The organism is Nocardia sp. BMG111209, from assembly GCF_000381925.1.
GTDB lineage: Bacteria > Actinomycetota > Actinomycetes > Mycobacteriales > Mycobacteriaceae > Nocardia.
In genome coordinates this window covers 632,175-689,047 of record NZ_KB907308.1, presented here as the reverse complement: position 1 = coordinate 689,047, position 56,873 = coordinate 632,175, and the positions used below count along the sequence as shown (strand labels likewise).

56 protein-coding genes (1 of these 56 only partly in view) are annotated in these 56,873 nt (G+C 69.8%); 34 read left to right on the top strand and 22 right to left on the bottom strand.

The genetic code is table 11. The features are described 5' to 3' along the window. Window positions 1-346: 346 nt before the first annotated feature. The 13 genes from G361_RS0126745 (at window position 347) to G361_RS0126685 (ending at window position 14,406) form a co-directional block, all read left to right on the top strand. A complete protein-coding gene (locus tag G361_RS0126745; protein ID WP_019930196.1) occupies window positions 347-1,510 on the top strand; it encodes an ABC transporter substrate-binding protein in 1,164 nt (387 codons plus the stop codon). Window positions 1,511-1,592: 82 nt separating this feature from the next. After that, window positions 1,593-2,474, top strand: a complete 882-nt coding sequence (locus G361_RS0126740) for a branched-chain amino acid ABC transporter permease (RefSeq protein ID WP_019930195.1) — start codon at window positions 1,593-1,595, stop codon at window positions 2,472-2,474. 4 nt (window positions 2,475-2,478) lie between these two features. After that, window positions 2,479-3,396, top strand: a complete 918-nt coding sequence (locus tag G361_RS0126735) for a branched-chain amino acid ABC transporter permease (RefSeq protein ID WP_019930194.1) — start codon at window positions 2,479-2,481, stop codon at window positions 3,394-3,396. Further along, window positions 3,393-4,193, top strand: coding sequence for an ABC transporter ATP-binding protein (locus G361_RS0126730; protein ID WP_019930193.1), 801 nt, complete (start codon window positions 3,393-3,395; stop codon window positions 4,191-4,193). Before G361_RS0126735 ends, G361_RS0126730 begins: the two co-directional genes overlap by 4 nt. Window positions 4,194-4,202: 9 nt before the next feature. Then, window positions 4,203-4,970, top strand: coding sequence for an ABC transporter ATP-binding protein (locus tag G361_RS0126725; RefSeq protein WP_019930192.1), 768 nt, complete (start codon window positions 4,203-4,205; stop codon window positions 4,968-4,970). After that, complete coding sequence (locus G361_RS0126720; protein WP_019930191.1) at window positions 4,967-6,697, top strand: alpha/beta fold hydrolase; 1,731 nt, start codon at window positions 4,967-4,969, stop codon at window positions 6,695-6,697. The genes G361_RS0126725 and G361_RS0126720 overlap by 4 nt, the downstream gene beginning before the upstream one ends. A gap of 17 nt (window positions 6,698-6,714) precedes the next feature. Then, a complete protein-coding gene (locus tag G361_RS0126715) occupies window positions 6,715-7,677 on the top strand; it encodes a cyclase family protein (RefSeq protein ID WP_063711907.1) in 963 nt (320 codons plus the stop codon). Window positions 7,678-7,772: 95 nt separating this feature from the next. Further along, complete coding sequence (locus G361_RS0126710; protein WP_019930189.1) at window positions 7,773-9,383, top strand: FAD-dependent oxidoreductase; 1,611 nt, start codon at window positions 7,773-7,775, stop codon at window positions 9,381-9,383. 198 nt (window positions 9,384-9,581) lie between these two features. Continuing rightward, complete coding sequence (locus tag G361_RS0126705; protein ID WP_026343551.1) at window positions 9,582-10,454, top strand: oxaloacetate decarboxylase; 873 nt, start codon at window positions 9,582-9,584, stop codon at window positions 10,452-10,454. A 2-nt stretch (window positions 10,455-10,456) separates the two neighbouring features. Continuing rightward, entirely contained in the window at window positions 10,457-11,722 is a 1,266-nt protein-coding gene (locus tag G361_RS0126700) for an aconitase family protein (RefSeq protein ID WP_019930187.1), read from the top strand. Beyond that, window positions 11,719-12,261, top strand: coding sequence for a hypothetical protein (locus G361_RS0126695; protein ID WP_019930186.1), 543 nt, complete (start codon window positions 11,719-11,721; stop codon window positions 12,259-12,261). Before G361_RS0126700 ends, G361_RS0126695 begins: the two co-directional genes overlap by 4 nt. Before the next feature lie 35 nt (window positions 12,262-12,296). Then, window positions 12,297-12,731: an organic hydroperoxide resistance protein gene (locus tag G361_RS0126690; protein ID WP_019930185.1), complete on the top strand. Its 435-nt coding sequence runs from the start codon at window positions 12,297-12,299 to the stop codon at window positions 12,729-12,731. Window positions 12,732-12,753: 22 nt separating this feature from the next. Continuing rightward, on the top strand, window positions 12,754-14,406 hold the full coding sequence (locus tag G361_RS0126685) for an AMP-binding protein (protein ID WP_026343550.1): 1,653 nt from the start codon (window positions 12,754-12,756) through the stop codon (window positions 14,404-14,406). A 303-nt stretch (window positions 14,407-14,709) separates the two neighbouring features. Here the strand turns inward: G361_RS0126685 and G361_RS47295 are convergent, their stop codons facing one another. After that, complete coding sequence (locus G361_RS47295; RefSeq protein ID WP_019930183.1) at window positions 14,710-15,330, bottom strand: hypothetical protein; 621 nt, start codon at window positions 15,328-15,330, stop codon at window positions 14,710-14,712. 461 nt (window positions 15,331-15,791) lie between these two features. Between G361_RS47295 and G361_RS0126670 the strand changes: the two genes are divergently transcribed. Beyond that, window positions 15,792-16,163, top strand: a complete 372-nt coding sequence (locus tag G361_RS0126670) for a ClpX C4-type zinc finger protein (RefSeq protein WP_019930181.1) — start codon at window positions 15,792-15,794, stop codon at window positions 16,161-16,163. Window positions 16,164-16,390: 227 nt separating this feature from the next. Here G361_RS0126670 and G361_RS0126665 read toward each other — a convergent pair whose 3' ends face one another. Beyond that, complete coding sequence (locus tag G361_RS0126665) at window positions 16,391-16,618, bottom strand: hypothetical protein (protein ID WP_155981791.1); 228 nt, start codon at window positions 16,616-16,618, stop codon at window positions 16,391-16,393. Window positions 16,619-16,823: 205 nt separating this feature from the next. On the opposite strand from G361_RS0126665, the gene G361_RS0126660 reads away from it, so the two are divergent. Continuing rightward, the gene (locus tag G361_RS0126660; protein WP_196814640.1) at window positions 16,824-17,102 is read left to right on the top strand and encodes a hypothetical protein; all 279 of its coding nucleotides are present in this window, start codon (window positions 16,824-16,826) and stop codon (window positions 17,100-17,102) included. Window positions 17,103-17,188: 86 nt separating this feature from the next. Next, entirely contained in the window at window positions 17,189-18,421 is a 1,233-nt protein-coding gene (locus G361_RS0126655; protein ID WP_019930178.1) for an IS256 family transposase, read from the top strand. Window positions 18,422-18,766: 345 nt separating this feature from the next. Here G361_RS0126655 and G361_RS0126650 read toward each other — a convergent pair whose 3' ends face one another. The 4 genes from G361_RS0126650 to G361_RS0126635 all read right to left on the bottom strand — a co-directional run bounded on the left by G361_RS0126650 (window position 18,767) and on the right by G361_RS0126635 (window position 22,863). Continuing rightward, on the bottom strand, window positions 18,767-20,134 hold the full coding sequence (locus G361_RS0126650) for a cytochrome P450 (RefSeq protein WP_019930177.1): 1,368 nt from the start codon (window positions 20,132-20,134) through the stop codon (window positions 18,767-18,769). Window positions 20,135-20,212: 78 nt separating this feature from the next. Next, window positions 20,213-20,407 carry a ferredoxin gene (locus G361_RS0126645; RefSeq protein ID WP_019930176.1) on the bottom strand — a complete coding sequence of 65 codons (195 nt, stop codon included), beginning with the start codon at window positions 20,405-20,407 and terminating at the stop codon, window positions 20,213-20,215. Between the two features lie 43 nt (window positions 20,408-20,450). After that, window positions 20,451-21,593, bottom strand: coding sequence for an amidohydrolase family protein (locus tag G361_RS0126640; protein ID WP_026343548.1), 1,143 nt, complete (start codon window positions 21,591-21,593; stop codon window positions 20,451-20,453). 43 nt (window positions 21,594-21,636) lie between these two features. Then, complete coding sequence (locus G361_RS0126635; protein ID WP_019930174.1) at window positions 21,637-22,863, bottom strand: cytochrome P450; 1,227 nt, start codon at window positions 22,861-22,863, stop codon at window positions 21,637-21,639. A gap of 167 nt (window positions 22,864-23,030) precedes the next feature. On the opposite strand from G361_RS0126635, the gene G361_RS0126630 reads away from it, so the two are divergent. Genes G361_RS0126630 through G361_RS0126615 form a run of 4 tightly spaced genes read left to right on the top strand, consistent with a single transcriptional unit; the run spans window position 23,031 to window position 26,304 of the window. Beyond that, window positions 23,031-23,705, top strand: a complete 675-nt coding sequence (locus tag G361_RS0126630) for a TetR/AcrR family transcriptional regulator (RefSeq protein WP_019930173.1) — start codon at window positions 23,031-23,033, stop codon at window positions 23,703-23,705. 37 nt (window positions 23,706-23,742) lie between these two features. Next, entirely contained in the window at window positions 23,743-24,324 is a 582-nt protein-coding gene (locus G361_RS0126625; RefSeq protein ID WP_019930172.1) for a hypothetical protein, read from the top strand. Between the two features lie 7 nt (window positions 24,325-24,331). Beyond that, entirely contained in the window at window positions 24,332-25,198 is an 867-nt protein-coding gene (locus G361_RS0126620) for an SDR family NAD(P)-dependent oxidoreductase (RefSeq protein ID WP_036495544.1), read from the top strand. Continuing rightward, window positions 25,195-26,304 (top strand): NAD-dependent epimerase/dehydratase family protein, encoded by a 1,110-nt coding sequence (locus G361_RS0126615; protein WP_019930170.1) that lies wholly within the window; start codon window positions 25,195-25,197, stop codon window positions 26,302-26,304. Before G361_RS0126620 ends, G361_RS0126615 begins: the two co-directional genes overlap by 4 nt. Before the next feature lie 63 nt (window positions 26,305-26,367). On the opposite strand, the gene G361_RS0126610 is transcribed toward G361_RS0126615, so the two are convergent. The 6 genes from G361_RS0126610 to G361_RS50520 form a co-directional block, all read right to left on the bottom strand. Beyond that, window positions 26,368-27,579 (bottom strand): CaiB/BaiF CoA-transferase family protein, encoded by a 1,212-nt coding sequence (locus tag G361_RS0126610; RefSeq protein WP_026343546.1) that lies wholly within the window; start codon window positions 27,577-27,579, stop codon window positions 26,368-26,370. Between the two features lie 50 nt (window positions 27,580-27,629). Further along, entirely contained in the window at window positions 27,630-28,439 is an 810-nt protein-coding gene (locus G361_RS0126605) for an SDR family NAD(P)-dependent oxidoreductase (protein WP_019930168.1), read from the bottom strand. A 208-nt stretch (window positions 28,440-28,647) separates the two neighbouring features. Further along, window positions 28,648-29,796: an oxalate decarboxylase family bicupin gene (locus G361_RS0126600; RefSeq protein WP_019930167.1), complete on the bottom strand. Its 1,149-nt coding sequence runs from the start codon at window positions 29,794-29,796 to the stop codon at window positions 28,648-28,650. 202 nt (window positions 29,797-29,998) lie between these two features. Next, window positions 29,999-30,919: a ubiquinol-cytochrome c reductase iron-sulfur subunit gene (locus G361_RS51190; protein ID WP_019930166.1), complete on the bottom strand. Its 921-nt coding sequence runs from the start codon at window positions 30,917-30,919 to the stop codon at window positions 29,999-30,001. A gap of 63 nt (window positions 30,920-30,982) precedes the next feature. Continuing rightward, window positions 30,983-32,038 (bottom strand): alpha/beta hydrolase fold domain-containing protein, encoded by a 1,056-nt coding sequence (locus tag G361_RS45015; protein ID WP_196814639.1) that lies wholly within the window; start codon window positions 32,036-32,038, stop codon window positions 30,983-30,985. Window positions 32,039-32,567: 529 nt separating this feature from the next. After that, window positions 32,568-32,777, bottom strand: coding sequence for a hypothetical protein (locus tag G361_RS50520; protein ID WP_196814638.1), 210 nt, complete (start codon window positions 32,775-32,777; stop codon window positions 32,568-32,570). Window positions 32,778-32,975: 198 nt separating this feature from the next. Between G361_RS50520 and G361_RS0126575 the strand changes: the two genes are divergently transcribed. From G361_RS0126575 to G361_RS0126555, 5 genes are read left to right on the top strand one after another with little or no spacing between them, the layout of a single operon-like run. Next, window positions 32,976-34,259 (top strand): cysteine desulfurase family protein, encoded by a 1,284-nt coding sequence (locus G361_RS0126575; RefSeq protein ID WP_019930163.1) that lies wholly within the window; start codon window positions 32,976-32,978, stop codon window positions 34,257-34,259. After that, window positions 34,256-35,353: a tRNA 2-thiouridine(34) synthase MnmA gene (mnmA, locus tag G361_RS0126570; protein WP_026343545.1), complete on the top strand. Its 1,098-nt coding sequence runs from the start codon at window positions 34,256-34,258 to the stop codon at window positions 35,351-35,353. The genes G361_RS0126575 and mnmA overlap by 4 nt, the downstream gene beginning before the upstream one ends. Beyond that, the gene (locus G361_RS0126565; protein WP_019930161.1) at window positions 35,350-36,003 is read left to right on the top strand and encodes an HAD family hydrolase; all 654 of its coding nucleotides are present in this window, start codon (window positions 35,350-35,352) and stop codon (window positions 36,001-36,003) included. Before mnmA ends, G361_RS0126565 begins: the two co-directional genes overlap by 4 nt. Next, on the top strand, window positions 35,996-37,072 hold the full coding sequence (locus tag G361_RS0126560; protein WP_369797938.1) for a methionine synthase: 1,077 nt from the start codon (window positions 35,996-35,998) through the stop codon (window positions 37,070-37,072). The genes G361_RS0126565 and G361_RS0126560 overlap by 8 nt, the downstream gene beginning before the upstream one ends. 43 nt (window positions 37,073-37,115) lie before the next feature. Beyond that, window positions 37,116-38,063, top strand: coding sequence for an aldo/keto reductase (locus G361_RS0126555; RefSeq protein ID WP_026343544.1), 948 nt, complete (start codon window positions 37,116-37,118; stop codon window positions 38,061-38,063). A gap of 2 nt (window positions 38,064-38,065) precedes the next feature. On the opposite strand, the gene G361_RS0126550 is transcribed toward G361_RS0126555, so the two are convergent. Next, a complete protein-coding gene (locus G361_RS0126550) occupies window positions 38,066-38,425 on the bottom strand; it encodes a hypothetical protein (protein WP_019930158.1) in 360 nt (119 codons plus the stop codon). Window positions 38,426-38,454: 29 nt separating this feature from the next. Then, window positions 38,455-39,687, bottom strand: a complete 1,233-nt coding sequence (locus G361_RS0126545) for an ATP-binding protein (RefSeq protein ID WP_019930157.1) — start codon at window positions 39,685-39,687, stop codon at window positions 38,455-38,457. An 86-nt stretch (window positions 39,688-39,773) separates the two neighbouring features. Between G361_RS0126545 and G361_RS0126540 the strand changes: the two genes are divergently transcribed. Further along, a complete protein-coding gene (locus G361_RS0126540) occupies window positions 39,774-40,586 on the top strand; it encodes a metalloregulator ArsR/SmtB family transcription factor (RefSeq protein ID WP_019930156.1) in 813 nt (270 codons plus the stop codon). A 7-nt stretch (window positions 40,587-40,593) separates the two neighbouring features. Here G361_RS0126540 and G361_RS51900 read toward each other — a convergent pair whose 3' ends face one another. Continuing rightward, on the bottom strand, window positions 40,594-41,361 hold the full coding sequence (locus G361_RS51900) for an NAD(P)-dependent oxidoreductase (protein WP_019930155.1): 768 nt from the start codon (window positions 41,359-41,361) through the stop codon (window positions 40,594-40,596). 59 nt (window positions 41,362-41,420) lie between these two features. Next, window positions 41,421-41,840, bottom strand: coding sequence for a PPOX class F420-dependent oxidoreductase (locus tag G361_RS0126530; RefSeq protein ID WP_019930154.1), 420 nt, complete (start codon window positions 41,838-41,840; stop codon window positions 41,421-41,423). 79 nt (window positions 41,841-41,919) lie between these two features. Between G361_RS0126530 and ligA the strand changes: the two genes are divergently transcribed. After that, window positions 41,920-44,145 carry an NAD-dependent DNA ligase LigA gene (ligA, locus tag G361_RS0126525; protein ID WP_081635671.1) on the top strand — a complete coding sequence of 742 codons (2,226 nt, stop codon included), beginning with the start codon at window positions 41,920-41,922 and terminating at the stop codon, window positions 44,143-44,145. Window positions 44,146-44,340: 195 nt separating this feature from the next. On the opposite strand, the gene G361_RS0126515 is transcribed toward ligA, so the two are convergent. Continuing rightward, on the bottom strand, window positions 44,341-45,168 hold the full coding sequence (locus G361_RS0126515) for an SDR family NAD(P)-dependent oxidoreductase (protein WP_019930151.1): 828 nt from the start codon (window positions 45,166-45,168) through the stop codon (window positions 44,341-44,343). Window positions 45,169-45,273: 105 nt separating this feature from the next. Between G361_RS0126515 and G361_RS0126510 the strand changes: the two genes are divergently transcribed. Further along, a complete protein-coding gene (locus tag G361_RS0126510; RefSeq protein ID WP_063711906.1) occupies window positions 45,274-46,059 on the top strand; it encodes a helix-turn-helix transcriptional regulator in 786 nt (261 codons plus the stop codon). Window positions 46,060-46,066: 7 nt separating this feature from the next. Here G361_RS0126510 and G361_RS0126505 read toward each other — a convergent pair whose 3' ends face one another. Both G361_RS0126505 and G361_RS0126500 read right to left on the bottom strand, forming a co-directional pair. Next, window positions 46,067-46,798, bottom strand: coding sequence for an SGNH/GDSL hydrolase family protein (locus G361_RS0126505; RefSeq protein ID WP_019930149.1), 732 nt, complete (start codon window positions 46,796-46,798; stop codon window positions 46,067-46,069). Continuing rightward, entirely contained in the window at window positions 46,795-48,204 is a 1,410-nt protein-coding gene (locus G361_RS0126500; RefSeq protein ID WP_019930148.1) for an MFS transporter, read from the bottom strand. Before G361_RS0126500 ends, G361_RS0126505 begins: the two co-directional genes overlap by 4 nt. A 113-nt stretch (window positions 48,205-48,317) precedes the next feature. Here G361_RS0126500 and G361_RS0126495 point away from each other — a divergent pair, with 113 nt between their 5' ends. Both G361_RS0126495 and G361_RS0126490 read left to right on the top strand, forming a co-directional pair. Then, entirely contained in the window at window positions 48,318-48,965 is a 648-nt protein-coding gene (locus G361_RS0126495; protein WP_019930147.1) for a TetR/AcrR family transcriptional regulator, read from the top strand. Between the two features lie 65 nt (window positions 48,966-49,030). After that, the gene (locus tag G361_RS0126490; protein ID WP_019930146.1) at window positions 49,031-49,537 is read left to right on the top strand and encodes a GNAT family N-acetyltransferase; all 507 of its coding nucleotides are present in this window, start codon (window positions 49,031-49,033) and stop codon (window positions 49,535-49,537) included. Window positions 49,538-49,586: 49 nt separating this feature from the next. On the opposite strand, the gene G361_RS0126485 is transcribed toward G361_RS0126490, so the two are convergent. Beyond that, complete coding sequence (locus G361_RS0126485; protein ID WP_026343540.1) at window positions 49,587-50,237, bottom strand: amino acid-binding protein; 651 nt, start codon at window positions 50,235-50,237, stop codon at window positions 49,587-49,589. 263 nt (window positions 50,238-50,500) lie between these two features. Between G361_RS0126485 and gatC the strand changes: the two genes are divergently transcribed. Both gatC and gatA read left to right on the top strand, forming a co-directional pair. After that, complete coding sequence (gene gatC / locus G361_RS0126480) at window positions 50,501-50,797, top strand: Asp-tRNA(Asn)/Glu-tRNA(Gln) amidotransferase subunit GatC (RefSeq protein ID WP_019930144.1); 297 nt, start codon at window positions 50,501-50,503, stop codon at window positions 50,795-50,797. Next, a complete protein-coding gene (gene gatA / locus G361_RS0126475) occupies window positions 50,794-52,263 on the top strand; it encodes an Asp-tRNA(Asn)/Glu-tRNA(Gln) amidotransferase subunit GatA (RefSeq protein ID WP_019930143.1) in 1,470 nt (489 codons plus the stop codon). The genes gatC and gatA overlap by 4 nt, the downstream gene beginning before the upstream one ends. Window positions 52,264-52,337: 74 nt before the next feature. Here gatA and G361_RS0126470 read toward each other — a convergent pair whose 3' ends face one another. Both G361_RS0126470 and G361_RS47285 read right to left on the bottom strand, forming a co-directional pair. Continuing rightward, window positions 52,338-53,663, bottom strand: a complete 1,326-nt coding sequence (locus G361_RS0126470; RefSeq protein WP_019930142.1) for an alpha/beta-hydrolase family protein — start codon at window positions 53,661-53,663, stop codon at window positions 52,338-52,340. 64 nt (window positions 53,664-53,727) lie between these two features. Continuing rightward, window positions 53,728-54,750, bottom strand: coding sequence for a hypothetical protein (locus tag G361_RS47285; RefSeq protein ID WP_019930141.1), 1,023 nt, complete (start codon window positions 54,748-54,750; stop codon window positions 53,728-53,730). Between the two features lie 167 nt (window positions 54,751-54,917). On the opposite strand from G361_RS47285, the gene G361_RS0126460 reads away from it, so the two are divergent. After that, window positions 54,918-56,174: a sensor histidine kinase gene (locus G361_RS0126460; RefSeq protein WP_081635590.1), complete on the top strand. Its 1,257-nt coding sequence runs from the start codon at window positions 54,918-54,920 to the stop codon at window positions 56,172-56,174. 96 nt (window positions 56,175-56,270) lie between these two features. Continuing rightward, a protein-coding gene (locus tag G361_RS0126455) for a response regulator transcription factor (protein WP_019930139.1) crosses the window boundary here: on the top strand, window positions 56,271-56,873 show its 5' portion. The gene runs 57 nt beyond the window's last position; only the first 603 of its 660 coding nucleotides appear in the window; the start codon lies at window positions 56,271-56,273; its stop codon lies beyond the right edge, outside the window.

Here is a 56,873-nt window from a genome sequence, read left to right as displayed (position 1 = left end):
GGCTGAAAGCTCCCCGGGCCCGCGCGATCCGCGGCGGGCCCGCGCACGCGCCCCCGCGCTCCGAACAGCGCTGTTCTGCCGACGAACGGAGGTCTCCGTCGATAGGCATTCGCGATTACCGGGCATTTGCCGCGAAACCGTTGACGCACCTCACTCCGCCGGTTTACTGTGACCGTATTCCGAACCACGGTTCGGAATACGGAACAGACCGTATGACGGTCATCACAAGTCTCGACCGAACCGGACGACGTCTGCGGCGCCCGGTCCGGCTCGAGCCGCCCAGCCCAACGGCGAGCTAGGAGACTCCGTGCGCGGAACGACATCCACCATTCGGACAAGGCGAGGCATGCGCAGGGCGTGGTATCTCGCGGTGGCCGTGACAGCGGCCACCGCGCTCACCGCGACCGCCTGCGCGAAGGACGGCGGCGGCACCGGCACCGGCAGCAAGACGATCAGCCTCGGCATGGTCGTGGCCGAGACCGGCCCGATCGCCGGCGCCGGCAAGACCTTCGCGAACGGGGCGCGGATCGCCGCCCAGGAGATCAACGACGGCGACCTGATCGGCGGCGGCACGAAGATCGAACTGGTCGCGAAGGAGGGATCCGAGGATCCGGCGAAATCCGCCGGCGTGGTGTCCCAGCTCGTGGCCGACAAGGACGTGGTCGGCGTCGCCTGCTGCATCCTCAGCACGGTCGCCGGGGCCGCGAAGCCGATCGCCGACAAGCAGAAGGTCCCCCTCGTGCTGTGGGGTGCGACCGATGTGAATCTCGCCGAGCCGCCGTACGTGTTCCGCACGGTGACCATGCCCCAGCCCGCCAACGAGAAGCTCGCGCAGACCGTCGCCGCGCAGAAGAAGCCGGCCACCGTCGCCTACGGCGTGATGACCGACAACTCGGGAATCGTGTCGCAGGCCGAGGCCTTCGAGAAGGGGATGACCGAGGCCGGCGTCCGCAACGTCGGGCAGGTCGACACGCTCTCGACGCAGACCAACTTCACCGGCGCGGCGACCGACCTGATCCAGAAGAACGCGGACGCGATCGTCGTCGTCGGCACCCAGTCCAACGCGGTCGGGCTCATCGCGGCCCTGCACGACAAGGGCTATGCGGGTCAGATCGTCAGCGGCGAGACGATCAGCGGCACCGGCGTGTACAAGTCCCAGCCGGCGGCGCTGGGCAACGTCCCGTTCCCGGTCTACTTCCTCGCGAGCTCGGCCACCGGCGCCGGCAAGACCTTCGCCGCGGATTACAAGGCGAAGTACGGCGACGATCCGGACGACTACGCCGCCCAGGGTTTCACCGCGATCTACACGCTGGCCATGGGCCTGAAGGCGGCCGGCCACGACACCACCCGCGCGGGCCTGGCGAAGGCCCTGGGCCAGATGACCGAACTCGACACGGTCTACGGGAAGGTCACCTTCGACCACGGTCAGCTCAACGCGGCCCCCAGCGTGCAGGCGGTCCACTACACCGCGCCGGACGGCGCCATCGCCCCCTGGACCCCGAGCAACTGACGATCCACCCCGAGCGTCGCGGAACCGCCGCACCGCGCGGTTCCGCGACCGCCGACCGGGCCATATCCCGAGAGGACCTACCGTGCTGTTTCTCGAACAGCTGATCAACGGCATCTGTACCGGGTCGATCTACGCCCTGTTCGCCGTCGGCTTCGGGATCGTCTTCTCGACGATGCAGATCCTGAATCTGGCCCAGGGCGTGTACGCGACCTACGGCGCGATGATCACCTATTTCGCCATCGCCGACGCGGGCCTGCCGTACTGGCTGGCCGTGATCGCCGGCGTGCTCGCGGCCGGACTCGTCGCCGTCTTCGTCGACCAGATCGCGTTCGAGCCGCTGCGCCGCCGGGGCGTGCAACTGCTCGGCGCCGTCATCGCCAGCATCGGCATGTGGATCGCGCTGCGCGAGGTCCTCAGCATCGCCACCCACGCGACCCCGGTCGGCTTCCCGCCCTCGTCGGTCCCGCGCGGGCGGATCGAGATCGGCCCGATCGATATCCTGTCCAGCCAGCTGCTCGCGGTGATCCTGGCCGCGGTGGTGATCGCGGGCGTCTACCACCTGCTGCATCGCACGAATATCGGCGCGGCGATCCGGGCGGTCGGCTACGACAAGCGGTCCGCGCAGATCGCCGGGATCAACCCCCGGACCATGATCATCGGCGCGGCGCTGCTCTCCGGCGCGGTCACCGGGCTGGCCGGGATCCTGCTGGCCGGCGGGCAGAGCTTCAACTTCAATCTGGGCGACGGCCTGCTGCTGCAGGGCTTCGCCGCGGTCGTGATCGGCGGCATGGGCGATGTGCGGGGCAGCGCGCTCGGCGGCCTGCTCATCGGCGTGGTGCAGACGTTGTCGGCGTCGTACATCTCGGCGGGCTACCAGGACGCGATCACCTTCGGTCTCGTGCTCGTCGTCCTGCTCGCCCGTCCCACGGGCCTGCTCGGCACGGCCAACTTCCAAAGGGCGTGATGTCATGAACCCCTCGCTGGTCCTCCTGCAGAGTGCGACCATGTTCGCGATGGCGGGCGCCGTGCTGGCGCTCAGCACCTACGTGACGTTGTGGACGGGACTGCTCAGCTTCGGCACCGTCACCTTCGCCGCGATCGGCGCGTTCGGTTCGGTCTGGCTGATGACCGAGACCGGACTCGGCCTCTGGCCCGCCGTCGTGCTCGGCGCCGCGGCCGCCGGTGCCTTCGGCCTGCTGGTCGGGCGCGTCTTCCTGAAGCTGTCGAGTCACTGGCTGGCCCTGGCCACCGTGGCCCTGGTGTTGATCACCCGGGTATTCGTGGTCAACTTCGGCAGCAGCACCGGTGGTTCGGCCGGCGAGGTCGTGCCCTACACGATGTCGATGCCGCAGATGGCGGCGCTGCTCGTGATCGTCTGTGTGCTGCTGTTCGCGCTGCGGCGCTCGAAGTTCGGCGTCGCGGCCGACGCCACCCGCGAGGATCCCGCCGTGGCCGAGGCGCTCGGCATCCCCGTCGCCCGCGTCAAGATCATCGCGTTCGGGCTCAGCGGCGCGATCGGCGCGGTGGGCGGGGTGATGCAGGCGTCGCAGCTGTCCTATATCGGACCGGACACCTTCTACGTCGACCTGTCGGTCACCGTCATCGCGTGTGTGGTGCTCGGCGGTGCCTACCACTGGGCCGGGTCGGTGCTCGGCGCGGTGGTGTTCACCGGCCTGCCGGTCTACATCAGCCAATACGTCACGGTCGGACAGTCGATCATCAACGGCGTCCTGCTGCTCGCGATCATTCGCTTCCTCCCCGGCGGCCTGGTCGACCCGCTGCGCTGGCGGCGACGGCGGGAGAAGCAGCGGGCCCGATCCCATCCACGCGTCACGTCACGTGACGATGGCCGGGTGGCACTGGAGAATGCGGGAGTGACGGAATGAGCGGCGGTCCGACCATCGAGTCGAAGAGCCGAACCACCACCGGTGTGGCGCTGGGCCTGGACTCGATCTCCAAGAGTTTCGGCGGCCTGCATGTGCTGTCCTCGGTCAGCTTCGACGTCCCCGTCGCCACCATCTTCGGCGTCGCGGGACCGAACGGCGCCGGTAAGACGACGCTGCTCAACCTGCTCACCGGCTTCGGCTCGTTCAGCGGCGGCCGGATGACCATCGGCGGCGTAGACGCGACCGGCCGCGACGCCAGGGCGATCAGCGCCCTCGGGGTCGCCCGCACCTTCCAGAACATCCGGCTGTTCCGCGGGCTGACCGTGCGCGAACAGGTGGAGGCCGGCACCTATCGGCACCGCAAGGCGGCACTGCTGTCGAGCCTGGTCGCCTCGCCCGCCGACCGGCGCGACCGCGCCGAGATCCGGGCCACCGCCGACGAGATGCTGGCCTTCGTCGGGCTGTCCGACAGCGCCGACCGGCTCGCCGAGACGATGTCGTACGGCGATCAGCGCCGCATCGAGATCGCCCGCGCCCTCGCCATGCGGCCCTCGCTGCTGCTCCTGGACGAGCCCACGGCCGGGATGAACGACGCGGACTGGCTGCCGATCGCGAATCTGCTGGATCGGCTCCGATCCGAGGGGATCACCATCGTCGTCGTCGAGCACAACATGCGCCTGCTCGAACGCAGCTGTGACCGGGTCGCGGTCATCGCGGCCGGTGAGGTCATCGCCGAGGACGAACCCGTGACATGTCTGCGCCGCCCCGAGGTCCGGCGCGCCTATTTCGGAAAGTAGGGGTCCCCGATGTCTCCCATCCTGACCGTCGACGACCTCGACGTCCGCTACGGCACGATCCCGGCCCTGTCCGGGCTGTCGCTGGCGGTCGAGCGAGGTTCGCTGACCGCCCTGCTCGGCGCGAACGGCGCCGGCAAGTCCACCACCCTCAACACCGTCGCCGGCCTGCTCGAGCCCACGCGGGGGACGGTGACGTTCGACGGGCAGGACATCACCGGCCGGTCGGCCCATCGGATCACCCGGCGGGGCCTGGTGCTGGTGCCCGAGGGCCGGCTCGTCGTCGCCCCGTTGACGGTGCTCGAGAATCTCCAGCTCAGCTCGTTCGCCCGGGGCCGGAAACGCTCGGCCGCACTCGACGAGGTGTGGGAGCTGTTCCCGCGCCTGGCCGAGCGCAAGTCCCAGACCGCCGGGCTGATGAGCGGCGGTGAGCAGCAGATGCTCGCGATCGCCCGCGCCTGGATGACCGAGCCCACGATGATCCTGCTCGACGAGCCGTCGATGGGTCTGTCGCCAGCTCTGGTGGACATCGTCTTCGAGGCGATCGCGCAGATCCACGCCGCCGGCGCCACGGTGCTGCTGGTCGAGCAGAACGCGGCCAAGGCGCTCCCGATCTGCGATCACGCCTATCTCATCCACCGCGGCGACATCATCGCCTCCGGCACCCCCGCCGAACTCGACGAGAACCCGGACCTGGTGGCCCGCCACCTCGGGCTCGACCCGGAGATCGCGGTGCCCGAACTCGATCGCGCCCTGCACACCGCCGAGGAGCGCGCATGACCGGCCGGCACTACGTCACCACGGGGTACGGGCAGATCCGGCTGCACCTCGGCGGGACCGGCCGCACGCTCGTCGCCCTGGCCGGACCCACCCGGGCCGCCGCCACACTGCTGGACGATCTGCTGGTCACGCTGCCCGGCCGCCGGGTGATCGTCGTCGAGCCACCCGGCGTGGGCGGTTCGGCGCGGGCCGCCACGACCTCCCTCGGCGACTGCGCCGCTGCCGTCGCGGAGAGCCTCGCCTTCCTCGGCGAGGAGTCCGTGGACCTGGTCGCATTCGAACTGTCCGCGGCCCTGGCGCCGGCGGTCGCACACCGGCTGCGGACGGCGGTGACCGTGCTGATCGGCGTCGAATCCGCGCTCGGCTGGCTCGAGCACGGGCTCACCCCGCCGTCGCCGCAGGCCCGCGACGACGGCACGCACCTCAACGCGTTCTGGTCCTTCCTGCGCGACCGCCGGTTGGTGCGCGCCGACGATCCGACCCTGCCGATCGCCGCCGGCCCGCCGCTGCCCGGGGTCGCCGACCTCAGCGCGACCTTCGTCGCGGCCGTCACCGATCCGGCGGCATTCGTCCGGTATTGGCGGCTCGCGGCCGCCGCACTACCCGCCGCATCGGCGTCGCTACCCGAGGCCACCCGGCTCGCCACCCTCGCCGAACTCCCCGCCGTCCTCGCCCCGCCCATTGCGACGACTCCCGCCGATCCCTCGTCGACCGCTCTCGAACCTGTGCCGACCGGTGCCGAGCTCTCGTCGACCGGTGCCGCACCTCCGTCGACCGGTGCCGCACCTCCGTCGACCACTCCCGCACCTCCGTCGACCGGTGCCGTACCCCCGCCGACCGGTGCCGCACCCCTGGTGCCCCCGCCGACCACTCCCGCACCCGGCACGGAGATCTGGCACCAGTACCTCGACACCGCCTACGGCGTCGCCCATCTGCGCCGCGCGGGTTCGACCGGTCGGCCGGTGCTCGTGCTGGCCACCGGCGGCGGTTCCGCCGCGCAATTCGCTCCCGTCCTGCGCGGCCTGGCCGAGACCCGCACCGCGGTCGCGGTCGACTATTTCGGCAACGGCCTGTCGCAGCCCCGCGACCGCGTCCCCGATATCGCCGCACTCGCCCGCGAGGCGTTCGCGGTCGCCGACGCCCTCGGATGGGACACCTTCGACGTCTGGGGTTCCCACACCGGCGCCTGCGTCGCCCTCGAGATGACCGTCACGGAACCCGACCGGATCGGTAAAGGCGTCTACGAGGCGCCGGTCATGGTGACCCCGGAATTCCGGGACGACCTGCTGGCCAACTATTTCCCGGATTTCGCCCCGGACCCGTTCGGCCTGCACCTGCAGCTGATCTGGAACTGGCGCCGGGACATGTTCTCCTACTGGCCCTGGTACCGCGTCGAGCACGCGGCGACGCGCGCGATCGGCATCCCGGCCGCGGCCGAACTCCAGCTCTACGCCGTGGGCATCCTGGAGAGCGGGACGACCTACGACCTCGCCTACCGCGCCGGCTTCGGTTACGACACCCGCTCCCGGCTGCCGCACCTGCGCCGGCCCGCGATCCTCACCGCGGGACCGCACGACATGCTCGCGAACGCGCTGGACGACGCGGCCACCCTGGTACCGGGCGACCTCCTGACGATCGTCCCCACCCCGGCGACGGTCTGGTGGCCGGATCCCGACCCGGCCGCCGCCTCGGCCACCATGCGCATCTACCGCGATTTCCTCGGATGACGACGGAGGTACGGATCATGACCGAATACCGGCAGAAGTCTCCCGACGAGGTGCACGCGCACGCCGTCCACCTCGGCGTCCGGCCGAACTGGGGACGCTGGGGCGCCGACGACGAACGCGGGACCCTCAACCTCGTCACCACCCGGAACGTGCTGCGGGCGACCGCGGCCGTCCGGACCGGGACGGTGGTCTCGCTCGGCCGGCCGCTGGACCCGGCCGATCCGCCCTACTACCCACAGGGCCTGGACCACGCGGTCCGCCACGAGATGGTGACGGCCTGGGGCTCGAACGCCGGCGGCGACGTCCAGGCCGCCAGCGACCAAGTGCACATCCAGTGCCACGGCCTCGACAACACCCACATGGACGCGCTGTGCCACATCGGCTACGGCGGTATCGGCTACAACGGCCGCCCGTTCGCGTCGATGGTCGACATGTCCGGCGCGTCGATCGGCGACATGCTCGCCGGGGGACCGGTCGTCACCCGCGCCGTGCTGGTGGACGTCCCGCGCCTGCGCGGCGTCGACCACCTCGCGGGCGGTGACCCGGTGACCGAGGACGACCTGCGCGCGGCCGCCCCGGACCTGCACCCCGGCGACGCCCTGATCATCCGCACCGGCCGCGCTCGCGCGGTGGCCGGTTCGGCGAGCGCCGCCGCGGCCGAGGGCCGCACGGCCGAGCAGAAATACGGCCCCATCGCCGGCCTGCACCACAGCGCGATGCGCGTCGTCGCCGAACTGGACTGCGGCCTGCTCGGCACCGACGGCTCGGCGGACAACTTCCCGGCCGTCGACGAGCACCGGCTGCCGATCCACGTGCTCGCCCTAGTCCATCTCGGCGTCCACCTGCTGCACAACCTCGCCCTCGAGGAGCTCGCCGACGCCCTGGCCGAGCGCGGCGGCTCGGACTTCCTGATCGTGGCGGCCCCGCTACGACTGCCCGGCGGCACCGGCAGCCCCCTCGCACCGGTCGCCGTGCTCTGACCCGAAGGAGATCACGCCATGAGTTCCGATTCGACGCTCGCCCGTCCGAGTGTAGGAGCGCAGCTCGGCCGCATCGTGAACCCGGCGACGGCCCGATGAGTGCGACCGAATACGACGTCGTCTGCGTCGGCGGCGGTCTCGGCGGTCTCGCCGCGGCGGTGCGCGCGCACGACCTGGGTGCCCGGGTGCTCGTGCTGGAACGCTCCACGATGATCGGCGGTGTAGCCGCCTACAGCGGCGGGTTCTGCTGGGTCGGCGCCAATCATCTCGACGACGGCACCGACACCCTGGCCGCCACCGAGGACTATCTCGACCAGGTCCAGGGCAGCGGCCGCCCGGTCGACCGCGCGGCCCGCCGCGAATACCTCGAGTCCGCGATCGAGGCCACCCGCTGGTTCACCGCGGCGGGCGTGCCGTTCTCGCTGATCCGGGACGCGGCCGACCTGTACGAGCCGTGCGCCGGGTCCACCTCCCAGGGCCGTCTGCTCGAAGTCGCGGTCCCCGGGTCCGACCTCGGCCCGTGGCGCGACCGCCTGCGGCCCAGCGTCTACTACCGCACCGGAGTCACCCGCGACGAGAGCTATCACGTCCTCGCCGGCGACCTGGACGCCCGCCTCGCCCTCGCCGCTGAGCGCGAGCGCGACGACCTGCTGACCCACGGCCTCGGCCTGGCGGCCGGTTTCGCCCGCGAGGCCCTCGTCCGCCGCGGTGTGGAATGCCGCCTCGAACACCGCGTGGTCGCCCTGCGCCACGAGAACGACCGGGTGACCGGGGTGATCGCCGAGGGCCCCGACGGCCCGGTCGAGATCACCGCGACCCGGGGCGTACTGCTCGCCGTCGGCGGCTACGGCAACGCATCCGATGCCGCCGAACTCGAGGACGTCCCCGAACTGATCGAGGCGTCCCCGCCGGTCGTCAGCGGCGACGGGCTCACGCTGGGCCAGAGCGTCGGCGCGACCGTGGTCCGCGGCGCGGATCCGTTCGTGGTACTCGGCGCGCGCTTCGAGGGACGGACCCACCCCGGCAGCGACGAGCCGTTGTTCAGCCAGCTGCTCGAGAATCTCGGCTTCCCGCACTCGATCGTCGTGAACCGCGACGGCCACCGGTTCGGCGACGAGAGCTACTACGGCGCGCTGATCCGCGGCCTGCGCACCTTCGACTCGCGGCACAAGCGGTGGGCGAACTTCCCGTGCTGGCTCGTCTTCGACGAATCGTTCCGCCGCCACTACCCGCTGGGCCCCTATCCGCCGGGCGCCGACTATCCGGCCGACGTCCTCCGATTCGACTCGCTCGCCGACCTCGCGGCCGGAACCGGCATCGACGCGGCGGGCCTGACCGCCACCGTCGCGCGGTTCGACGACTTCGCCGCCGCGGGCGAGGACACCGAATTCGGCCGGGGCTCACTACCTTTCGCCCGCAAGGCGTACGGCGATCCCCGCTACCCGAACCCCAATCTCGGTGCGATCGCCACCGCGCCGTACTACGCGGTACCCCTGCACGTGCTCGGCGTCGGCCTGTGCTCGCTCGGCCTGGCGATCGACCCCTCGGCGCGGGTGCTGCGGCGCGACGGCAGCCCGATCGCCGGGCTGTACGCCACCGGCAACGCCGCGGCCACCCGCGAGCTCAAGGGCTACGTCACCGGCCTGGCGAACGCCCGCAACTACACCTATGCCTACCGGGCGGTGAACGACATGTTCGTCGGCTAGCCACCGCACCGGTCCGCAGCGCGCGGAGGACTGCCCGGTCCCCCTCGGGGGCAGTCCCCCGCGTCGCTGAATGCTGCCCCGACCAGGGCGCGAAGCGCCGGACCCCGGACGGACGGGACATTGACCCGACCACATCCGGGGCCTACCGTAAGTATCGAATAGCGGAAAGCGTTCCGCATTATGAAACAGGTGGTTCGTATGACACACCCCTCCCTGACCGAGCTGATCGCCCGGGACGGCGTCATCCACGCCCCCGGCGTCTGGGACGGTCTCTCGGCCCGCATCGCGGCGCAGGCGGGTTTCACCGCGGTCTGCGCCTCCGGCTTCGCGATCGCCGCGGCGCTGGGCATGCCCGACGCCGAGGTGTTCACGGCGACGGAGGGCATCGACGCCGTCCGCAAGATCCGCGAGGCCTGTGAGCTGCCGATCATCGCCGATATCGACACCGGCTACGGCAACGCGATCAACGCCAATCGCACCGCGGCCGGGATGCGCCGCGCCGGCGTGTCCGCGGTCTTCATGGAGGATCAGGTCTCGCCCAAGCGCTGCCCGATCTGCGTCGGCGACCCCGTCGAGGTGACCCCGCTGGCCGAGGCCACCGGCAAGGTCCGCGCGGCCAAGGACGGTCTGGGCGAGGACGTCCTGCTCATCGCCCGCACGGACGCGGTCGGCGAGGCGGCGCTCGAGCGCGCCCGGGCCTACGTCGACGCCGGCGCCGACCTGATCATGCCGGTCTCCAAGACCTTCCGGACCCTCGCGGAATGGCAGCGGTGTCACGAGCTCACCGGCGTACCCCTGGTCGCCTCGCTGACCGCGTGGACCTGGGTCGAACGCGAATTCACCGACGAGGCGATGACCGCGGCGGGCATCAAGATCGCCCTGGTCGCCACGCACGGCGTCCTCGCGGCGGCGACCGCGATCCGCGATTCGTTCACCCGCCTCGCCGCCGGCGAGCCGCTGCCCGCCGTCTCGGGCCGCTACATGGAACACGAGGATTTCGTGGACCTGATCGGCTTCCCCGAGATGGAGGAACGTCAGCGCACCTACCTACCCGCCGCCGTGGAGGTCTGACCGTGGGATCGACCGTCACCGAGAAGATCCTGGCCCGCGCGGGCGGCCTGGACCGCGTGGTACCCGGGCAGAACGCGCCGTTCCGGCCGGACCACATGATCGCCTACGACTACCCCGGCTACACCGACGTCATGTTCCGCCAGATGAAGGAGGACTTCGGCATCGGGCGGGTCAAGGATCCCGAGCGGTACGTCCTGTTCATCGACCACATGACCACGCGCAACAACGAGCGCGAACTCGAGATGCACAACGTCACCCGCGAGTGGGGCCGGCTCAACGGGGTCGAGGTGCACGAGGGGGTCGGGATCGGCCACCAGGTCGCCGCCGAACTCGGTTATGCCGCCCCCGGCTCGTTCCTGGTCCACTTCGACGGGCACATCAGCGGACTCGGCGCGCTCGGCGCCCTCGGCTGGGGAGTCCGCAAGGATCTGCTCGAGGCCTGGGTGACCGGCGCGGTCTACCTCGACGTACCCGCGAGCACCCGCTTCCACCTGGCGGGCGGCTTCGCGGCGGGCGTCGACAACCGCGACCTCATCCACCACATCATCGCCACCCACGGCGCGGACGCCTGCGCACACCAGGTGATGGAGTACACCGGTCCCGGCGCCGAGTCGATGCCGATCGGCCGCCGCCAAGGCCTGTGCGCGATGGCCATGTTCACCGGCGCCGTCTCGGCGATCTTCAACCCGGACGAACTGTCGCTGGAATATTCGCGGCGGGTGGCCCGCGGCGATTTCGACCCGGTCCGCAGCGATCCCGACGCCGTCTACTCGGCGACCCACCACATCGACCTGGACGCGTTGTCGCCGCAGGTCGTGCTCCCGGGCTCGGCCAAGTCGAGCAACACCCGGCCCGTCGAGGACCTGGCCGGCACCGAACTCCAGCACGCCTACATCGGATCCTGCGCCAGCGGGCGGATCGAGGAGATCCGGGCCGCGGCGGAGATCCTGCGCGGCCGGAAGGTGGCGTCCGGCGTGCAGTTCAACGTCGTCCCCACCTCGAAGCAGATCTACGACCAGGCCCGATCCGAGGGTCTGCTCGACATCCTCACCGCGGCCGGCGCGCGGGTCGCCGAGGCGTCCTGCGATTTCTGCGTCGGATACGCCTCCCCGCTGCAACCCGGCGACAAGTGCATCTCCACCGGAGTCCTCAACATCTCGGGGCGGATGGGCAGCACCGACGCCGAGATCTACATGGGCTCGGCCTACACCGTGGCGGCGTCCGCGCTCGCCGGGAAGATCGTCGACCCCCGGGAGGTGCTGGCATGACCGTCGAGCAGATCTTCGACGGCCGGGTGGCCTGGAAGTTCGGCGACGACTTCGACATCGACCTGGTCATCGGCGTCACGAACATCAAGTACTACGACCCGGACAAGCTCCGCTCGGTGCTGATGCGGGCGTACGACCCGTCGTTCGTCGACGAGGTGCGCCCCGGCGACATCCTGGTCGGCGGCCGCAACTTCGGCTACGGCCACCCGCACTACCCGGCCATGATCGCGATGCGCAACGCCGGCATCGTCGCGGTCGTCGCGGAGTCGTACGCCCCCGGATTCTGGCGCGGCGAGCTCTACCAGGGCATGCCGCTGGTGACCGTCCCCGGAATCGCGGCCGCCGTCCAGCGCTGGGACGACATCGAGGTCGACTGGCGCACCGCCACCGTCCGCATCGCCCGGACCGGTCAGGAACTGGTCGGCACGGCCCCGAGCAAGCACGCGATCGACGTCATCGAGGCCGGCGGCGGACTCAACCTGCTGCGCGCCCAGTACGGCCCGTCCGGCGCGGTCACGGCCCCCGCCGCCGCGCACTGACCACCGCCACCTCGCCACGAAAGGGGTTATCCCACATGACCACCGAGCTCGACCGGATCGCCTACACCGCCCGCGTCACCGCGACGGGCGGCCGCGCCGGCCACGCCCGCAGCGACGACGGCCTCCTCGACGTCGACCTGCGCCCGCCGGTCGCGCTCGGCGGCCCCGGTGGCGCGACGAACCCGGAACAGCTGTTCGCCGCCGGCTACGCCGCCTGCTTCCAGGGCGCCCTGGGCGTGGCCGGCCGCCGCAACAAGATCGACACCGCACAGTCCGTCGTCACCGCCGAGGTCAGCATGGGCCCGGTCGGGGACGCCTTCGGCCTGGCCGTCGTCCTCGACGTCGAGATCCCGGGCGTCGACGAGGCGACCTGCCGGAAACTCGCCGAAGAGGCCCATACGGTGTGCCCGTACTCGAACGCCACGCGCGGCAACATCCCGGTCGAGATCCGCGCCCGCGTTGCGGGATGAGCGGAAGGAACCGGAACATCCGATGAGCGAGTCCCCCCGCTACGCGGACCGCCCCTGGCTGCCGCTGTACCGCGACGGCCAGCCCCACGACATCGAGCCCGAATTCCCCAACCTCCTGGACATGTTCGCCGACGCGGTCCGCCGCGCCCCCCACCAGGACGCGATCCGCTACTTCGACGGCGTGATCAGCGTGGCCGGCCTGGACGCCGCCGCGGACGCCCTGGCCACGGCACTCCAGGACCTCGGCTTCGCCCCCGGCGACCGCCTGGCCCTCTTCGCCCAGAACGACCCGGCGTTCGTGATCGGCATGCTCGCGACCTGGAAGGCGGGCGGCATCGCCGTCTCCGTCAACCCGATGTACAAGGAACGCGAACTGGGTCACCTCCTCCGCGATTCCGGCGCCCGAGCCCTGATCTGCCTGGACGAGGTACACGAGGTAGCGCGAACCGCCCTGACCGAAGCCCCCCAGGTGGACACGGTCATCACCTTCTCGGCCCGAGACTTCCAAACCCGCAACGACGACCGAATCCTGTCCCCTCGCACCCCCACCGACGGCACCCACGACCTGCTGGCACTACTCGAGCAATACACCGCCCGCCACCCGGCCCCCGTCCCACCCGCGCACCCCCACGACCCCGCCTTCCTGGTCTACACCTCCGGCACCACCGGCGACCCGAAGGGCGCCCGCCTCACCCACGCCAACTTCGTCTTCAACGCCCGCAGCTACCGCGAATGGATGCAACTCACCCCCGAAGACGCCATCCTCGCCATCGCCCCCCTGTTCCACATCACCGGCCTGGTGGGCCACGCGATCCTGTCACTACTGATCCCCGCACCCCTGGTACTCGGCCACCGCTTCCACCCCGAGGTCATGGTCGACGCGATCCGCGAACACCGCCCGGTATTCACCGTCGGCGCCATCACCGCCTTCGCCGCGCTGGCCGCGGTACCGACTGTAACCCCGGACGACTTCCGCTCCCTGACGAAGATCTACTCCGGCGGCGCCCCGATAGCCCCGGCCGTCGCCGACAAACTGGAAGTCGTCCTCGGCGGCTACCTCCACAACGCCTACGGCCTGACCGAAACCTCCTCGATCACCCACGTGGTCCCCCCGGACCGCCGCGCCCCGGTCGACCCCGACTCCGGCGCACTGTCGATCGGCGTCCCGATCGCCGCCGTCCACGCCCGAATAGTCGACGAGGAGAACACCGAACTCCCCCCGGGCGAGGTAGGCGAACTCCTGATCACCGGCCCCCAGGTGGCCGCCGGCTACTGGCAGGGCCCGAACACCCCCGCCACCCCCTTCCCGCACGGCGAACTACGCACCGGCGACGTAGGTTTCATGGACCCCGACGGCTGGTTCTACCTCGTGGACCGCAAGAAGGACATGATAATCGCCGCCGGCTACAAGGTATGGCCACGCGAGGTCGAGGACGTCCTCTACACCCACGAGGCAGTCCGCGAGGCCGCCGTCATCGGCGTCCCGGACGAATACCGCGGCGAAACGGTCCACGCCGTCGTCTCCCTGCACCCCGGCGCATCCGCGACCGAACCCGAACTGATCGCCTACTGCAAGGCCCGCATGGCCGCCTACAAATACCCCCGCGCGATCCGCTTCGTCGCCGAACTCCCCAAAACCGCCAGCGGCAAGATCCTCCGCCGCGAACTGCGCTGAGCCTGAGGGGGAACCGGGCGGCCGCAGCTACCCACCGCGGTAGCGGCCCGATCGACCCGAAACGCCGATGACCACGGCACAGCTGCCGACGACGGAAGTGTCCGATTCTGCGGCGCCGGCAAGACCACGCTGTTCGATTCGGTCGAGGGTCGAGCCCATCACCCGATAATTCGCGGCGCGCCGAACCGGCGAGTACGTACATCCCGAATGCCGTACCCGCAATCGGCGAGACAACCGGATGGGTCGCTGAAACCTGGTGCACCCGAACATATTCGCGGGCTGCCGACAAATTCTCGTTGTGATTCAGGGGGTGGGGTCGTGGCAGGCGCAGCCGGGTTCGGGACGCCAGTCGTGTGGCGCCGGTTCCACCGATTGCAGCAGGGTCCAGTCGAAGTCGGCCCAGTAGTAGCGTTCACGTCCGGTCTCGGGATCGACGACCGTGAAGGCGTCGAGGTCCCCGACCGCCCCGAACCCGGTCACGTAGATCAGCGGCCCGAACCGGCCGGCTTCCAGTTCGCCTTGGGTGCAAGACCACGGTGTCAGGTCGGCGAGGGTATTCAGCTGCGGCGCCGACGATCCCGGGCGGCGGACGAACTGCCGGGACACGACCCGCCGGTAATTGCTGGTGAGCTCCGCGAATTCGACCTGAAGATCGGGCCAGAACGACAGGTCCCACCGGGTATACCGCAGCGTGCCGTCCTCGTCCAGCTCGTCGGAAGCCGGCGATCCCCACACCGCTGCGCACTCGTCGACGGTGATGTAGGGCTGCATCGTCCGCCGCCGCTGTTCAGCGGCGACAGTGTCCGACCGGTCGGCGCCCACCGATTCGAGAAGCGCCTGCGCCTGGGCAGGGGCTCGGTCGCACATCGGGGACAGCATGGCAAGTTGGTAGTCGCGCAGCGAGATCACCGGATCGTCGTTCACTCCGGAAGTCTACCGATAACGTGAAAATCGTTGTGCTGCAATAGAAACAGCACGATCGCGAGGATCCGGTGAGCACCGGCGAGATCGTGGCGAGAGAACAGAGCGGAAGACCCGTCGAGGCAGGCGAATACGAGGCGCGCACGCCACACCCGACGCAGGTCAGCCGGGAAACAGGCAACTTGACTCCGCTCCGCGGCATCTGCCAGGATGTCGGCGGCGAGTTCCGCGCCTCCCTCCCTCGGCTGTCCCAGCAGGCCGGTATCCGGAGGTAAAGGGGATCATGTCCTCGGCACTGTTGTCCGTACCCATTCCGAGGGTATCGCTGGGGTGCCGATCGGAGTGCGCGAGACCGGATGACGACGAAGAAGCACCTCAAGCGTCGGGTCAGATCGACTGCTGCTCGGACCGGTGAGCCCTATGCGACCGTCCTGCGGAGAATCCGCCAGCAACAGGAGAATCGCATGCCCCCCACCACCGATATCGCGTCGTGCTCGTTCTGCACCAAGCCCTCCAGCGCGGTGCAGCGCCTGGTCGCCGGCCCCGGCGTCTACATCTGCAACGAGTGCGTGGCCCTGTCCGCGACGATCATCGCCGATGTGAACGCCGGAACCCCAGCGGGAGAGTCGGCGGCCGGCCGATCCCATCGCGACTACCCCGCCGACGAGATCTTGAAGCTATTGCCCGCCGTGGCCGCCAACGCGGCCCGGGTCGAGGCCGATCTCGCCGGCTGGATCAACCGCCTCAGAACCCACGGCGTCGACTGGCCCGTGATCGCCGACACGCTCGGCACGGACATCGCCACCGCCCGTCGCCGCTTCGACAGCGACACGTAAACCGGCACAAGCGAATCGCCGGCCTGCCGGATGTTCGAGCGCCCCGCTCGAACGTCCGCCATCCGGCAGGCGCGAGCATCCGGACAGGCGAGCCGGATTCCGTTGCCGGACAACCGATCATCGGGATTCCGGCGTGTCGGCACTACCGGACCTCCGACGGTGTCGACCGCCTCCGGTAATCCCTGGTGATACTGCCCAGTCGCGTCGTGCCGAGCCCTGCGCACTATTTACCGCACCGGCGTCGATGAGCGATCCGCAGTCGTCCCTACCATGTTCGAGACACTGAACCGATAGGGCGGCACTGCGTCCGGGCCGACATGGCCGAAGGTGGTGATAGATGTGCCGGCCGGTGTGCCCGGGACCTGTGCGTCGGCGTGGGTGGCGAGGAAGACGGCGGCTGCGGTGCCGATGGTCAGGAGTGCGAAGGCGGCGACGATGGTGACGAATGTACGCATGGTTCGGTCTTTCTCGATCGGTTCGACACGGAACCCGAAGCCTCCGAGATGATTCGAAGTGATTCCATCGTCGCCCCGCCGAGGACCGGTCACTACCCACCCCGGGTGGCGGACCTGCCCACCCTGGGATGCCGCGTCGGCACCTGTGGATGACCGGCAAAAGAATCAGGAGGATGAGTTGGGCATTGCGATAAGCGTGCAGAACATGAATCACAACCAGGTGGAGTCGTTCTCCGGCGCGGCCGCCGAAACGCTGTCGGCTATCGTCTTGGATTCACCCACGGGACCGATGATGCGCGGGATTCACAAATACGCCGACACTATGTTCAATTCATACCAGTTGAAATTCTTTCTGGAGGAGCTGGATTCCGCGACTCCACGGAGCGACTCGGAGCGGGAACTGTTCTCCGTCCTGCGGCGAGCATCGGAATCGGCGATGGTTGCGTCCAATAGCGTGGTGTACGGCGGCCTGACTGGTTGCTGAGTCCGTGACAATCCCGGACAGCAAGGTGGTCACCGCGTGATCCTTCAAGAGACCGACCAAAGTCACTGAAGGAAGAAGACCACGCGATGACCTCTGTCCAGCCTATCGACCCGAGCAAGACGCTGTCCGACCAACTCGCCCTCGCGAGCCCCGACCTGCTGCGGAACATGATGTCCACGTTCATCCACGCGCTCATGAACGCCGATGCCGACGCCGCCTGCGGCGCCGGCTACGGCGAACGCAGCGACGAACGGGTCAACCACCGCAACGGCTACCGCCACCGCGACTTCGACACCCGGGTCGGCACCATCGACGTCGCGATCCCGAAACTCCGGTCCGGCAGCTACTTTCCGGACTGGCTGCTCGAGCGTCGCAAACGCGCCGAACGGGCTCTCACCAGCGTGGTCGCGACCTGCTATCTGCTCGGAGTCTCGACGCGTCGAATGGAGAAACTGGTCGAATCCCTCGGCGTCACCGCACTGTCCAAGTCCCAGGTCTCGCTGATGGCCCGCGACCTCGACGCCCAGGTCGAGGCGTTCCGCACCCGGCCTCTGGACCAGGGCCCCTACACGTTCGTCGCCGCCGACGCACTGGTGTTGAAAGTGCGGGAGAACGGGCGCGTGGTCAACGTCCACTGTTTGGTCGCCACCGGCGTCAACGCAGATGGCTATCGCGAAATCCTCGGCCTGCAAGTGACTTCCGGTGAAGACGGTGCCGGCTGGCTGGCGTTCTTCCGCGACCTGGTCGCCCGCGGCCTGAGCGGAGTGCAGCTGGTGACCTCCGACGCCCACGCCGGGCTGGTCGCCGCGATCGGGGCGACGTTGCCCGGAGCGTCGTGGCAGCGTTGCCGCACCCATTACACGGTCAACCTGATGAGTGTCTGCCCGAAGAGCTCGTGGCCTTGGGTCCGCACACTGTTGCATTCGGTGTTCGATCAAGCCGATACCGAATCGGTTGCCGCTCAATATGATCGGATGCTCGACGCGTTGACCGAGAAGCTGCCCCGAGTCGCTGCCCATCTCGACAACGCTCGCGCGGACCTGCTGGCGTTCACCGCGTTTCCCAAGCAGATCTGGCGTCAGATCTGGTCGAACAATCCTCAGGAACGGTTGAACAAGGAGATCCGCCGCCGCACCGACGTGGTCGGGATCTTCCCCGACCGCACCGCGAGCGTCCGCCTGGTCGGTGCTGTCCTGGCCGAGCAACACGACGAATGGATCGAAGGACGCCGCTACCTCGGCCTCGACGTCCTGGCCCGTTCCCGCGGCATCACCGACCCCGACGAACAGGAGGACACCACCACAGCCTTGACCGCCTGACCGGCTACCGGATCAAGCGGTGACCACCACTGCTACACCACACATTTGGACTTGACCTCGGCGATCCGGCAGCAGGGTTACCTGTGGTTCAGCGGTGACTGATGAGCCGATGAGGTGGAAGCACCGTGGCACGCTTCGGCTGTTTCTCTGAAGGTGCCCAGACGGCGAGTTCCCGGTGTCGTGCTCCGGTTTACCAGCCACGTAGTCGGATCGGCCGTCGAGACACTGCCGAATGGCACTCGGCAATGCGAGAGCAACTCGGGTGGCCGGTGCTGCGCCGCTGGGTCCGAAGCGGTCTTCCGCACCCACCGAGCCGACGACCGACAGCCGCGACAGTGCAAGCCCTCACCCCGTGATGCGCGCCGCCTCTTTGTATTCGGTGACCGGTCGCGCGAGACCCTGTTCGTCGCAGACGCGTTGGAGGTTGGTGAGGGTTTCCTCGAGGCCGGGTCCGCGGCGGGCGGCCGGCGTGAAGGTGGCGGGCAGGTGCCGCATGCCCTGGATGACGCCGATGGTGTCGTAGTGCACCGTGCCGGCCGGGTCGCAGTGGTAGTCGGGTAGCCGATCGAGGACGGTGGTGAGCATGGCCTTGAACACGGTGCGCGCCACGTTGGAGCCGATGCAGCGGTGGGTGCCGATGCCGAAACTGAAGTGCCGGTTGCCTTTCCGGTCGAGAACGATCTCGTGAGGATCGCTGAAGACCCGCGGGTCACGATTGGCCATCGCCCAGGACAGCCACACCCGGTCGCCTTCCTCGAAGTCCGTGTCCTGGATGCGGCAGTCCGCGGCGATGGTGCGGCCGTCGCCGGGGGCCGGGGTGTAGTAGCGGAGGAATTCCTCGGTGGCCGGTTCCAGGAGCCAGTCGCGTTCGCGACTCAAATGTGCTCGCTGGTCGGGGTTTTCGCCGAGCCACTTCAGGGAGTGCGCGGTGAGTGCGGTGGTGGTGTCGAAGCCGCCGCCGATGACCAGAGCGACACCGGCCATCACCTCGGCGGCCGGCGCGGGGTCGCCGTCGATGCGAAGTTCGAGCAGGGCGTTCACGATTCCGGGCCGGGGGTTCACCCGGATCTCCTCGACGGCCGCGGCCAGATCCGTCCCCATCTGTTTGTGCAGGGCCGCGACGCGTTCGATGTCGGGGGAGTGTTCGGGGGTGTAGACGGCGGCGTGTGCGGCTTCGCTGTAGAGCTGCCAGTTGGCGAGTGGGATACCGAGCATGGCGAGGGTGAGGACGGCGGGGACGACGTTGGCGAGGTCGTCGACGAAGTCGATGCGGCCGGTTTCGATGTGTTCGTCGAGGGCGGCGCGGGTGATCTCGTCGATGAACGGTGTCCAGCGGGCGACGGCGGCAGGGGAGAGGTAGGGGTTGAACACCGCGCGGTAGCGGCGGTGTTCGGGGTCGTCCATTTCCAGGATGCTGCCGCGCACGCTGCGGGCGCGCTTGGGCAGCGGGATGCCGATGCCCTGGTATCCGCGGCGTTCATTGTGGATGTCGTGGTCGTTGGAGATGTGCGGGGAGCGGGCGAGTTCGAAGACCGCGTCGGCGCCGGCGGCGACCCAGTGCCCGTCGTAGGTGTCGCTCCACGCGATCGGGCACCGCGCGTGCATGGTGCCGGTGATCTCCTCGAACTGTTCCCGGTATTCGGCGGTGTGCCGGTCGAACCGGAAACGGGGACCTTTGCGATCGGGAGCGGCACGGGGATGGTCGGTGGTCACAGGCGGGATCCTTCGATGGCAGGGGAGCGGACGCCGGCGATCGCGCGACATCGCCGAGGTCGGTGACGTTCGCGGGGTTCAGTCGGTGAGACGGAGGGCGCGTTCCGGGCACGAGCGGACCGCTTCGCGCACATCGTCCTGCTGCCCGGGTGCGATATCGTCGGCGGGAACTGTTGCGTGGCCGTCGATTTCGCGGAGTTCGAACACCTCCGGAGCGATCATCGCGCACAGGGTGTGACCCTGACAGCGCTCGGCGTCCATCTCGATCCTCATGTGCGTATATCCCTTCGGTACCTGGGAGATTCCGGCGAGCCGGTCACCAGACCTCGGTCTGCCCATCGACGGCCGGTACGGATTCGGGGAGGTGGTAGACCTCGATCCCGTTGCGGTACATCACCGCTTCGCGAGCGTGCGCGGGCAGGTGTTTGATCAACCAGCGCGGGTCGTCGAAGGTCCAGTGCGGGTAATCCGAGGAGAACATCAGGATCTTCTCGCATTCCATCCATTCCAGGGCCCGGATCAATTCGGTCTTGTCGTCCGGATAGTCCAGCGGCTGGGTGGTGAATTTGATGTGTTCCTTGACGTATTCCGACGGCTTCCGCTTGATGTCCAGCCACGACTTGCGCTTCTCGTAGATGGCGTCCATCCGCCACATCAGCGGCAGGATCCAGGTGAAAGCGTGCTCCACCAGGATGATCCGCAGCTCCGGGAACCGGTCGAACACCCCGTCGAAGATCAGGCTCATCACCTGGTTGTTCGCCAGCAGCGAGTAGCTGACCATGAAATCGTGGTTGTAGGAAGGGATTCCGACCGGCGGCAGGGGCAGGGTCTCGGCGACGCCGCGGGAGACGTGGCAGGCGACGGCCAGATCGTGTTTCACCGCCGCGGCCCACACCGGGTCGTATCGAGGGTCGCCCCAGGCGGGCCGGGGTTCGGCGCGGATGAGGATCTGCGCCATATACGGGTGCCCGGCCCATTTCTCGATCTCGCGCACGGCCCCGTGCGGATCGTCCACGGCGGCGGAGATCGAGCCGCGCCAGCGCTGATGCCAATTGCTGTCGGAGGCAAGCCAATCCGCGGCCAGCCAGCCGTTGTACGCGCCGCACAGGGCTTGGGTCCATTCCGGCAGCCGGGCGCCCTTGAATCCCGGTTCCAGGACCGCGATGTCGGAGCCGGCCTCCAGGATCAGTTGCCGGAAGGCCAGATCGGGGTCGCTGCCGGGGAATCCGCCGTCGTCGGTGAAGGTGTCGGCCCGCATGGCGAAGGCGTGGGCGAAATCCGGTGCGTCGTAGAAGATCGTGGATCCGACCTTGTGGGACTTGATCCTGCTGCGGTACGGCTCTGGAAGGAAATCCAGGATCCGGCCGGGCCGGGGGACCGGGTGCACGTCGGAATCGACCACCCGGATCGGAACCGTGTCGGTGCCCGGCACCCGGGGCCGGGTCACTGCCTGCGTCATCGTTACCTCCCGTGGAGCGAGATCGGTTCGTGCCGTGGGGATTTCAGGGCACGATGGTGGGTAGTGAGGTCCAGCCGCGGACGGTGGAGGTCGACGACATCTGCGCGTTGCCGAGGTCGACATCCCATTCCGGGTACCGGGTGAGGATTTCGTCCAGGGTGACCCGGGCTTCGAGGCGGGCCAGCGCGTTGCCGAGGCAGTAGTGGATGCCGGCGCCGAACGCGATGTGCGGGCGTGCGGCCCGGTGGATGTCGAAAACGTCTCCGTCGGCGGGGAATCGGCGCGAGTCGCGGTTGGCGGCGCCGGTGAGCATCATCATCACCGACCCCTCCGGCACGATCCGGTCGTACAGTTCCACCTCGCGGGTCACATACCGTGCGACATGCGGTGCCGGTGGCTCGAACCGCAGGATCTCCTCCACGGTCTGCGGCAGCAGGCCGCGGTCGGCCACGACCTCACGGCGCTGGTCCGGATGCTCGGCGAGTACCTTGCCGGCCCAGCCCAGGAAGCGGGTGGTGGTATCGCTTCCCGCGGTGGCGATCACGGTCACGTACAGCAGCAACTCCTCGCGGGTGAGCCGCCGGCGGGTGCCGGTCTCGTCCTCGAACTCGGCCTGCATCAGGTCGGTCATGAGGTCGTCGGAGGGATGCTCGGCGCGGTAGTCGATGTAGTCGGCGAAGACCTCCCCGGTGGCCAGTGCGCCATTGGCGTTGTCGGTCATGGGTTTTCCGGGTTCGGTCGCCACCGTGGAGTCGGCGTGCACGACCGCGGCCTGTTCGTCCTCGGGGATGCCGAGCAGCATCCCGATGACCCGCATGGGGATCTGCGCGCCGAGATCGGTGATGAAATCGAAGCGCCCGGTGCCGGCCAGTCCGTCGAGGGTGCGGGCGCAGTAGGCGCGGACCTTCGGTTCCAGTTCCTGGATGCGGCGGGGGGTGAACACCCGCGTCAGCAGGCCACGGTGCAGATCGTGGATCGGCGGATCCTCGAAGGGCAGGATGCCGGAGGGCATCGGCATGTTCGCCTTGATGATCTCGAGGATCGCGCCGCGTCCGGAACTGAAGGTCTCGTGATCGGTGATCCCGCGGTGCACGTCCTGGAACCGGCTGACCGCGTAGAAATCGTGGCGATCGTTGTAGTACAGCGGCGCTTCCGCGCGCAGCCGGGCGAACATCGGGTACGGATCGGCGTTCAGCGCCACATCGTAAGGGTCGTAATAGATGTCGTCGCCGGTGAGTGTGGCGTCGGATCGATCGGTGGGCAGGGTCATATCGGCACACTCCATCCACCGCCGCCGAGTGTCGCTGTCACGGTGGTTACCTCGTCGTCGAGTCGGTGATCACTCGGCCGCCCGGAAACTTCGGCCGAGTGACCACGATCACCCACCATTTAAAACAAACACCTGACTTATATCAAGGGTGCGGCTAGATTGATCGCATGGCCACCAATGCCCGCGCGGTCGGATCGCCCCGCGCCGAGAGCACCCGTCGTGCGCTGCTGTCCGCCGCCGAACGGCTGTTCGCCGAACACGGAATCGCGCCGGTCACCCACCGGCAGATCACCGACACGGCCGGTCAGGGCAACAATGCGGCGGTCGTCTACCACTTCGGCACCAAGGCCGGGCTGGTGGCCGCGATCGAGGAGGACCACGCCGGGGCGATCGAGCAGTTGCGGCAGCGCCGGGTCGAGCAGACCGGTGATTCCGTCGAGCTACGGGACTGGATCACCTGCCTGGTCGCGCCGCTGACCGATCACCTGGCGACATCGGGGACACCGACCTGGTACGCCCGCTTCGCCGCACAATGCGCGACCGAGCCGGCCTATCACCGGATCGTGATCGACAACGCGCTGCGCTCGCCCTCGCTGCGGCACGTGATCGACCGGATCGAGGCGAGCCTGCCGGACCTGCCCCGCGAGGTCCGGGCCGGCCGAAACGTGATGATGCGCGCCGTATTACTGCACACCTGCGCCAATTTCGAGCGCGCCTTCGCCGCGGGCAAGGCACCCGGCCGGGACTGGCCGACGGTCGGGACTGAGCTGATCGACGCGATGGTGGGTCTGTGGCAGGCAACGGCCTCGGCCCGGCCCTACCTCGCGGTGCCGGATCACTGAGGAGTCGAGACATGGGGACACCTGCCGGAGCGGCATCATGACCGGCGCGACGAAGTTGTCGGTGGTGGCGCGCGCCGACGCGAAACCGCAGCGGGCCAAGCTTTCTCGCCGCTCCGCCGCCGCCGGGCGCAGCCCGGCCGGACGCTGCCGCATGCACGTCGTGACCGGCACGGTCGATGCCGCGGTGCGCGAGATCGGCGGCTGGATGGCCGATCTCGCCTTCGCCGGATGGGAGGTCGACGTCTTCGTGCTGGCCGGTGACGACTTCCGGCGGTTGGAAATCCTCGGCGCGCACGGCAACCCACTGCCACCGGGCGCGCTGCCCACCGGACCACAGCAGCGCGCCGATGCGGTGGCCGTCGCCGCCGACGTGTTGCGCGACGACGATCGGATCCGCCGCTGGGTGCTGGACCTCGCCGCCCGCGGACCCGCCGAGGTAGTGGTGTGGGGATCGACCTCACCGTACGACGGCGCCGGACCGGTCGAGCACGTACTGAGTTCGGCCGCACGAGCATTCAAGGCCCACGCGTTGTCGGCGGAGCGGACGGCCCGGCCACCGGTGCCGCCGACGGAAATCCTGTGGCGCGGTACCGCGCACCGTGGCACCTCGGCGAAATGAGAACAGCGTGAAGTCATCCGAGCCGGTGGCGGTCGTCACCGGTGGCGCCAGTGGAATCGGGCGGGCGATCGCGTTGCGGCTGCTGGCCGCGGGCATGCGCGTCGTGGTCGGTGATGTCAACGCCGCCAACGGCGCGCGCCTGCTGTCCGAGGCCGGCGACCCGGGCACCCTGCGGTTCGTCGTCACCGATGTCGCGCAGGAGGCCGATGTCGCGGCCCTGATCGACACGGCCGTCCGCGATTTCGGCGGACTCGACGTGCTGGTCAACAACGCGGGTGTCGGCGGCGCGTTCGGTCCGTTGACCGATATCGATGCCGCCGATTGGGACCGCACCTTCGCGGTGATCGGCCGGGGTGTCTTCCTCGGCACCAAATACGGTGCGCGCGTGATGATCTCCGCGGGCACAGGCGGTTCCATCGTCAACATGTCCTCGGCCGCCGGACTGGTCGGTGGCGCCGGGCCGCTGGCCTATTCGGCCGCCAAGGCCGCGGTGGTGAACTTCACCGCCAACGCCGCGGTGGAACTCGCGCCGCACCGGATCCGCGTCAACGCCGTCTGTCCCGGCCTGATCGACACCCCGATGGTGATGGGACGCAACCGCGCCGCGATCGTCGACGGGCTGCCCGCCGTACAACCGTGGCCAGATCTCGGGACCCCGGAACATATTGCGGGACTTGTGCATTTCCTCGCCGGGCCGGACAGCGAGTTCGTCACCGGCGAGGCGATCCGGGCCGACGGCGGCATGCTCGCCTGGGGCCCGCGCATGGAGTCGGCGCACGACCGGACCGGCGCGACACGGCGTTTCGCCGGATTCGCCGACGGATCCACCGGCCGGCCGACGGTGAAACGCGCACTGGACGGACCTTCGTCGTGACCGGCACCCGCGTACTCGTGATCGGCGGGACCGGCCCCACCGGCCCGCACATCGTCGGCGGCCTGCGCGAACGTGGTCACGAGGTGACCGTGTTCCACCGCGGTGTGCACGAAAGCCCGGAGCTGGCCGGGATCGAGCACATCCACGGCGATCCGCATTTCCGGGAGTCGATCGACGAGGCGCTGGCCGGACGCGATTTCGATCTGGTCCTGGCGATGTACGGGCGCGTCCGGCATCTGGCGCCGGCCCTGGCGGGGCGTTGCGACCGGTTCGTCGCCGTCGGCGGAATTCCGGTGTACGACGGCTACTTTCCGCACGCCGGTGCGGTACTCCCGATTCCGGTCACCGAGGACCACCCGGTGGTGCGCGAGGACGGCGGCGATCCGGCCCGGCGCTTCTCCCGCAAACTCGCCGAGGGGGAGCGAACCGTCTTCGATCACCATCCGGCGGCGACGATCTTGCGGTTCCCGATGATCTACGGCCCGAACAACGCTCGCCCCGCCGAATGGTCGATCGTGCGCCGGGTCCGCGACGGCCGGCGGCGAATGATCCTGCCCGACGGCGGATTCCAGATCCACACCCGCTGCGCCGCGCGCAACGCCGCCGGATTTGTCCTGGCCGCGATCGACCACCCCGACGCCGCCGCCGGGCAGGTCTACAACTGCGGCGACCACACGGCATGGTCGCTGCGCCAGTGGGCCGATGCCGTCCTGGCGTTGCTGGGTGCGGAACTGGAACTGGTCGCGATACCCGGTGACATCGCCGTCGAGGCCGCCACCACCCTGCTGCCGCTGGCGAACACCACCGCGACCCACTGCCTGCTCGACACCGGCAAGGCCCGCCGCGACCTGCACTACCGGCAGGTGGTCGAACCGCTCGCGGCGCTGGCCGAGACGATCGACCGGTATCGGTCGCGCGACCTGGACTCCGCCGAATTCCCCTCGCTCACCGACCGTTTCGACTACGACACCGAGGACGCGGTGATCGACGGCTACCGCCGGGCCGCGAGCGACCTGCGCACCGGGATCGTCCAGCATCCGGCGCCGCCGGTGCACAGCATGCCGCACCCGGTGGCACCCGGCTCGGTCGATCACCGCGGCCGCTGACCGGTCCGGCCCGCGCGGCGGCAGCCTGCGCGGCGGCGCCGAATGCCGCCGCGCAGCACCGGATCACGCGATGGCGCCGGATTCCTTCAACTCGGCGATGCGGTCCCAATCCATGCCGAGCTCCGTCAGCACCAGCTCGGTGTGCTCGGAAGCCAGTGGCGCGCGGGTGGTTTCGAGTGGTTCGTGATTGAACTGCACGGGCCCGCGCACGACCTTGAACGGTGCGCCGTCGGCGGTCTCGACCTCGGCGATCATGTCGTTGGCCAGCGCCTGCTCGTCGCTGCCCAGGTCGATCAGGCTGGCGAACGGGGCCCATTGCCCGCGCATGGTTTTCAGCCGCTTCCGCCAGTAGTCGAAGGATTTCGCGCCGATGGCGGCCCGGATGAGCGCGGCCGCCGCGTCGGCGTTGGCCAGCAGCGGCCGCGGCTCGGCGAAGCGCGGATCGTCGGCGGCCTCGGGCAGGCCCAGATGCTCGAACGCGTCACGGATGTAGCCGGTCGGGCTCACGATGCACAGATTGATCGTGCCGCCGTCGGATGTCGCGTAGTTGCCGACGAACGGATTCACCGACCTGCCGGTGGTATTCGGCATCGGCGACCGCGCGGTGATGCCCGTCTCCAGCGCCTGGGTCATCCCGGCCCCGGCGGCCCACCAGGCGGTGCTGAGCAGCGAGACATCGAGTTCGATCCCCTCGCCGGTCCGTTCGCGATGGAACAATGCCGCCGAGATACCACCCGCGATGTTCATCCCGCCGATCGAATCTCCGAACGCCGGAATGCCCTGGGACAGTGCGCCACCGAGCTCCGCGGGCGTCAATGCATGGCCGACGCCGCTGCGGGTCCAGAAGGCGGTGCCGTCGTAGCCGCCCGAATCGCGTTCGGGTCCTTTGTCGCCGTAGGCGCTGCCGCGGGCGTAGATGATGTCGGGTTTGATCGCGCGGATGTGTTCGAGGTCGAATCTGTTGCGTTGTCGTTGCGCGGGCAGATAATTGGTGAGGAACACATCGGCAGTGGCGACCAGTTCGTGCAGGACCGCCTGCCCCTCGGCCGACGAAAGGTCGATTCCCACACTGCGTTTGCCGCGATTGGGATGCTCGATCAGCGGATGCCGATCCGGATCGAGCTGGATCCCACCCATGTTGACGAACCCACGCTGGGTATCACCACGGACGGGGTGTTCGATCTTGATGACGTCCGCGCCCCAATCGGCGAGGATCGCCCCGGCCGCGGGGACGAAGGTGAACTGGGCCACCTCCACCACCCGCACACCCGCCATGACCTTGGTACTCACTGTGATCACCTCTCGTAGTGCGCGAGTCGCGTTCGTCAGCGCTCGGAACTCAGCAGGTAGCGCTCCTCGCCGGGCACCCGATGCCAGCCCGCGGCCGCCGCGCTGCCACCGTCGACATGAATCGTCTGACCGGTGATGTAGGACGACATCGGCGACGCGAGAAATACAGCGGCACCGGCCATCTCGTCGACATGACCGACCCGCCCCAGCGGTATCGCCGCCCCCGCGCGCTCCTCGAAATCGCCGTCGGCCAGCGCCCGCAGCCCCTCCGTGGAGATCACATCGGGCGCAAGGCCGTTGACCCGGATGTCATAGGGCGCCAACTCCAGGGCCGCGGTCTTGGTCAGGTTGACGACCCCGGCCTTGGCCGCCGCGTACGCGGCATAGCCGGGCGCGGCGCGGGTGCCCTCGATGGTGCTGATATTGACGATGCTGCCCCCGCGGCCCGCCTCGACCATGACCCGCGCCACCCGCTGGGTGCACAACAGGACATGGGTGAGATTGGACCGGATCAGCGTGTCCCACCCCTTCACCGAGGTCTCCAGCAACGAGGACCAGAACACGCCACCGGCATTGTTCACCAGGATCGCCGGCGCCCCGAACCTGGCGACGGTCGCCGCCAGCGCCGCGTCGACCTGCGTCTCGTCGCGCACATCACCGACACAGGCCAGCCCGCCGGCCAGTTCCGCGGTCGCATGCGCGGCCTCGGCGTCCTTCTCCCACACCGCGACTCGCGCGCCGTATTCGGCGAAGGCGAGGGCGATCGCCCGCCCGATTCCCCACCCGCCACCGGTGACCACCGCGGTGAGCCCGTCGAGCGATGCCGTATCGCGGTTCAAGACCATCGTGTCTCCTGCAGTCGGTTGATCCGCCGACCGATGGCACGGGCCACGGTCACGGCGCGGTGATCGTTCCGCCAGTCAAACACCAGCCTTGAACTAAGTCAAACATATGACTTAAATGCTTGCACCGCGCGGGCGGCATCGCAGCCCATCCGCACCCCCTCGACCGGCTATCCGACGCGCGGCGCCGATCGCCGCATCCCGGCGACGGTCACGCGACGACGGGCCGTTTGTCCTTCGGCAGCGCCTCGATCATCGACCGTGGGAGGTTGAGGGTATCGGCACTGACCTGCGCGGGCGTGTTGGCCATCCACTGCGCCGCCGAAACGTCCTGGAACGACGGATCGCGGAACATCTCCAGGAATTTCAGAGTCTCGGTGCTGAGATTCTCGATGTAGTGACCGAAGGCGAACGGCACGTACCCCACATCGCCGGCCCGGAAGTCGAAGGTCCGGTTCAGCCCGGAGCTGGCGAACACACCCATACGGCCGAAACCGCTGATGTAGTACTGCCATTCGTCGTTCGTGGGATGCCAGTGCAGTTCACGGATACCACCGGGCTCGATCTCGACCAGCGCGGCAGAGATGGTGGTGGCCGCGAAGTTGGAGCAATCGGCGATCCGAACCCGGCCCCCGGCAAATTCCATGGGTTTCTGCGTGAGAAGTTTGTGTTTGAACGTACGCGGCACATCGCCGGTAGGACTGAACACCCGGTCCCCGCCGAGCGCACCCGGAACCTGCCCCTGAAAAATGTACTTCTCCCGCTCCGGCAGGTCGTTCAGCTGTTCGGGCCGCCACCCGAAGTTCTTGGCCAGCACATTCTTCGGAGTATGCGCGAAGAAGTCACTGATCATGAATGTGGAGTTCTCGGAGAACTCACCATCGTCGAAGACGAGAAGAAATTCCACCCCCTCGGACAACGCCTGGATATGGTGCGGGATCCCCTTGGGAAAGAACCACAGATCACCCTGCTCCACATCTTCGAGGAAGTTGCGACCCTCGTGATCGACAGCACCGATCCGGCAACTGCCCTCCAGCACATAACCCCACTCGGACTGCTTGTGCCAGTGCATCTCCCGATAGGCACCGGGGTTCAGTTTCATATCCACCCCGGCCAGAGTGGTAGCGATCGGCAACTCCCGCTGCGTGACCTCCCGAGTCCAGCCGCCCTCCTCGATCCGGGTGTGCGCCATCGAGAACGAGAACTTCATATTGGGCAACGTCCCGCGGTCGGTTGCCGGCGGCGCGAGGAGGTCGGGATTCTGCCGGTCGAGCTCGATATTGCGCGGACCGGTATCGATACCACCCTTACCGTCACGTTGAGGCTGCGGAATCCCGTTGTGAACGCGGTCGGTGATCATACGATTTTCAACCCTTCGCCGTCGTGGCCACAGCAATGTGAATGATGAGCACAACGCATGCGGTGAAAACCCGCGGGCGGAAACAGCAAGGTGAGCGCGCCGAGCCTATCGCGGTCCCGGTAGCCGCAGTGCGGCCCCGATCGGATCGTTACCCATTTCCGCGCCTCGGCGACACCCGAGCACGCCCGCCGGAATCAACGGATCAGCAACCGAGAACCCCCGGCGGAAGCGGCAGGATGTCGCACCAGCAGGGCCGCTGGGGTGCGGTCCCACCGGGACCGGAGACGACCCACCCGTTCTCGACGCCGACCGGACGAGAGTCCAGCGGTCGAGTGGCAGGACCGACGGCCACGGTGCCGTCCAGATTGAATTTGCTGCCGTGACAAGGACAGTCGATGCTCCCACCACCCACCGAGTTCACCGCGCAGCCGAGATGCGTACAGGTGGTGGAGAACCCGAGGAAGCTGCCGAAATCCGGCTGCGTCACAACGATATTGCCGAGAATGAGCCCACCACCGACCGGAACATCGGAAGTGCGAGCGAGCGCGTTGTCCGGTGCACCCGGCTCCGGCGCCGGTGCGGCGGCAGGTTGCTCCGTTTCGGCGGGCTGATCGACCGCCACCACAGGCGCGGCCGCCCCGGCGACGATCAGCCCGTCCTGCACACTGATCGGCCGCGCCACCAGGGAACGAGTGGCCGGTCCGGTGGCGACGCTACCGTCCAGATTGAACCGGCTGCCGTGACAGGGACAGTTGATGGTCCCGCCCGCGATCGCACTCACCGCGCAACCCTGATGTGTGCACGTCGCCGAAAAGGCCCGGAAATCCCCGGGATTGGGCTGGGTGATCACCGTATCGCCGGCGATGAGCCCGGCACCCACGGGAATCTCGCCGCTGCGGGCCAGCACAGTCCCGTTCGGTGGCGCCGGCGGTGCCGCCACTTCCGGCACGGTGGTCGGGACCGGCACATCGGTGGTCGGCGTGACCGGCGTGGTGCCGGCCGTGGTGGTCGATGGTGTTGCCGCGACGGTACTTCCGTTGTTTCCGGTTGAGCAGGCAGTGGCCACCGCCACCGCTCCGGCGCCGAGAACGATGGTTCGGCGACTGACGTGTTCGACACTCATGGGCGATCAGATCCTGTCCCAGGCTTCTACTTTCGTAGGTCACGAGACAGCACTCCGCCCGGTTCAGCCGGCGAGCCCGAGCTGACGGTAGATGTCCGGCCGCACGGCGGGACCTTCGGGGAGAACCGGGAGCCCACCCAGGGCCCAGTCGTGGATGAGTCCCTCCCGCAGCACGAAGGTGAACGCGGCCCCCTGATCGCGGGCCTCGTCACGCAGGACGAGGACATCGGGGGACAGCACGTCCAACGACCCGGAGTAGACCGCAGTCGGGGGCAGTCCCGCCAGGGATCCGTACAACGGGCTGACCAGCGGATCGGTGAGGGAAAGCGCACCGGCCCACAGGGTTCCGGATTTGCGCAGCGAGGCGACGCCGAGGATCGGGTCCGCGACGGCGGGAATCGCGGGATTGCTCATCGAGACATCCAGCCACGGCGAGACGAGCACCATATCCGAGGGCTGCGTGGCGTCGCGGCGCCCGAGCTCCTGTGCCGTGGCCAGCGCCAGACCGCCTCCGGCGGAGTCCCCGTACAGACTCACGTTTGCGGCGCCGTACGCGCCGATCTGCGCGGTGACCAGATCCGCCAGCGCGGGAACGACACTCGCGGCGCGGCCCTGCGCGGTGTCGGCCAATGGATAGATCGGGACGACGACGGCCGCACCGGTGTCACGGGCCATGGTCGCGTAGTCCAGCCAGTGCATGACGGTGGGCTGCACAACATATGCGCCGCCGTGCAACGCCACGACAACCTTGCCCGACGGCGCCGCGGCCCGGATCGTGACCACAGGCATCCCCGCGAACTCCGCCCGCTGCACCCGAAGTCCGAGGCCGGTCAGCTCGGGTGGGTCCGTGGTGGTGATCAGCGAGGCAAGTTGGGTGCCCAGGTCGATGCCCAGCAGCTCAGTGGCCGCGCGTACCGAACGCAGCCCCGCGACCACCAACTGCGCGACGAGCGAGGGCTCCCCGGTGAAGACCGATTCGTCGCCCCCGGCAGTGGACTCGGCCGCAGTCGCGCTGGGAGATGACGCCATCGGATCGGCCGCCGCCGTGGCCGACCCCGCGATCACCACGACCGCCAGAGCCACGGCGAGAACCGATCCGGCCGTCCGTCGTGCTGTCATGTTCAGACTCCTTCGTCTCCGCCGAGCAGCACCGGGGTCGAGGCCACCGCCCACCGAATCGAGGTGAGATCCGCACCGCCCCCACCATATCCGGGCCCCAACCCCGCGAGAACGGCATCCTCGACACACCGCTGCCCGGCCACCCCGCCCAGCGATAATTACATACAATATTTTGTATACATCCAAGACCGGGCAGTCGAGGTGTACTCGCAATGCCCCGGCCATGGCGTCGAGCCGCAGACCCGGCATCCGCAACGACCTCTGCCGGAACGCAACCCGGTACTATTTTGCCGGGTTGCCGACCGGCTGGAACAGGAACAGTCACCCCAGCAGATTGCAGAGCGGCTGCAATTCGGGCACGGTCGTCACCGGATCCACCCCGGGTCCGCGGGTGAACCGGCACGCCCGTCGGCGCGAACAATGGTTCCTATGCCGGACCCATCGCGGCTCGTCTCGAGCGGGCACCTCGTGTTCGAGACGAGACGTCCCGAACGCCGGGCCTGGGAGGAATGGCACGACGCCGCTCCCGTCACCATCGGGTCGCGAATTCGCGTTCATCGCGAACCGCACGACCTGAACCGCGGGTGACCGCCTGCACCAGCCGGTGCACCGAGATCGCACCACCGACCGGGTCGACGCCGATCATGCCGTACACGGCGAGCACCCCGATCGCGGCGTTCACCGTCGGCAGATCCGCCAACCCCGCCACCAACGCGGCCGGAACACTGTCGGGGCCCACCGGGCACCCCGGCGTCTCGCCGACGGCCCGGCCGCCGCCGACCACGGCCCCACCCGAACCGCCAGCCCAACCGTCCCGGGAATACCGTCCCGCCCGCAGCCGCTTGCATCTGGTGTCGTCGAATCGTAGACAGGTCGTAGCCAGCAGGGGGATACCCCAGGAACACACAGGTCACCGTGGGATAGGGTTTACAGCGTCATGAAGGCTTTTCCGGGTCCGGTCGGTGCGGCGCCCCAGACGGTCTACCTCGATCACGCGGCCACGACACCGATGTACCCTGCCGCGGTCGAGGCGATGGCGGACGCGCTGCGGGTCGCCGGTAATGCGTCGTCCCTGCACGGATCGGGGCGGACCGCGCGGCGGATGCTGGAGGAGGCGCGCGAGTCGATCGCGGCCGATCTGGGGGCGCGGCCCTCGGAGGTGGTCTTCACCTCCGGTGGCACCGAGAGCGACAATCTCGCCGTCAAGGGCCTCTACTGGGCCCGGCGCGACGCCGATCCCCAGCGCACCCGCATCCTGGTCAGCGGTATCGAACATCACGCCGTGCTGGACGCGGTCGAGTGGCTGGAGCAGCACGAGGGTGCGCGGGTGACGCTGCTCGATGTCGATCGGGACGGGGTGGTGTCGCCGGGTACGTTGCGGGCGGCGCTGGCCGCGCATGCCGGTGAGGTCGCGCTGGTCACCGTCATGTGGGCCAACAACGAGGTCGGCACGATCCAGGCGATCGCCGAATTGGCCGCGGTCGCACAGGAATTCGACGTTCCGATGCACAGCGACGGGGTGCAGGCCGCGGCGCAGCTGCCCATCGACTTCGGTGGCAGCGGGCTGGCGGCGGCGAGTTTCGCCGGGCACAAGGTCGGCGGCCCGCACGGGGTCGGCGTACTGCTGCTGGGCCGGCAGGTGGGCTGTGTGCCGCTGCTGCACGGCGGTGGTCACGAGCGCGATCTGCGGTCCGGCACCTCGGATGTGCCTGCGGCGGTCGGCCTGGCGGCCGCGCTGGGCCGCACCGTCACCGAGATGTCCACGCGCACAATCGAATTGCTGTCGCTGCGGGATGCCCTGATCGACGGGGTGCGGGCCCGGGTGCCCGATGCGGTGCTCAACGGCCCGGCCGGCGTGGGCCGGCTACCGGGTAACGCGCACTTCACTTTTCCCGGTTGCGAGGGTGATTCGCTGCTGATGCTGCTCGATGCCGCCGGGATCGAGTGCTCCACCGGTTCGGCGTGTACCGCGGGCGTCGCCGCCCCCAGTCACGTCCTGCTGGCGATGGGCGTCGATGCCCGGACCGCGCGCGGTTCGCTGCGATTCTCCTTGGGGCACACCTCGACTCGGGCCGATATCGATCGGCTGCTGGAGGTGTTGCCGCCGGTGGTCGAGCGGGCGCGGGCGGCGGGGCTGGCCGGGGCCGGTTCCCGGCACGGCGGGCGGAATCAGGAAGGGCCAGGCGATCGGCACCAGTTGACACAGGAGGGAACCCGGTGAGAGTGCTCGCTGCGATGAGCGGCGGCGTCGATTCCGCCGTCGCGGCCGCACGCGCGGTCGATGCCGGACACGAGGTGGTCGGCGTGCATCTGGCGTTGTCGGCGACGCCGGGCACGCTGCGGACCGGATCGCGCGGCTGCTGTTCCAAGGAGGACGCCGGCGATGCCCGCCGCGCCGCCGATGTGCTCGGAATCCCGTTCTACGTCTGGGATTTCGCGGACCGGTTCAAGGAGGACGTGATCGACGACTTCGTCGCCTCCTACGCCGCCGGCGAGACCCCGAATCCGTGCCTGCGCTGCAACGAGAAGATCAAGTTCTCGGCGCTGGCCGATCGCGCGGTCGCGCTCGGCTTCGACGCCGTCGTCACCGGCCACTACGCGCGCCTGGCCGACGGGGTGCTGCGCCGGGCCGTCGACGGCGACAAGGACCAGTCCTATGTGCTGGCCGTGCTCACCGCCGACCAGCTGACCCGGGCGATGTTCCCGGTCGGCGACACCCCGAAGCCGCGGATCCGCGCCGAGGCCGCCGAACGCGGGCTGGCGGTGGCGAACAAACCGGATTCGCACGACATCTGCTTCATCCCGTCCGGCGACACCCGGGCCTTCCTGGGCGCGCGGATCGGGGTCCGGCCGGGCGCGATCGTCGACTCCGCGGGACAGCGGCTCGGCGAGCACGAGGGCGTGCACGGCTTCACGATCGGCCAGCGCAAGGGCCTGGGCCTGCCCGGCCCGGCCGCCGACGGCCGTCCGCGCTACGTCACCGACATCGATCCGGGCACCGGCACGGTCCGCATCGGCACCGCCGAGGAACTGCGGGTCGCGACGGTGCTCGCGGACCGCGCGATCTGGACCTCCGGCGCCGCGCCACAGGGCCCGATCGAGTGCGTGGCGCAGGTGCGCGCGCACGGCGGCACCGCACCCGCGGTCGCGCAGGCCACCGCCGGCGGCCTGGTGGTGCGGCTGCGCGAGCCGCTGACCGGCGTGGCGCGCGGTCAGGCCGTGGTGCTGTACCGCCCGGATCCGGCCGGCGACGCGGTGATCGGCAGCGGAACCATCAGCGGCACCGAGCGGGCGTTGACGGACAGCTCCCGGTGACGGCCCCCGCGATCGGCTTCGACCTCGATCTGACGCTGGCCGACAGCCGGGCCGGGATCGCCGCCGTCTATCGCCTGCTGTCCGCCGAGACCGGGGTGCCGATCGATACCGACGCGGTGGTGTCGCGGATCGGCCCGCCGCTCGAGGTCGAGATCGGGTACTGGTTCCCGCCGGAGCGGGTCGCCGCGATGGCCGACCGCTACCGCGCGATGTATCGCGACGTGGCGGTCCCGGTGACCACCGCGATGCCCGGGGCGGCGGCCGCGATCGCGGCGGTCCGGGCGGCGGGCGGCCGGGTGATCGTCGTCTCCGGGAAGAACCGGGCCGACACCGAACGGACCGTCCGGTTTCTCGAGTTGCCGGTCGAGGAGGTCGTCGGGGGAGTGTTCGGTGCGGGCAAAGGCGAGGCGCTGCGCCGGTTCGGCGCCGCCGCCTATGTCGGCGACCACACCGGCGACATCGATGCCGCCCGCACCGCCGGCGCGGTCGCGGTGGGCGTGACGACGGGCGCCTTCGACCGCGTGGCACTGAGCGCCTACGGCGCCGACGTGACGCTGCCGGATCTGCTCGCCTTCCCCGACTGGTATACGGAATTCCGCGAGAGTCGCTGTACCGCAGCGATTTCCGGACAGGTGAACGCCGATGAGTAAGGCCCACGACATGACGACGGAATCCGCTGTGCTGCGCGGCGGCATCGCGACCGCGGTCGGCTCCTGGCCCGGCGCCGATGCCCGGGAGGCCGCCGCCACCATCGTGGGCGAACTCGGCGACCTGCCGCACCTGGTCGAATTGCCCGGCCGCGGAACGGGTTCGGATCTGATCGGCCGCGCCTCCGCGCTGCTGGTCGACCTCCGCTTCGACATCTCCACCCGCGGCTACCGGCTGGCCCCGCGCCCCAGCGCCACCTCGCGCCGTGCGCACGATCTGCTCCGCACCGATCTGGATGCCCTCGAAGAGGCCTGGGAGACAGCGGGTCTCATCGGCTCCGGCCGCCCGGTGAAGGTGCAGTCCGCGGGCCCGCTGACCCTCGCCGCCCAGGTCGAACTGGCCAACGGGCACCGCCTGCTCACCGATCCCGGTGCGGTGCGCGACCTCGCGGAATCGCTCGCCGAGGGCCTGGAGCGGCACGCCGCCGAGGTCGCGCGGCGGCTGGGCACCGCCGTCCTGGTCCAGGTGGACGAACCGTCGCTGTCCGCGGTACTCGCCGGATCCCTCACCGGCGCAAGCATTCTGAACACGGTGCGCGCCCTGCCCGAACCCGAGGCGCTGCATCTGCTCGATACCGTCGTGGCCGCGCAGACCCGTCCGGTGCTGGTGCACACCTGCGCCGATCGCCCGGCGCTGGGCTTCCTGCGCGACAGTGCCGCCGCCGCGGTGGGTTTCGACCTCGCCACCGTCGGCACCGGCGATCTGGACGGTATCGGCGAACTGCTCGACAACGGAAAGTTCGTGGCGCTCGGGCTGATTCCCGCCACGGCCCCGGCGCGGCCACCGACCTGGCGGGAGGTGGCCGAACCCGGCGTCCGGCTGATCGACCGGCTCGGCTTCCCGCGCCGCCTGCTCGCCGAGCGTGTGCTGATCACCCCCGCCTGCGGCCTCGCCGGCGCCTCGCTGACCTGGGCCCGCCGCACTCTGGCGCTCGCCGCCGACGTCGCCCGCGCCTACACCGAGGAGGCGGAGTCGCTGACCTTCGACCGACTCGGCCCATCCGGAATGTGATGATGGGACGAATCGTGTTCCGAATTCGGAGGGAGTGAAACCGATGTCGTTGCGCCCGTTGGGAACGTCGTCGCTGCAGGTGTCGCCGATCGTGTTCGGCGGCAACGTGTTCGGCTGGACGGTGGACGAGAGCGCCTCGTTCGCGTTGCTGGACGCGCTCGCCGACGCGGGGATCAACTCCGTGGACTCCGCCGACGTGTATTCGGCCTGGGTGCCGGGCAATTCGGGTGGCGAGTCCGAGGAGATCATCGGCCGCTGGCTGCAGCGCTCCGGTAAGCGCGATTCGATCGTGATCGCGACGAAGGTCGGGGGAATGCCGACCCGTCCGGGCCTGTCGCGGGCGAACATCCTGCGCGCCGCGGAGGATTCGCTGCGGCGGCTGCGCACCGACCACATCGACCTTTACTACTCGCATCGCGACGACGCCGATACGCCGCAGGAGGAGACCCTCGGCGCCTATCAGACCCTGATCGAGCAGGGCAAGGTCCGCGTCATCGCCGCCTCCAACTTCAGCGGCGCCCGGCTGCGCGAGGCCGCCGAGATCAGTGCCCGCACCGGCCTGCCCGCCTACGCGGCGATCCAGCCCGAATACAACCTGTACGACCGCAGCGACTACGAGACCGATCTGGAACCGGTGGCGACCGACCTGAAGCTCGGCGTCGTCACCTACCGCCCGCTCGCCTCCGGCTTCCTCACCGGCAAGTACCGCTCCGAGGCCGACCTCGGCAAGAGTCCGCGCGGCGAGCGCACCGTGCCGAAGTACCTGAATCCGCGCGGCCTGGGCATCCTCGCGGCGCTGGACGCGGTCGCCGACAAGCACACGGTGGCACCCGCGACGGTTGCCGTCGCCTGGCAGCTGACCCGGCCCGGCATCACCGCGCCGATCGCCTCGGCCACCTCGATCGAGCAGCTGCGGGAACTGGGTGCGGCCGCGCAGCTGAGTCTCGACGCGGAGGATGTGCGCGCGCTGGAGCAGGCGAGCGCCGGCTGAGTTCAGCCGCCGAACAGCGGCCGGGCGCCGGGATGGCTCAACTGCCACCGGTCCGGCTTGCCCGGCGGGTAGACGACCGGCAGCTGATCGCCGGGGGAGGGCCACTGGCCGACATCCCAGACGAATCGGCCGTAGACGGTCTCGTCGGCCACCGTGGGACCGGAGACGGTCCCGGTGAGCGTGACGAACTCCTCGCCCTGCGCGGCCGGTCGTGGGCTGACCCCGGTGACGTACAGCGTGCCGCTCTCCAGTTGCGGCGCGCTCCGCCACCCCGCGCCGGCCCGCGGCCCGCCGCGGTATCGGGTGATCAGCATGATCACCACACCCGCCAGCACCACGATGAAACCGATCTGCAACAGCATGTCTCCATGCTAGGCGCGCGCCGCGGCGCTCAGTGCGCGACGAGTTCGCCGGCGCCGGACCCGGTGCGGTGCAGCTGCCAGGCGGAGGTGTGCCCGGCCGCCGCGGGCTCCGCGCGCGTGGTGTAGATCAGTTGCGCGCCACGGGGATTGGTGTCCGGCTCGGTGAACATCGCGGTCAGGCGGGCGGCCACGGCCGGCGGCAGGTGCAGATCGAGATCGTCGATGACCAGCACCCGGCCGATGTCCAGCGCGTCCAGCACGGCGGGCAGCAGGCGCAGCAGCGCCAGCGTCGAGGTCGACTCCGCGGCCACATCGATCGCGGTGTCCACCCCGGTGTGCACCAGGCCCAGCCCGATACCGCGGCGCGCGGACATCCGGGTGTAGAGGGTGTCGCGGGCGGCCCGCAGATTGGCCAGTTCCCGATCCAGTGCGGCCGGGGTCAACCCGTGACTGCTCGCCAGTTCGAAGGCGTGCGCCGGGGAGGTCAGGCAGAGGTCGGCCTCCTTGGTGGCGACGGCGATCTCCCCGTCGAGTTCGCGCAGATAATCCGCGTACATCGGATCGGGCGCGGGTACGAGGATGTCCTCGACGCCGAGGTCGGCCGCCCGCACCAGGGTCAGCAACCGCGCGGCGTGCTCGGCCGACCGGGACAGGTGACTGCCCAGCCGATCATCGATCTCCCGCGGATCGCCGGGTCCGTGCACCACGTCGAGGCGATCGGCGAACCAGCGATGCGCCGGCGTCAGCGCCTCGGCGTGCAACTGCCCGGCGAGGCCGAGCAGCAACGCATTCGGCCGCACCAGCGGGACCAGAGCGCCGATACCGTAACGGGCCGAATCGAATTGGGCGCCGATCCGGATCCGGTCGCCGGCGCGCTCGAACACCACGCGCTTGCGCTGATGCGGATGGCTGTGCAGCCATTCGGCCGTGACATCGGCCTGGTCGAGCGTGAATCCGTAGCTGTAGGGCACTCCCTCGGCGACGAAGGTGACCGCGAATTCCGAAGGGCGATCGGCGAATCCGAGATGCGGCGTGCGCACCGGACCGGCGTAGGGATCCCAGCCGGAGACCGAGTGCAGCACCGCGTCCCGCATCTGCGCCAGCGCGTCGACGAGGCTGGACTTGCCGGTGGCGACCGCGCCGCGGATCGCCGTCACGGGTACGGGCAGCGCGCCGGCCCGGGGGCCGGTCGGCCGCAGTTCCTGCGGTCCGGCCAGGAACCGGTGGTTCGTCACCTGGAAGCTGCGCAACACCCCCGCCATCCTGCCGTTTCGCGCGGCGATACGCGAGCCTTGACACGCAACCTTTTGGTTGCCTATGGTGGCCATAGGCAACTCCGAGGTTGCCTATGGAGGATGGTGCGGTGGACGAGGTGTTCAAGGCGCTGGCCGATCCCAGCCGCCGGCTGCTGCTGGACAGTCTGAATGCGCACAACGGGCAGACCCTGGCGCAACTGTGTGCCGGTCTGCGCCTGACCCGGCAGGCGGTCAGCAAACATCTGGCCGTGCTGGCGGCGGCGAATCTGGTGACCACCCGCCGCCGGGGCCGCGAGAAATTGCACTACCTGAACGCCGAACCCATCAACGCCATCTCCGATCGCTGGATCCACCACTACGACCACCGGCGGGTGCACGCCCTCGCCGACCTGAAGACCGCATTGGAGAGTGCGACCGTGAGCAACGAATTCGTCTACACCACCTACATCCGCACCACCCCGGAACAACTCTGGCGGGCGCTGACCGAACCGGCCTTCACCCGGCGCTACTGGGGCGTGAGCTTCGACACCGACTGGCGGCCCGGCTCCGAACTGGTGTGGCACGAGAAGAACTGGACCGGAAAGGACCCCGAGCAGAAAGTGCTGGAATCCGATCCCTACCGCAGACTGTCGTACACCTGGCACACCTTCACACCCGAATTCGCCGCCGCGATGGACCTCGATCCCGAGCAGGTGCCGGCCTGGGCCCGGGAACCCCGCTCGCGGGTCACCTTCGAACTCGAACCGCAGGGCGAATCGGTGAAACTGACCGTGGTGCACGGCAATTTCGCCCCCGGCAGCGGCCTGCTGACCGCGATCAGCGGTGGCTGGCCGCACATCCTCGCCAACCTCAAGACCCTCCTGGAGACCGGCGACACCCTGCCCGGCGGTCCCGGCGCGAAATAGCCGCGGGTCACGTCCGGGGCCACTGCCGGTAGATCTCGGCCGCGGCCCGATGGAATCCGGCCGGCAACTCGTGCGCGGCGAAAGTTGTTGCGATCTCTTCCATTTCGCCGATCCAGCGCCATCCCTTGGCATCCGCGGCGGCCGCGGCCCGCGCGCTGCGGCCGGCCAGATCCGGTTGCGACAGCTCCCATTCCGCCAGCAGCACGTCCTCGACCTGTGCGGCGCGGGCCAGTTCGCGGACGCCGAGCAGCAGGGCCTGACTGCCCTTGGTCCACGCGGCGTAGCTGATCTTCAGGGCCGACGCCACGCCGATCCCGGCGTCCGGCAGCACCCGGGCGTCGAGATCGGTGCCCGCGAACAGGGCTGCCACCGCGGCGGATTCGGCGCCGGACAGGTAGAGCCGGGTGCCGCCGGAGCCGTCGGGCGGATATCCGATGATGCCGCCGTCCACCGGCGTCCCGCCGACCGATGCGGCGACGGTACGGACGGTGTCCGGCGCAATCGCGTTGGCGTCCACATAAATTCCACCGAACGCGGCGAACTCCCGGGCCGTCGCGACGGCGGCGTGCGGTGGGCAGATCGACAGCACCACATCGGATTTCGCGGCCAGCGCCGCGACCGTCCCGACATCGGCCAGCCCGGCGGCGGCCGCCCGGTCCGCGGTCGCCGCGCTGCGCCCGGCCGAGGCCCACAGCACGGTGTGCCCGGCCTGCCACAGGCAACCGCCGACCGCGGCGCCCATCTCGCCCGGATGCACCACGCCCACCACGCTCATTCGCGTACTTCCTCTCGACGGTCCGGTCGCTCGACGTGCCGCGAACTACGCCGGATCGCTCAGCGCAGCATGCCGTAGCCGTGATCCGGCCGGATACGTACCACCGCACGGCGATCCGCGACCATGGCCCGCCGATAGTCGTCCCAGTCCGGATGTTCGCCGCTGGCCGCCCGATAGTAGGTGATCAGCTCCTCGACGGTGGCGTCGTCGAGCGCGGCCGCCGGTGGGGTCAGCTCCACGTCGCCCTCCAGCACCGCGTACTGCCAGAAATCGGTACTGGTCACGTGCAGCGCGGCCCACGGCTGCCGCAGCAGATTGTGGTACTTCGCCCGATCGGCCGTGATCGAGATCCGGATGATCCCGTCCTCGCCGACGGAATGGGTGACGTTCGACAACTGCGGCCGGCCGTTGCGGCGGAGCGTGGTGAGCACCGAACGCGGAGTGGTGCGGGCGAATTCCAATGCGGCATCGAGTTCCATACCGGCTCCAACGGCCCGTGCCGGTGGGCTGTTCCCGACCGCCCGAATGCGGCACGACGTGCGGGAACGGGACCGGGATATGTCGGGGGCCTGGGCTAATCTGCCTTGCGTGAGCGAATCCGGGATCGAGATCCGGCCCGCGACGGGCGACGAGCGCACCCAGTGGCAGCAACTGGCCGAAGAGGTACGCGATCACCAGTTCCGCTACTACGTGCGCGATGCGCCGATCATCTCCGACGGCGAATTCGACGCGTTGCTGCGGCGGTTGCAGGCGCTGGAGGAGGCCCACCCGGACCTGCGCACCCCCGATTCGCCGACCCAGCTCGTGGGCGGCGGCTTCGCCACCGAGTTCACCGCGGTCGACCATCTCGAGCGAATGCTGTCGCTGGACAATGTGTTCGACGAAGCTGGGATGCGCGCCTGGATCAGCCGCGTCGAGGCGGAGACCGGCGCCGGCATCCACTACGTGTGCGAGGTCAAGATCGACGGCGTCGCGCTCAATCTGGTCTACGAGGACGGCCGCCTGGTCCGCGGCGCCACCCGCGGCGACGGCCGCACCGGTGAAGATGTCACGCTCAACGCCCGCACCATCGGCGACATCCCCGTTCAGTTGACCGCGAGCGACGAGTTCCCGATCCCGCGGCTGCTGGAGGTCCGCGGCGAGGTGTACATGCGGGTCGCCGACTTCGAGGAGCTCAATGCCGCCATCGTCGCGGAAGGCAAACCGCCGTACGCGAATCCGCGCAATACGGCGGCGGGCTCGCTGCGGCAGAAGGATCCGGCGGTCACCGCGCGGCGGCCGCTGCACATGACCTGCCACGGATTCGGCCGGATGGCAGGCTTCGCCCCCGAATCCCAGTTCGAGGCGTATCGCGCGCTGGCGGCCTGGGGTCTGCCGGTGTCCGAACACACCCGGCGGGTGCGCGGCGCCGACGCCGTCGTCGAGCGCATCGGCTGGTGGGGCGAGCACCGGCACGACATCGAGCACGAGATCGACGGCCAGGTGATCAAGGTCGACGAGTTCTCGCTGCAACGCCGCCTCGGCGCCACCTCCCACGCGCCGCGCTGGGCCATCGCCTACAAGTACCCGCCGCAGGAGGCCACCACGAAACTCCTGGATATCCAGGTCAACGTGGGCCGCACCGGCCGGGTCACCCCGTTCGCGGTGATGGCGCCGGTCACCGTCTCGGGTTCCACGGTGTCGCTGGCCACCCTGCACAATGCCGCCGAGGTCGTCCGCAAGGGCGTGTTGATCGGCGACACCGTCACCATCCGCAAGGCCGGCGATGTCATCCCCGAGGTGCTGGGCCCGGTGGTCGACGTCCGCGACGGCAGCGAGCACGCATTCGTCATGCCCACCCACTGTCCGGAATGCGGCACCGAACTGGCCCCGGAGAAGGAGGGCGACGCCGACATCCGCTGCCCGAATCAGCAGCACTGCCCGGCGCAGTTGCGGGAGCGCGTCTTCCACGTGGCCGGGCGCGGCGCCTTCGATATCGAGGCGCTCGGCTACGAGGCCGCGATCGACCTGCTGAAGTCCGGAGTCATCGGCGACGAGGGCGACCTGTTCGACCTCACCGAGGAGAAACTACTCGCCACCACGCTGTTCACCAACAAGAACGGCAGCCTGTCCGCGAACGGTAAACGGCTGTTGCAGAATCTCGACGCCGCCAGGGACCGGCCGCTGTGGCGGGTGCTCGTCGCGCTGTCGATCCGCCACGTCGGCCCCACCGCGGCCCGCGCCCTCGCCTCGGCCTTCGGCGACATGTCCCGCATCGAGTCCGCCGCGGTCGAGGAACTGGCCGATGTGGACGGGGTCGGCCCCACCATCGCCGCCGCGGTCGTGGAGTGGTTCACGGTCGAGTGGCATCGCGTCATCGTGGCGAAATGGCGTGCGGCCGGCGTCCGGATGGCCGACGAACGCGACGCGTCCATCGAACGCACGCTGGAGGGCCTGTCCATCGTGGTCACCGGCTCGCTGCAAACCTTCTCGCGCGACGAGGCCAAGGAGGCGATCCTGATCCGCGGCGGCAAGGCGGCCGGTTCGGTTTCGAAGAAGACGGCCTTCGTGGTCATCGGCGAGGCCCCCGGCTCCAAGGCTGCCAAAGCGGAGGAACTCGGCGTCCCGATCCTCGACGAGGACGCCTTCCGATTATTACTGGAGTCCGGTCCGGAGGCGGTGACCCCGGCGGCCGAGCCCACGGACGCGGACGAGCCTACGGATGCGGACGAGCCTACGGATGCGGACGAGCCTACGGATGCGGACGAGCCCACGGATGCGGACGAGTCCACGGACGCCGGCTGAGCCCTCGGCTGCGGTCGAGCCTACGGACGCGGCTGAGCTCTCAGCTGCGGCTGAGCCCACGGACGCGGTCGAGCCCACGGACGTGGGCGAGCCTACGGACACGGTCGAGCCCTCGGCCGCGATCGAGCTGGCAGCCCCGGCCGAATCCGCCGACTAGACGAGTAAACCCGAACAGCTGTCGAGGCTCCGCACGTCTCACACCAGCGCGGTGTCGAAGCGCGCCGCGGTGTCCAGGTCGGCCGCGACCGCCGACAGCTTGCCGCGGATGGCCGCCACGGCATCCGCGCCGAGGGCGAGTCGCAGCGGTGCGCCGGGCATGCCGAGCGTCGCCAGCACGGCGTCGGCCGCCTTGCGCGGATCGCCTTCCTGCTGCTGGTCCGAAGCGGGCAGGTTGCTGCGAATCGGACCGACGGTGTCGGCGTAGTCCGAGATCTCGGCGCCGACACTGAGCGCGCCCGGGTTCGCGAAACCCGTTCGGAACGAGCCCGGTTCGACGATCAGCACCTGGATTCCCAGCGGCGCGACCTCGGCCGCGAGGGCTTCGCTGGCCAGTTCCAGCGCTCCCTTGGCGGCGCTGTAGCTTCCGACACCCGCGAAGGACAGGAAGCCGCCCATGCTGCTCACCTGGACGATCGCCCCGCTGCGGCGTTCCCGCATCTGGCGCAGCACCAGCCGGGTGAGCCGCAGCGGACCGAAGAACATCACCTCCATGGCGTCGCGCAGGTCGGCTTCGGTGGTCTCCTCGATCGCCCCGACGATCCCGAACCCCGCGTTGTTCACCAGCACGTCGATGCGCCCGGCGTCCCGCACCGCCTGCTCGGCGGCCGCGGCGTCGCGCACGTCCAGCGCCACCACCCGCACCCGGCCGGGATGCGCCGACACGATGTCGGCCATGCTCTCCGGCCGCCGGACCGCGGCCACCACCTCGTCACCGGCGGCCAGCGCCGCCTCGGTGAAGGCGGCGCCGAACCCACTGTTGGCTCCGGTGATCAGCCACCGACGACGTTGCTGCGGCTCGTTCATCTCGCCCTCTTTCGCTCTGCCCCGGCGGTTCCCGCCGCGTCCGCCCATTACGTTGCCCGCCGTGCGGCCTGCCCGGTATGGCCCAAAGGTGGAATATTGGACGGTGTGAGTCGAGCTCTCGCCGTTTCCGGCCGCCGTCCCCGCACCCTCCCGGCCGGGGAGACGCTCAGTGCGGAGGACTATCGGCGGCTGATCGGAGTGCTGGAATCGGTCGATCACGCGGACGACCTGCCGGAGTTCCGGCAGGCGCTCGCGCTGGCGTTGCAGAGCTGGTTCGGTTTCACCGGTGTGGCGGTGCTGCACGGCGATACCTTCGTCGACGCGGTCCGGGCGGGCTGCGGCATCCAGGCCGGGTACCTGCCCGAGTTCCTGGACGAATACGCGGCACACTGGGCGACGCGCGATCCCTTCCGCTCCGAACCCGCGGCGCGGCTCCTCGCGGAACAGGGCGTCGTACGACTGGCCGAACTGGACTCGGATTCGGAGTTCGTGCGGGATTTCCTGCGCCCGCACGGCATTCGCGACAAGGCTGCCCTGCTGGTGGACGGCGGCGCCGCAGGCGTGCTCTATGTCGGAATGGCCGCCTGCGACACCGATCGGGTCCCGGACCGGGACATGGCGGCGCTGCGCGCGCTGCGCCGCCACCTGACCCCGCTGGTGATCGAACAACTCGGCCGCGACCGGGAACGGCGTGCGGCGCAATCCACCTGGCAGCTCACGCCCCGCGAGTGGGAGGTCGCCGACCTCGCCGCGCGCGGCCTCACCAACCGGCAGATCGCCCAGCGCCTGTTCATCGGCGTCGACACCGTGAAGAAACATCTGAGCCGAGCGCTCGCCGCGACGTCGTGCACCAGCCGCACCCAACTCGCCGTGCGGTTCGCCGCCGCCTAGCCGGGGCTCACGCCGGTCCGCCGCGGGCCAGGGACTTGATCACCTCGGCCGCGACCACGGCGTGGCCGGCCATGGACAGGTGGATCAGGTCGGCGCTGAGCCAGCTCTCCCGTAGCCGGGCCGGATGGTTCCAGAGTTCGGTGAGGACGGCGTCGTGGCGCTGCGCGATCCGCCGCACCGCCTCGGCGAATTCGGCGAACCGGGGCTGTAGCGGCGTCATCCGGCCGGTGAAGGCGTCGGCGAGGGTGAACATCGCCAGCCGCGCCCCGGTGGCGGCGACCCGGGCGCACAGGTCGTCGAGGTCGGCCTCGACCCGATCCGGGTCCGCGCCACGCTTGAACAGATCGTTGCCACCGCAGCAGATGTGGACCAGATCGGGCCCGAACGCGGTCAGATCGTCGAGCTGTTCCGCGCGGACCTCGGCGATGACCGCGCCCACCCGGCCGGTGTTGAGGTATGCCGCCGCCGGATGTGCCGCCTGTAGCCGGCGGGCCACGCGGTCGGCCCACGGCACGGATTCGTAACCGGGCCAGGGATCCCCGGTGCCCTCGGCGATGGAATCGCCGATCACCGCCAGCCGCCGCCACGGCACCTCACGCAACAGGGCACGAGACTCCTTCTCGGACAACAGGAATGGATCGGTCGATTCGGTATGGGTTTCGGCGCGGTGCGGTTCGGGCGCGAGTGGTGTGCCCCCGTGCTGCCGCTGCACTGCCGCCTCCGGGCCGTGGACACTCATGCGCCGGCCTCCTCGGCGCGTGCCGGCACGGCGGCGAGAACCGCTGTGGCGACGGCGATCACGGCGCACACGGCGAACAGCGTGTGGAAGGCGGTCAACGGTGCGCCGGGATGCGCGGCGAACACCGCGGCCAGCAGCGCGACGCCGAGCGCACCGCCGGACTGCCGCGCGGTCACATTCATCCCCACCCCGGCCGCGAACCGTTGCGGCGGAAGCGATCTCGCGGCGGTGGTGCCCAGTACGGTGATCAGCAAACCGATACCGCCACCGCCGAGGATGCCCGCGGGCAGCCACGCCTGCCACAGCGCGGGTGTGGCATCCCAGACGCCGGTGCTCATGTAGAGGGTCGCCGCGGCGAACATGACCGCACCCAGGACGCCGAGCAGGCGCTGCCGGTCGGCGGTGGCCCGCCCGGCGAGAACCGCGGTCACCATGGACGCGATCGCGCCGATCGTCATGGCGCCGGCCGATTTCAGCACCGAGTAGTGCCACATACCGTCCAGCCACAGCGGTCCGGCCAGCAGCCACGCGAACATGGCGGCGCCGAAGACGAAGGCCGTCGCGTTCACGAGCGCGTAGGAGCGGCTGCGCCACAACCCGACCGCGATGGCCGGCCGCGGATGCCGCCGCGACCGCCACAGCGCCACCGCCAGCAGCCCGGCCCCGCCGATTCCGGCGGTCAGGGTGCGCCAGTCGACCCAGCCCCACTGCTGCCCCTCGGTGACGGCCGCGACGATCGCGCCGATGCCGAGCCCGGTGGCGACGGTGCCGACGAGATCGGGCAATCCGTCACCGTGCCGCCGATCGCCGGCGATCAGTCGCACTCCGGCGAGGAGCAGCAGTGCGGCGATGGGCACGTTGACGACGAAGACCGATCGCCAGCCGAACCACTCCACCAGCGCGCCGCCCACGGCCGGTCCGACGGTGGCGGCGAACCCGCCCGCGGCGGTCCAGGCGGCCATGGCCGCCCCGATACGTTCCGGCGGGGTGGCGCCGAGGACCAGGCCCAGCCCGGCGGGGATGAGGAAGGCGGCCGCACCGCCCTGCAACAACCGTCCGGCGATGAGCCAGTCCGCGCCCGGGGCGAGCGCGCACAACAGTGAGGTGAGTGCGAAACCGGCCAGGGCAGCGAGGAATACGCGTCCGCGGCCGAGGGAGTCGGCCAGTCGCCCGGCCGGGGTGAGCAGCGCCGCGAAGGCGACGGCATAACCGCTGACCACCCAGGTGAGGGTGGTGGCGGCGGTGCCCGGATAGTCGCGGGTGATGGCCGGGAAGGCGATGTTCACCACCGACAGGTCGAGGAAGGACATGAACGCCGCGCCGGAGGCGACCAGCAGGGCCAGGCGCGCGGCGAGCGGGGTGGTGTCGGGCCGGACGGCGGTGGGCCGCGGGGACACGTCTGTCATGGGAGCGACTTTCGGGAGAGGGGTGCGAGCGAAACAAACTGAACGTACGATCGTTCTTATTGTTTAACGTACGACCGATCGCACACTTACGCAAGCCGGAGGAGCAGAATGGAGTGGTGACGAATCCCGTGCAGATCCCGGAGCAGCAGATCCCCGAGCAGCAGATATCGGATCAGCGCCTGCTGAAGGGCGCACGAGCGCGCGCGACCATCGCCCGCCGCGCCGCGGATGTCGCCTCGGTGGAGGGCCTGACCGGATTGAGCCTGGGCCGCCTGGCCGCCGATCTGGGCGTGAGCAAATCCGGGGTGGCGACCCTCTTCGGAACCAAGGAGAATCTGCAGCTGGCCGCGGTGCAGTCCGCGCGGGAGGTGTTCATCGAGGCCGTGATCCTCCCGGCCCTGACCGCACCGCGGGGCATGCCGAGATTGCGCGCGCTGATCGAGAATTGGTTCGTCTACATCGGTGCGCCGGTCCTGCCCGGCGGCTGTTTCCGCAGTCAGTGCGTCTCGGAGTTCGACAGCCGTCCCGGCCCGGTGCGCGACGCGCTCGCCGCCGACCGCGCCGATTGGTTCGCGGTGCTGGAGAAGGAGATTCGACGCGCGCAGGAGCAGGGCGCGCTGTCCGGGCTCGATCCGCACGCGCTGGCCTTCCAGCTGGACGCGATCATGACCGCCGCGAATTCGGCCGCGCGGATGGGGGATTCGTCCGGCCTGCCCACCGCCCGCGCCATCGTCACCGCCCTGGTCGGGGCGGCCGGATAACTGCCCGGTGCGCGCGTACCGACCCGGAGTCGCCGGGCGGTCCGCCGGCTGGGCACTATCGAGGGGTGGGTTCAGTCGAGAACAGGTTCGAGATCCGCCGGGCGCGGGCGGAGGAGTTCGAGGAGATCGGGGCGCTGACGATCTCGGTGTATCTGGGCGAGGGGCACGTCCATCCGGACAGCTCGTATCTGTCCGTCCTGCTGGACACGGCGACCCGGGCGCGCACGGCCCAGGTCCTGGTCGCGGTGCGCGACGGGGAATTGCTGGGTTCGCTCACCATCGCCGAACCGGGGACGCCCTACGCCGATATCGCCCGGCCGGACGAGCTCGAGTTCCGGATGCTCGCCGTCGCGAAGGGCGCCCGCGGGCTCGGCGTCGGCAGCGGACTGGTCGACGCCGTCCTCGGCGCGGCCCGGGCGGGAGGCTATCCGGCGGTGATCCTGACCACCATGTCGACCATGGCCGACGCCCGGCGCATCTACGAACGGATGGGCTTCGTCCATGTCCCCGAACGCGATTGGCGCACCGATTCCGGCAAACCGCTCACGGTGATGCGGCTCGCGGTGGGCTGACATCGGTTACCGGCCCGCGAACCGGGCAGCTGACACGTGTTGCCCGATGTCAACCCAGGACCGTGGCGATGATTCCGGCGAGATAACCGAGCCGAGCGACCTCCGAGGGCCGGAAGTCCGGACCGCCCGGCCGGCCCAGCAGCAGCACCTTGCCGGTGTTGGCGAGCGGGGCGGCCGCGAGCTTGGTGTCCATGTCCTTCCAGATCTGTGGCACCCAATCGGCCTCGCCGTCGAGCACCATCGGCTTCTCGAGCGGCATCCACGGCGCCGAGGCGGCCTGCGTCTCCGGCGCGCTGGGACTGCCGACGACCCGGTACGCACCCTGCGATCCGATGTCGACGACGGTGCACCAGCCGACCCGCAGGATGCGCGGGACGCCGTCGACCAGCACCTGCAGCCGATCGTCGCGGGCGCCGGCCACCTGATCGATGAGCTCCAGCTCACGATGGGTGTCCAGCATCCCGGAGTACGGCCGTAGCGAATCGACGTGCACGTCGGCCAGCGATTCGGCGGCGGTGATGAGGGTGTCGGGCAGGGCGCCGGGCGGTACTTCGACCACCAGATCGTCGATGGCGAATCCGGCGCCGCGTTCGACCACGTCCAGCGACAGGATATCGGCGCCGACGCCGCCCAGCGCGAGTGCGAGTGAGCCGAGACTTCCTGGGCGATCCGGAAGTTGCACGCGAAGCAAGAATGACACGTGCGTTCCTTCCTTTCTGGTGCAACCGGGGCCCTGGTCGGATACCCGAGTCTCGCAATACTTACACCCACCGCCTCGGACAATCGAGCCGAAGCGCGCGGGGCGGCCGAGGATACGACCGACACCGGTAATTGTGCCTGTGCGGCGGCCTCCTGTGCACGGGTTGTCCGACGGACTCGCTAGGCTGTATCCGTCCCGCTCGCCGGCCACCACGCCGTCGCGGGGCGGATCAGTACCTCAATCTGCCGAAAGGGGTCCCCGCGGTGCCCGCCATCTCCCGCGACGAGGTCGCACACCTCGCCCGGTTGTCCCGGCTCGCCCTGACCGACGAAGAGCTCGACCTGTATGCGGGGCAGCTGGATTCGATCCTCAGCCACGTTCAGGTCATCTCGCAGGTCGCCGCCGACGTTCCGGCCACCGCGTCGCCGAATCCCACCACGAATGTGACCCGTCCCGACGTGGTCGAGCCGTGCCTGTCCGCGGGCGAGGCGTTGTCCGGCGCGCCGGCGGTGGACGAGCAGCGGTTCCTGGTCCCGCAGATCCTGGGGGAGGGCGAATGACCGAGCTGACCACGCTCACCGCCGCCGAACTCGCGGAGAAGATCCATACGCGCGAGGTGTCCTCGGTCGAGGTCACCCAGGCGCATCTGGACCGCATCGCCGAGGTCGACGGTGAGCTGAACGCGTTCCTGCACGTGGCCGGCGATCGGGCGCTCGCCGCGGCGGCCGAGGTCGACCGCGCGGTCGCCGCCGGTACCGTGGCCTCGCCGCTGGCCGGGGTGCCGCTGGCGCTGAAGGACATCTTCACCACCACCGACATGCCCACCACCTGCGCCTCCAAGATCCTGGAGGGCTGGGTCCCGCCCTACGACGCGACGGTCACCGCCAAACTGCGCGCGGCGGGCATCCCGATCCTGGGCAAGACCAATCTGGACGAGTTCGCGATGGGCTCGTCGACGGAGAACTCGGCCTTCGGCCCCACCCGCAACCCGTGGGACACCAGCCGCATCCCCGGCGGCTCCGGTGGTGGTTCGGCCGCCGCCCTGGCCTCGTACCAGGCGCCGCTGGCGATCGGCACCGACACCGGTGGTTCCATCCGGCAGCCCGCCGCGGTCACGGCCACCGTCGGCACCAAGCCCACCTACGGCACGGTCTCCCGCTACGGCCTGGTGGCCTGCGCCTCCTCGCTGGACCAGGGCGGCCCCTGCGGCCGCACCGTGCTCGACACCGCGCTGCTGCACCAGGTGATCGCCGGCTACGACCGCAAGGACTCCACCTCCCGCAACGTCCCGGTCCCCGAGGTGGTGGCCGCGGCCCGCGAGGGCGCCCGCTCCGATCTGCGCGGCATCAAGGTCGGCGTCGTGAAGGAACTGCACTCCGACAGCTACCAGCCCGGCGTCATCTCCTCCTTCGACACCGCGGTCGCGACGCTGAAGGATCTGGGCGCCGACGTGGTCGAGGTGTCCTGCCCGCACTTCGAGCACGCCCTGCCCGCCTACTACCTGATCCTGCCCAGCGAGGTGTCCTCCAACCTGGCCCGGTTCGACGCGATGCGCTACGGCCTGCGCGTCGCCGACGACGGTCGGCACAGCGCCGAACAGGTGATGGCCGCGACCCGCGAGGCGGGCTTCGGTCCGGAGGTCAAGCGCCGCATCATGATCGGCACCTACGCGCTGTCCGCCGGTTACTACGACGCGTTCTACGGTCAGGCGCTGAAGGTCCGCACCCTCATCGCCCAGGACTTCGACCGCGCCTACGAACAGGTCGACGTCCTGGTCTCACCGACCAGCCCGTTCACCCCCTGGAAGCTGGGCGAGAAGGTCGACGATCCGCTGGCCATGTACCTGTCCGACCTGTGCACCCTGCCGACCAACCTGGCCGGTCACTGCGCGATGTCGGTCCCGTCCGGCCTCAGCAAGGACGACGGCATGCCGGTCGGCCTCCAGATCATGGCCCCCGCCCTCGCCGACGACCGCCTGTACCGGGTGGCCGCCTCCTACGAGGCGGCCCGCGGCCCGATCGCCTGATCCGGCAACGGTTTCGGCGGGTGCCGCGCGGCACCCGCCGAAACCGTTGTGCCCTGGACGGACTCACCGCTCCCTCAGCAATACCCCATCGCAGTACCTTGATCGGTGCCGTACCGGTGCCCGTGCCCCGGCGGCACCCCGAGCGCACCGAGCAGATCGACCGACGTCTGCACGAAGCCGATCACCGGAAGCCATCGCGGCAGCGGCGCGTCGCGCCGAGTCCCACCGAGATCCGGTGCGTGCCACAGCAACCCGGGCGACCAGCGAACCACCGGATCCGAGGAGTTCGCGAGCACCGTCGCATGCGCCCGATGCACCCGATTCGCCGGCGGCCCCGCCCACACCGCAGCACAGACCCGCCGCGCCTGATCGTCCTCGCCGGAGAACACATCGCTACCCGCCGCGGCCCCCAGACTCTGCCCGTAGAGATACACCTTCGGACGATCACGAACCCCGGCCAACCGTCGCTCCACCGCCGCGAACAGTGCCCGAGCCGACGCCTCGGCGGCCCGCCGCCCGAACAGGAACGTGGCCCAGCTCGGCGCCTCCGAATACTGCAACCCGACCAGCGCGACATCACCCCCGAACCGCTCGTCCAGTCCGGCCGCCGCCCGCGCATCGATCCACCCGGACCCGGTGGGCACCACCACGACCAGATTGTCGCGGTCCAGCCCACCGGATCGCTCGAGTTCCCGAATCGCGAGCTCCACCCGCGCATTCGGATCCGGCGCCGATTCGAGACCGACGTACACCCGCACCGAGCGATTCGGCGCCCCCGCCACGAACTTCCGCCCCTCGGCCCCCAGCGACGGCCAACTGACCGCCGACACCGAACTACCCGACCGCGCGGACGAAACCGGCTGCACCACACCGGGATCCATCGCCGCATTGGCCGCAGCGTAAGCCGAATGCCGCCACTGCGTCACCGTGGGCACGAGCACGAACTGCGCGGCCACCACTCCCACCACCGCCAGCCCGATCCCCCGAGCCGCCCCCAGCCGCCGCCACACCCACCCGATCCCCCGAGCGGTCCCGACCAGCAACCCCGCGACCACCACGGCCCCCACCGCACACCCGGGCCAGTACCACAACCCGACATCGGGCATCCCCATCGCCGCCCGCAGCGAATTCTGCCAATGCTGAGCGTGCCCCACGGACACACCGATCGCGACCACACCGAGCCCGGCAACCACCCCCCGCCGAGAATCCCCGCCACCCCCTGCGAACCGGCCCCACGCCGACACCTTCCGCACACCACCCACCACCGCGAACATCACCGCCACCAGCACCCCGGTCAGCAGCCCCTGCGCCGTCGCCGTCCGAGGCAACAACCCCGGCGCCAACGACACGACGACACCGACCGCCACCGCAACGGACACCCCGGCCCGCGGAACCCGCACCCGAGGAACCCGCCCCCGAACCCGCCGAGCCACCCCGAAACCTCTGTACCAGAACATCTTTACCTCACCGAGCCAGATCGTGCCCGGCCACAGCAGGGCCGAACACGGGCGAACCGGGAACGGTTGCGACAGGCCGGAACACGACCGATGTGTTCGCGCCCCGCCACGGTGCATCCGGCCCGGTTGTCTCCGACCGATAGATGAACAGCGTGCCCGCATCCGGTCGATAGCTGTCGGGTCGGACCGCGGCTGGGGAGGGCTCGTGAAGGCGGTGGGGGAGCGGCCGGGCCACATCCACGAGAGACCTGCTCGCCACGGCGGCCCCACTCCGAGGTGCACCGGCCGCAATCACGCCCGGCCGCAACGAATTCGGCCGACGATCCCCCGAACCACCCCGGCCCCCGAACCGCCGGGCGGCCCGGCGCGCAGCCAGCGTCAACCCACCGCCCAGCGCGCCCACGGCGAACGCCAGCCCCATCAGCCGGAGAAGGTCTGTGCCCGAGGACTTTCCGGACAGCCGATGCCCGAACACGCTCTCGGGCCGCGGCGCCGCGTAGTTCTGCCGCCGCGAGTTCAGGTCCACCGCCGTATCGGCGGTGGTGGCCATCAGGTCGCAACCGAGGCGGCTCGTCGTATCGGGCCGCGTGGTGCAGACCGTGCGCAGATGATGTCCGAAGGTCGCGTCGACGGCCTGACGAGCCCACGACCCGAGCGGTTCCCCGTGATCGTAGGCGTACCGCAACAGGTCGTAGCCGAGGTCGTGGGCCTGGCAGGCCACGGTGAAATCGGCGGGCAGCGGAATCGGCGAGGAGCAACCGCCGGTCGGATCGACCAGCAGCCCGTCGCGGATCATCGGCACATATCCGGCGGCGACGGCGAAATCGTCCGGCAGGATCGCCGAATCCGATTGTGCGCCCATAAGATTCAGCACAGCCGTCCGAGCCGGTTGGTTCTCGGGCACAACCGCGCCACCGGATCGCACCGCGGCCGCCTGGGTCGGCGCCGCGACGGCGGTCGTGGTCAGCATCGTCAGGACGGCGGCGGAGCCGAGTACGCAGCGGACGCGCCGTCGGGTGATGTCGCTCATGCCAGCCGACGCTAGGAATCGGGGACCGAATCCCACCTCCCGCCGGCGTCGGATTCCCCGCTCGCCGGTGGGAGGCAGCGGAGGCCCCCATCTCATACCGGAGTAGGGGTGTGATGTCGCCCGCGGGTATGAAGACGCAACCCGCGCTCGATTCGTAGTGTCGAGGCATGGCTAGTCGTGACAGGACCCGGAGGGCATACCTCGGGCGGCAAGCGGTCGCCACCATCCGCGACCACAACCGGCGCAGATGGTTGCTCGACGGGGCGACCGCACTGGTCGCCGGCATCTTCTTCGCGGTCGCCTGGCCGACCCTGCACCTCACCCATCAGGTACCCGCGGCGGCCCAGCCGTTCATCGCCGGGCTCGCGGCCTTCCCGTTCGCGCTGATCCGGGTCAACCCGGGCCTGGGCTGGGCCATCTCGGCCGCGTCGGCGGCCGGCATCGCGCTGATCATCCCGAACCAGCCCGGTGAACATCTGCCGTTCCAGGTCGTGCACATCCTGGCCCTGTTCGCCCTGCTGTTCTGCACCGCGGTGCGCGCGGACATCCGGCTGGTGCTGCTCGGCTGGGCCGCCTCGGCGGTGCTGTTCGGCACCACCATGGCCCGCCAGGACGGCCTGGGCTCCGCCGGCCTGGCCTGGCCACTCGCCATGACCGGCCTGGTCGCGTTCGGCCTGCTGGTCCGCTGGCTGGTGCTGTCGCGCCGGGCGTTGGTGGCGCGCGAGGAGGAGAACGAGCTGGAACGGGCGCGCCGGGCGATCCTGGAGGAGAAGGCCCGCATCGCCCGCGACCTGCACGACGTGGTCGCCCACCACATGTCGATGGTGGTCGTACAAGCCCAGACCGCCCCCTACCGCGTCGGCGAACTCCCGCCGGCGGCCGTGGCCGAATTCGAATCGATCGGCGCCTCCGCCCGCTCCGCCCTGAACGAGATCCGCGGCATGCTCGGCCTGCTGCGCAGTGACGGCCAACTCGCCGACCACGCCCCCCAGCCCACCGCCGTGGACCTGCTCGATCTCCTCGCCGGTGCCCGGCGAGCCGGCGTCTCCATCGAATGGACCGTCGACGGCCCGCTGTCGGACGTCCCCGACACCGTCGGCCTGGCGCTGTACCGCATCGCACAGGAATCGCTGTCGAACGCCTCCCGCCACGCACCGGGTGCGGCCGTCCACGTGGGCCTCGCGGTACGCGCGGGCATCGTGGAGCTGGCCGTCGCCAACGAGCCCGGCTCGGTACCCGCCACGGCCGGCGTCCCGGGTACCGGCATCTCCGGTATGCAGGCCCGAGCGGCCGCATTCGGCGGCACCTTCCGCGCCGCACCCCGCCCCGACGGCGGTTTCGAGGTGCGGGCGACGCTCCCCCTGTCCGCCGCCTTCACCCACCCGGCCACCGGCTCCATCGTCCCGGCGGGCATATCCGCGTGATCACCCGCGCAGAGGCCGATCCGGCCGCGGACCCGGTCGTCAGCGGCACCGTGCAACACTGAGAGTCCTGCGTCCCCGGTTCCAGCGAGGTAGTGCGTGCCGATCACCGTGTTGATAGCCGACGATCAGGCGATGGTGCGGCAGGGCTTCGGTGCGCTGCTCGCCGCGCAATCCGATATCAGCGTCGTCGGCGACGCACCCAACGGAGTGGTCGCCGTCGCCGAGGCCCGGCGGCTGCGCCCCGATGTGGTGCTCATGGACGTCCGCATGCCCGAGATGAACGGCCTGGAGGCCGCCCGCACCATCCTCGCCGCCGGTTTCGACCCGCCCGTGCGGGTGCTGATGCTCACCACCTTCGACATCGACGACTACGTGTACGAGGCCCTGCGCGCCGGAGCCAGCGGATTCCTGCTGAAGGACGCTCCGGCCGAGGAACTGGTCCGCGCCGTCCGGGTGGTGGCCGACGGCCAGGCGCTGCTGGCGCCGACCGTCACCAGGCGGCTCATCGACGACGTGACCCGCCGCCGGGCCCGGCCCGTCAGCGCACCCGCCCTGGACACCCTGACCCCCCGCGAACGCGAGGTCCTGGAACTGGTCGCCACCGGGATGTCCAACGCCGAGATCGCCACCGCCCTGTTCGTGGCCGAGCAGACGGTGAAAACCCATGTCTCCAAGGTCTTCTCGAAGCTGAACCTGCGC

Coding starts and splice junctions, on each gene's coding strand:
- G361_RS0126745 (WP_019930196.1), top strand. CDS start 347: ATGCGCAGGGCGTGGTATCTCGCGGTGGCCGTGACAGCGGCCACCGCG.
- G361_RS0126735 (WP_019930194.1), top strand. CDS start 2,479: ATGAACCCCTCGCTGGTCCTCCTGCAGAGTGCGACCATGTTCGCGATG.
- G361_RS0126730 (WP_019930193.1), top strand. CDS start 3,393: ATGAGCGGCGGTCCGACCATCGAGTCGAAGAGCCGAACCACCACCGGT.
- G361_RS0126725 (WP_019930192.1), top strand. CDS start 4,203: ATGTCTCCCATCCTGACCGTCGACGACCTCGACGTCCGCTACGGCACG.
- G361_RS0126720 (WP_019930191.1), top strand. CDS start 4,967: ATGACCGGCCGGCACTACGTCACCACGGGGTACGGGCAGATCCGGCTG.
- G361_RS0126715 (WP_063711907.1), top strand. CDS start 6,715: ATGACCGAATACCGGCAGAAGTCTCCCGACGAGGTGCACGCGCACGCC.
- G361_RS0126710 (WP_019930189.1), top strand. CDS start 7,773: ATGAGTGCGACCGAATACGACGTCGTCTGCGTCGGCGGCGGTCTCGGC.
- G361_RS0126705 (WP_026343551.1), top strand. CDS start 9,582: ATGACACACCCCTCCCTGACCGAGCTGATCGCCCGGGACGGCGTCATC.
- G361_RS0126695 (WP_019930186.1), top strand. CDS start 11,719: ATGACCGTCGAGCAGATCTTCGACGGCCGGGTGGCCTGGAAGTTCGGC.
- G361_RS0126690 (WP_019930185.1), top strand. CDS start 12,297: ATGACCACCGAGCTCGACCGGATCGCCTACACCGCCCGCGTCACCGCG.
- G361_RS0126685 (WP_026343550.1), top strand. CDS start 12,754: ATGAGCGAGTCCCCCCGCTACGCGGACCGCCCCTGGCTGCCGCTGTAC.
- G361_RS0126670 (WP_019930181.1), top strand. CDS start 15,792: ATGCCCCCCACCACCGATATCGCGTCGTGCTCGTTCTGCACCAAGCCC.
- G361_RS0126665 (WP_155981791.1), bottom strand. CDS start 16,618: ATGCGTACATTCGTCACCATCGTCGCCGCCTTCGCACTCCTGACCATC.
- G361_RS0126660 (WP_196814640.1), top strand. CDS start 16,824: ATGAATCACAACCAGGTGGAGTCGTTCTCCGGCGCGGCCGCCGAAACG.
- G361_RS0126655 (WP_019930178.1), top strand. CDS start 17,189: ATGACCTCTGTCCAGCCTATCGACCCGAGCAAGACGCTGTCCGACCAA.
- G361_RS0126645 (WP_019930176.1), bottom strand. CDS start 20,407: ATGAGGATCGAGATGGACGCCGAGCGCTGTCAGGGTCACACCCTGTGC.
- G361_RS0126640 (WP_026343548.1), bottom strand. CDS start 21,593: ATGACGCAGGCAGTGACCCGGCCCCGGGTGCCGGGCACCGACACGGTT.
- G361_RS0126635 (WP_019930174.1), bottom strand. CDS start 22,863: ATGACCCTGCCCACCGATCGATCCGACGCCACACTCACCGGCGACGAC.
- G361_RS0126630 (WP_019930173.1), top strand. CDS start 23,031: ATGGCCACCAATGCCCGCGCGGTCGGATCGCCCCGCGCCGAGAGCACC.
- G361_RS0126625 (WP_019930172.1), top strand. CDS start 23,743: ATGACCGGCGCGACGAAGTTGTCGGTGGTGGCGCGCGCCGACGCGAAA.
- G361_RS0126610 (WP_026343546.1), bottom strand. CDS start 27,579: ATGGCGGGTGTGCGGGTGGTGGAGGTGGCCCAGTTCACCTTCGTCCCC.
- G361_RS0126605 (WP_019930168.1), bottom strand. CDS start 28,439: ATGGTCTTGAACCGCGATACGGCATCGCTCGACGGGCTCACCGCGGTG.
- G361_RS0126600 (WP_019930167.1), bottom strand. CDS start 29,796: ATGATCACCGACCGCGTTCACAACGGGATTCCGCAGCCTCAACGTGAC.
- G361_RS51190 (WP_019930166.1), bottom strand. CDS start 30,919: ATGAGTGTCGAACACGTCAGTCGCCGAACCATCGTTCTCGGCGCCGGA.
- G361_RS45015 (WP_196814639.1), bottom strand. CDS start 32,038: ATGACAGCACGACGGACGGCCGGATCGGTTCTCGCCGTGGCTCTGGCG.
- G361_RS0126575 (WP_019930163.1), top strand. CDS start 32,976: ATGAAGGCTTTTCCGGGTCCGGTCGGTGCGGCGCCCCAGACGGTCTAC.
- G361_RS0126560 (WP_369797938.1), top strand. CDS start 35,996: ATGAGTAAGGCCCACGACATGACGACGGAATCCGCTGTGCTGCGCGGC.
- G361_RS0126555 (WP_026343544.1), top strand. CDS start 37,116: ATGTCGTTGCGCCCGTTGGGAACGTCGTCGCTGCAGGTGTCGCCGATC.
- G361_RS0126550 (WP_019930158.1), bottom strand. CDS start 38,425: ATGCTGTTGCAGATCGGTTTCATCGTGGTGCTGGCGGGTGTGGTGATC.
- G361_RS0126545 (WP_019930157.1), bottom strand. CDS start 39,687: ATGGCGGGGGTGTTGCGCAGCTTCCAGGTGACGAACCACCGGTTCCTG.
- G361_RS0126540 (WP_019930156.1), top strand. CDS start 39,774: ATGGAGGATGGTGCGGTGGACGAGGTGTTCAAGGCGCTGGCCGATCCC.
- G361_RS51900 (WP_019930155.1), bottom strand. CDS start 41,361: ATGAGCGTGGTGGGCGTGGTGCATCCGGGCGAGATGGGCGCCGCGGTC.
- G361_RS0126530 (WP_019930154.1), bottom strand. CDS start 41,840: ATGGAACTCGATGCCGCATTGGAATTCGCCCGCACCACTCCGCGTTCG.
- ligA (WP_081635671.1), top strand. CDS start 41,920: ATGTCGGGGGCCTGGGCTAATCTGCCTTGCGTGAGCGAATCCGGGATC.
- G361_RS0126515 (WP_019930151.1), bottom strand. CDS start 45,168: ATGAACGAGCCGCAGCAACGTCGTCGGTGGCTGATCACCGGAGCCAAC.
- G361_RS0126505 (WP_019930149.1), bottom strand. CDS start 46,798: ATGAGTGTCCACGGCCCGGAGGCGGCAGTGCAGCGGCAGCACGGGGGC.
- G361_RS0126500 (WP_019930148.1), bottom strand. CDS start 48,204: ATGACAGACGTGTCCCCGCGGCCCACCGCCGTCCGGCCCGACACCACC.
- gatA (WP_019930143.1), top strand. CDS start 50,794: ATGACCGAGCTGACCACGCTCACCGCCGCCGAACTCGCGGAGAAGATC.
- G361_RS47285 (WP_019930141.1), bottom strand. CDS start 54,750: ATGAGCGACATCACCCGACGGCGCGTCCGCTGCGTACTCGGCTCCGCC.
- G361_RS0126460 (WP_081635590.1), top strand. CDS start 54,918: ATGGCTAGTCGTGACAGGACCCGGAGGGCATACCTCGGGCGGCAAGCG.